Raw genomic sequence first — 57671 nt, 5'->3', positions numbered from 1 at the left:
CCCGGCCAAGTAAGCCGTCACGTCACACAACCGAGGACAACGACATGAAAGCACACATGATCTCGCTGGGCGCAGGCCTGCTGGTGGGCGTCATCTACAGTCTGATCAATGTGCGCTCTCCGGCGCCACCGGTGGTGGCGCTGGTCGGCCTGCTCGGCATTCTCGTCGGCGAGCAATTGCCGCCGTTGGTACGCAGCCTCTGGCAGAAGGAGCCTGTGGTGCAGTCCTGGCTCGAACAGGTGAAGCCACACATGTTCGGCCATCTGCCGAAGGGCCAGCGCTCCGATACGCGTGTCGTGGCCGAGAAGGCGCCGCAGCCGCCCGCCGGCGGTTAGTCTCCGGCACCCGCCTCACGATCACATCGACTGTTCAATTCACTGTCGCCGAAGGAACTCCCCATGACCGAGCCGCAGACCTCCGATCTCATTCTCCATCGTGGCCTGTTCACGACGCTCGATCGCTCCAATCCCGTCGCAAGCGCGGTGGCCATCAAGGATGGTCGCTTCACCCATGTCGGCCATAACGCGGACATTCTGCCCTTGGCGGGACCGAAGACGAAGGTCGTCGACCTCAAGGGCAAGCGCGTGCTGCCCGGCCTGATCGACAATCACTTACATATCATTCGCGGCGGCCTGAACTTCAACATGGAGCTACGCTGGGATGGCGTGCGCTCGCTTTCCGACGCCATGAACATGCTGAAACGTCAGGTCGCCATCACCCCGCCGCCGCAATGGGTGCGCGTTGTCGGTGGCTTCACCGAGCATCAGTTCGTCGAGAAGCGGTTGCCGACAATCGACGAGTTGAATGCCGTCGCGCCGGATACACCGGTATTCCTGCTGCATCTCTATGATCGCGCACTGCTCAATGGCGCCGCGCTGCGCGCCGTCGGCTATACGAAGGACACGCCAAACCCGCCAGGCGGTGAGATCATTCGCGACGCTAACGGCAATCCGAACGGGCTGCTGCTGGCCAAGCCCAATGCCGGCATTCTCTATGCGACGCTGGCCAAGGGGCCGAAGCTGCCATTCGACTATCAGGTCAACTCCACCCGCCATTTCATGCGCGAGCTCAACCGCCTCGGTGTCACCGGCGCCATCGATGCCGGCGGCGGTTTCCAGAACTATCCCGAGGATTATGCCGTCATCCAGAAGCTGCATGACGAGAATCAGTTGACGATCCGTCTCGCCTATAACCTCTTCACCCAAAAGCCGAAGGGCGAGAAGGACGACTTCCTGAACTGGACCAAGACGTCCAAATACAAGCAGGGCGACGACTATTTCCGCCATAACGGCGCTGGCGAAATGCTGGTGTTCTCTGCTGCCGATTTCGAGGATTTCCGCCAGCCGCGCCCGGATATGGAGCCGGAAATGGAAGGCGAGCTCGAGGATGTTGTGCGCGTTCTGGTCCAGAACAAATGGCCGTGGCGTATGCACGCGACCTATGACGAGACCATCAGCCGTGCGCTGGATGTGTTCGAGCGCGTCAATCAGGAGATGCCGCTGGAAGGGCTAAACTGGTTCTTCGACCACGCTGAAACGATTTCGGATCAGTCGATCGACCGTATCGCCGCCCTTGGTGGCGGCATCGCCGTGCAGCACCGCATGGCCTATCAGGGCGAATATTTCGTCGAGCGCTACGGCCATGGCGCCGCAGAAGCGACGCCCCCGGTGTCGAAGATGCTCGCCATGGGCGTCAAGGTTTCCGCCGGCACCGATGCCACGCGCGTGGCCTCCTATAATCCGTGGGTGTCGCTGTCCTGGCTGGTCACTGGCCGTACCGTCGGCGGCATGCAGCTCTATCCGCAGCGCAACTGCCTCGACCGCGAAACGGCGTTGCGCATGTGGACCGAAAACGTAACGTGGTTCTCGAACGAAGAAGGCAAGAAGGGCCGAATCCAGGTTGGCCAGCTCGCCGATATCGTCGTACCCGATCGTGACTTCTTCTCCTGCGCGGAGAACGAGATTGCCGACACGAGCGCTGTGCTGACAATCGTCGGCGGAAAGGTTGTCTATGCCGTCGGTGATTTCGCCAAGCTCGACGAGAATGCGCCGCCGCCGGCGATGCCGGACTGGTCACCTGTACGCACCTTCGGCGGCTACGGCGCATGGGCTGCACCCGATGCGAATGGACAGGTCGTCGCGCAGAAGATGGCGATGACCTGCGGCTGCGCCAATTCCTGCGGCGTGCACGGCCACGATCACGCGACAGCGTGGTCCAGCAGGCTGCCCATCGCCGATCTCAAAAGCTTCTGGGGCGCACTCGGCTGCGCGTGCTGGGCGGTATGATCACGAATCTCGCACGTCGCGTAATCGGGGCACCCGTTATGCATTGGCTGGGTTTGCTCTGCCTGTGTGCGGCCTATCTGCAGGGCGGGCTCGTCAAGGCATTCGACCTTCCGGGGGCGATTGCCGAGATGAACCATTTCGGACTGCAGCCGGCGGCGCCCTTCGCGCTGGCGACGATTGGGCTCGAACTGGTTGCCTCGCTATTGATTCTTGGTGGCGTGTGGCGCTGGCTCGGTGCACTCTCGCTGGCAGGCTTTACGCTGATGGCGACATTTCTGGCGAATCGGTTCTGGGAGCTGGCTCCGCCAGAGCGCTTTATGAGCGCCAATTCGTTTTTCGAACATATCGGCCTGTGCGGCGGCTTCCTGCTCGTCGCATGGCATGACCTTAATGACCGGGCCAGGAAGGCAAAACCATGAGCGGAGCCGCCGAGCCGGCCAAGGCAACCAGCGCCTTCGCGCCATTCCGCCAATCCATCTTCGCGGTGATCTGGGTCGCGACGGTGATGGGCAATACCGGCAGCTTCATGCGCGACGTGGCGAGCTCCTGGCTCGTCACAGACCTGTCGGCGGCGCCCGCAGCGGTCACCATGATCCAGGCCGCGGGCACGCTTCCGATCTTCCTGTTTGCGATCCCCGCCGGGGTTCTGTCCGATATTCTCGATCGCCGCAAATTCCTGATCGCGGTGCAGGTGCTGCTCGCCTTGGTGAGCGCGGCGCTGATGATGCTGTCTTATTACGGGCTGCTGACGGTCAATCTGCTGATCGGGCTGACCTTCATCGGCGGCATCGGCGCCGCACTGGTCGGGCCGACATGGCAGGCGATCGTGCCGGAGCTCGTGCCGCGGCAGGACATCAAGAGCGCGGTCGCGCTGAATTCACTGGGCATCAATGTCTCGCGCTCGATCGGCCCGGCCGCCGGCGGCATCCTGCTGGCGACATTCGGCGCCGCCGTCACCTATGGCGCCGATGTCATCAGCTACATGTTCGTCATCGCAGCACTGCTGTGGTGGCCGCGCGCCAAGGCCGAGAATGACGTGTTGTCAGAGAAGTTCTTCGGCGCGTTCCGGGCCGGATTGCGCTACACCCGCTCTAGCCGTGAACTGCACATCGTGCTGCTGCGGGCAACGATCTTCTTTGCATTCTCCAGCTCGATCTGGGCTCTGCTGCCGCTGGTGGCGCGTAATCTGCTGGGTGGCGATGCCAGTTTTTACGGCGTGCTGCTTGGTGCGGTTGGTGCAGGCGCGATCGGTGGCGCGCTGGTGCTGCCGCGGCTCCGCGCGAAGCTCGACTCCGACGCGCTGCTGCTGATCGCCGCGCTGTTGTCGGCGTGTGTGATGGCTGTACTGTCCTTCGCGCCGCCGAAATGGGTTGCGCTGCCGGTTCTGCTGCTGCTCGGTTCTGCCTGGATCACGGCGCTGACGACGTTCAGCGGCGTCGCGCAGGCGGTGCTGCCGAACTGGGTGCGTGGTCGCGGTCTCGCTGTCTATCTGATGGTGTTCAACGGTGCCATGGCTGCTGGGAGCCTCGGCTGGGGCGCGGTGGCCCAAGCGCTGAGCCTGCCGGCGACGCTGCTGGTTAGCGCATTCGGTCTCGCCGTCGCCGCCTTCATCATGCACCGGGTGAAGCTGCCGACAGGCGAAGCCGATCTCGCGCCGTCCAATTACTGGCCGGAGCCGCTGACGTCGGACGAGGTCGAACATGACCGGGGGCCCGTCCTGATCCTGATTGAATATCGAATCGCGCGTCAAAACCGCGCGCCGTTCTTCACCGGGCTCAAGCGCCTCTCCGAAGCGCGTCGTCGCGATGGCGCTTATGGCTGGGGCATCACCGAGGATGCCGCCGATCCGGAGAAGATCGTCGAATGGTTCCTGGTGGAATCATGGGCGGAGCATCTGCGGCAGCATCACCGCGTCTCGAAGGCTGATGCCGATGTGCAGCGCGAGATGACGCAATATCACATCGGGCCCGACGCCCCTGTGGTCCGGCATTTTCTGACGCTGGATCTGAAAAACCCGACGTCGAAGCCCGAACTGGTCAATCAGCACTAGTCGCCACAAGGACTGCCATGATGCGTTTGTTCAAATTCACCGCCGCCATTCTTTCCATCGCGTTGCTATCGGCCGCGCCGCAAGATGCATGGTCGCGCGAGGCGCCGGCGAAGGTCGGCTTTGCCGTCGGCGCGCAGTATGACACGACGCACGTCTATGTTGCGCCGGACGAGGTCGATCGCTTTGTCGAAAGCTTCATCGCGACTTTTGGTGGCAAGAGCACCGAACAGGTAGTTGCGACAGTGACGCCGACACCGAGCAGCACGACGTCGCAGCTTCTGCTGACCCCGGCAGGGTCGGTCTCGGTGTTTGGCTTCAAGACTCCGATTCCCTATCCATTCGGCCATGAGCGCACCGGCTATCTCGTTACAGATATCGATGCCGCCGTCAGAGCCGCGCAAGGCGCGGGCGCCGACGTGCTGGTCAAGACGTTTCCCGATCCGATCGGCCTCGACGTCGTTGTGCAATGGCCGGGCGGCATCAACATGCAGCTCTATTGGCACACGACGGCGCCGTCCTATCCGGAACTGCAGACGGTCCCGGAAAACCGCGTCTACGTTCCGGCCGGCCGGGCCGACCAGTTCGTGAAGAGCTTTGTCGCTTTCTCGAAAGGCGCCGTTGTCTCCGACACGGCGAAGGCGCCGGGCATCGAGATCGGCCGCCCCAACGATACCTACCGTCGGGTTCGCATCACGTCGAAGTTCGGCAAGATGACTGTGCTGGTGACCGACGGCGTGCTTCCTTATCCTTATGGCCATGAACTGACCGGCTATGAAGTGCCGTCGCTCGACGAGACGCTGGCCAAGGCGAAGACGGTCGGTGCCACGGTGCTGGTCGAACCCTATGTCGCGGATGCGCGCCGCGCAGCGCTGGTAAAATTCCCCGGAGGCTATGTTGCCGAGATTCACTCTGCCGTCGGCAAGTAAGGCTTGGATAGCCGCGACCGCGCTGGCCTTTAGCGCGGTCCTGCTGCCGCCTGCGCATGCAGACGATTCAGCGGTAACGCCAGCGCGCCCGAAGCTTCTAACCAATCGCTGGCAGGAAGACTGGTCTGCGCTCGCCACTTCGGCGTTGCGCACCGAGCCATTCGACGCTCTGAAATATATCCCGCTCTTTGTCACCGATCCGAAAAGCTATATCTCGTTAGGTGCCAGTCTTCGCGAGCGATTTGAGTTCAACGACGCTCCGAATTTCGGCGTCGGCAATACGCGCGGCGATTCCTATCTGCTGCAACGGCTGCAGATACATGTCGACATCCGGCTGAACGAGAACTGGCAGATCTTCACGCAGCTGGAGGATGTCCGCACCATTGACAAGGCGAGCGTCTCGCCGGTCGACCAGAACCAGCTTGATCTGAGACTGGCATTTATCGCCTATAGCGGTGCGCTGGGTGATGGCATCTTCAAGGCGCGCGTCGGCCGGCAGGATTTTGCCTTCGATCTGCAACGCTTTGTGTCCTCGCGCGACGGGCCGAATGTCCGGCAGTCCTTCGATGCGGTGTGGGCGGATTACGAGACCGGGTTGTGGCGTTTCATCGGCTTTGTCAGCCAGCCGGTGCAATATCGCTTTGGCGATGTGTTCGACGACTTCTCCGGCCAGAATTTCCGCTTCAGCACTGCGCGTATCGAACGCAAGGTGTTCGGCGACAACGAACTCTCCGGCTACTACTCCCTGTTCGAGCGGTCGTCTGCGCGTTATCTCGACGCCCTGGGCGAAGAGACGCGGCACATCTTCGACGTCCGCTTTGCCGGTAATGCCAATGGCTTCGATTGGGATCTCGAGGCGATGGGGCAGACAGGGCATGTCGGGCCTAAGGAGATCGAGGCCTGGGCACTGGGCGGCCGCACCGGTTACACATTCTCTAACGCCGCATGGACGCCAAGGATCGGCTTGCAGGCGGATGCGGCGTCAGGTGACGGGCGTGCGGGTGACAACACGATCGCTACGTTCAATCCGCTGTTCCCGAACGGCTACTATTTCTCGCTGGCAGGCTATACCGGCTACGCCAACCTGATCCATCTCAAGCCGACACTGACGGTGAAGCCCATTGCCAATCTGACGGTGACCGCCGGGCTCGGCATGCAGTGGCGCCAGACGGTTGCCGATGCCGTTTATGTTCAGCCCAACGTTGCCGTCGCGGGCACGGCTGGGCAGGGCAGCCGCTGGACGGGGGTCTATTCGCAGCTTCGAGCGGATTACGTCTTCAACGCCAACCTGACCGGAGCCGTCGAGGCGGTGCATTACGCCATTGGCGACACGGTGCGGAACGCCGGCGGGCACGACAGCAATTATCTGGGTTTGGAGCTCAAATATGGGTGGTAACCGGACGTCCGGAGGCCATGGGGCGTGGTTTCATTTTGTGCCGCGGCGGAATAGGTTACACGCTCGCCCGCCATCGGTCCCGTTTTGGCGTGATGGTTCGGATGACGCCGACATAAGTGCCTGACATGTGGAATGAACGCGATCGCATCGCTGCCTTGCATCGATACGATATTCTCGATTCTGCATCTGATGTGGATTTCGCAGACTTCGTGCAGATCGCGTCGGATATCTGCGATGCGCCGATCGCGGCCATCAATCTGATAGATGGCGACCGGCACTGGACCCTTACCGGTATCGGGCACGGCGATCGGGAACTGCCGCTCGATCATTCGATCTGCGCGCAGGCGATCCGCCAGACGGATATTTTCGTGATCCCCGATCTGTCTTCGGATACACGCTTCCAGCAAAATCCATTGGTGAGCGGGGGTCCCAGGCTCCGCTTCTATGCCAGCGCGCTGCTGGAAACACAGAACGGACTGCCGATCGGTACCGTTTGTGTGTTGGATCACACGCCGCGCCCGGATGGTCTGTCGACACGCCAGCGCTTCACGCTGCAGGCGCTCGCGCGGCAGATCATGAACCAGCTCGAGCTCCGCCGCGCGATGATGGACATCACAACCGGAAACGCTGCACGGGAAAGACTGGAAGCATCGCTGAACGAAAAGGAAGCGCTGCTCAAGGAAGTGCATCACCGCGTCAAGAACAACCTGCAGCTTATCAGTAGTCTCCTGAACCTGCAGGCGTCGCGCATCATCGACCCGATCACCGCGGCGCTGTTCGCGGATAGCCGCAACCGCGTGCGGTCGATGGCGCTGGTGCATGAAAATCTGTATCGTGCCGGCAACTTCGCTGAGATCCAGATGCAGACCCATGTGCTCAGTCTGTGCACGCATCTGCGCCGCGCCTATGGGCGGGCTCGCGTCGAGATCACGGCCGAAAGCGATGACGTCACACTGGATATGGATCGCGCTGTCTCCTGCGGCCTCATCATCAACGAGCTCGTCTCCAATGCGTTCAAACACGCCTTTCCCGGCGAACGCAGCGGATATATCAGGGTCAGGTTCGGCCGCAGCGACAACGGGACATGTATTCTGACCGTCGCGGATGACGGCATCGGGATGCCCGAGCAGTTCGACTTCATCGAAACCAGATCACTGGGTCTGCAGCTGGTGCGCGATCTCGTCGAGCAGTTGCATGGCACGTTCTCTGTCGATCGCACCGGCGGCACCACTTGCACCCTTACATTCCAGGCTGGCCGTAGCGCGAGCCTCGCGCCATGACAACGCGCGCCCGCGTGATGGTGGTCGAGGATGATCGCATCGTTGCCCGCGATATTAGCGAGCAGCTCGGCCGGATCGGACATTCCGTGATCGGGGTGACCGCCCGCGGCGAGGCGGCCGTTGAGCTTGCGATCAGCAATCGTCCCGATCTGGTGCTGATGGACATCCGTCTGGAAGGCGAGATAGACGGCATCGATGCCGCCCGGCAGATCCGCACCAGATGCCAGATCCCGGTAGTGTTCCTCACGGCCTATGCCGATGACGAGACGGTCAGGCGCGCCAGTCAGGCCGAGCCGTTCGGCTATCTGCTCAAGCCGTTCGAGGATCTGCAACTGCGCACTGTGATCGAAATGGCCCTATACAAGGACCGCGCCGACCGCAAGCTGCGCGAGAGCACGGCGGCGCTTCAGGTGGCGCATGCGGAGCTGGCGCGCATGTCGCGGATTACCACGATGGGGCAGCTCACCGCGTCTATTGCGCATGAAGTTAATCAGCCGCTGATGGCCGTTGTCATGAATGCCGAGGCCTGCGTGCAATGGCTCAAAGGCGAGAAGCCCAATGTTGGCGAAGCCCGCGCCGCCGCGGAACGGGCAATCGCGGAGGGGCATCGCGCTGGAGCGATCATCCAGCGCGTCCGCGCGATTGCGCGCAACGCGCCGGTGGTGTTCGAAGAGCTCGACCTGAACGAGATGATCGAAGGCGTCCTATCGATCGTGCAGCCGGAACTGTCGCGGCAGGGGATTGCGCTGGGAGCCGATCTTCAGCCCGACCAGCCATCGATCGTTGGTGATCGGGTGCAGCTGCAACAGGTGATGTTGAACCTAGTGTCCAACGCGGCGGATGCCATCAATTCATCGGAGAATCAAAAACGGCGTGTGACTGTCGTGTCGGCGATGGATCCACTGGGAGAGGTCTGCGTCACCGTCGAAGATGCGGGGGTGGGTATCAACCCCGATCATCTCGATATGATCTTCAATCCGTTCTTCACGACCAAGCGGGATGGCATTGGCATGGGGCTGTCGATCTGCCGTTCCATCATCGATGCCCACGGCGGAAGGCTCTGGGCGGAGCCACGCGTGCCCACTGGCACGCGCCTTCGCTTCACGCTGCCGCCACGTACGCTGCAGGTGACACCGTGATCGCAAATTCGGAGCCAGTCACCGCAGTTGTCGCCGTCATTGACGATGACAAGGGTATTCGCGAGGCCCTGGACGGCATGCTGCGCTCTGTCGGTCTTCAGGTCGAGTGCTTTGCCTCGGCGCAGGAGTTCCTGGCCAAAGACGACCGGGTCAAATTCGGCTGCATCGTTCTCGACGTGCATCTGCCCGGCCGTAACGGTCTCGATTTTCTGGATGATCTGGCTGCCCTGCATGTCACAACGCCGGTGATCGTGATTAGCGGCTTTGCCGATGTGCCGATGTCGGTGCGGGCAATGAAGGCGGGCGCCATCGAATTCCTGACCAAGCCCGTTCGCGCGATGGATCTTCTTGCTGCGGTTGAGGCGGCCGTGAAACGCGACCGTGCGACGAAGCAGGCGGCCGAGAAAATCGCTGGCCTCAAGGCGGATTTCGAGACCTTGACGGTCAGGGAGCGCGAGGTGTTCGCGTATGTCGCCGCCGGCTTGATGAACAAGCAGATTGCGGCTGCGCTGGACCTGAGCGAGGCCACGATCAAGCTCCACCGCGGCACGATGATGCGTAAGATGCGGGCGAACTCGCTCGCTGACATCGTGCGGATGGCCGACCGGTTGGGATATGAGCCACCGTCGCTCGCCTAGACCAAGGTCTAGTCAGCCTCCACCATGCTCCAATTGTCTGTCCGCATACAATTCCGCATTCTGGAAATCATGGAGCCGCAGCCATGTGCAATCATGTGCGTGGCTAAACTGAAATCTGAGGTAGTTCGTTGGGACGCATGAGAACGTCCGGGCGATCTGCAGCGTGCAGCGATGGGGGTATATGATGGCGGGTACCCGAATTCCCGACGGTGCATCATATGCGGGACCGTTTCGCGCGCTTGAGCAGTCGCAAATCTCGCTCAAGCCAAAATCGCCGAAAATCGATGTGTTCGGCTGCCCTGCCAGCAAGCTTCACAAGGACCAGGAGTTGCGCGGCGCCGGGATCAAGTTCTTCCGCAAAGGGAGTGACGATCCCCATCTTGGTCAGGTATCGACGACTGCTGACGATCGCGGCTTTCTGATCGGCATCTCACAAGGCCGGGGTCACCGGCGACGCATTTTTCACGAGCATCACGCCACGAACCACGAATTTAAGGAAGGTTCGATCTATATTCGTAACCTTGCGGATGACTATCGTGCCGATCTGCGCGGTGTGTTCGATTTTCTCTTGATGGAGGTCTCCCAGCCGTTCCTGATCGAACTGGCGCAGGAACACGGCTGGCGCGGCGGCGCCGTGGACCTTGCGTGTCACGCCGGCGATACCGACCTCATCCTTCTGAGGCTTGTCAGTGTGGTCGAGCCACTGCTGCAGAAGAGTAGCGAAGCGAGTCCACTATTTCTGGATCAGCTCGGAACGACGATCGGCATACATCTGATCGAGCGATACAACCGCGCGACCAACCTTGAATCCGCATCGCAAGGCGCTGCGCTGTCGCGGCCGCAACTGGCGCTCGCCGTCGAAATGCTGAGCAGCAACACTGCAGGCAATGTACGGGTTGCAGATGTCGCACAGGCCTGCGGGTTGTCGCGCGGCTATTTCATCCGCGGCTTCAAGAAGGCGACGGGCAAGGCGCCTCACCAGTGGATCCTGTCCCAGCGCGTCGAGCAGGCCCGGGGCCTTCTCATGAAGACCGGTATGTCGTTGGCCGATATCGCACTGATTTGTGGCTTTGCCGATCAAAGCCACTTCACCCGCGTCTTTTCCGCTTCGACCGGGCTACCGCCGGGGGCCTGGCGCCGCGCAACTGGCAATGCAGGTTCTTCAGCGCGATTTTCTGAATGTGAGAAATAGTTTGAGTGAGGCGGCGTGCCGCGCGTCATGCTACGCGCCACCGACAATGTCAGCTCCTGGCGCAAAGCGGACGTCACCGATTTGAGGGATCACTCGGCGTCAACCGGGTGGCAATAGCGTCAACTCGGTCAACCGTGATTTTCAAACTGCCAAACTGGGAAAACTCCGGGCTGCGGCGGCATCGCGGGGGCCCCCCACCGGTAAGGACCCATTTTTCCTAGCGGCGCCAATGCCTTTTACTGCTTGGATCTATTTTCTGACTCATCGGATCACGACATGACGCTGCTCTTTGTCCGATGTGGAAGGTGGGAGAAAAAGCGAGGGTGAGTGCACCCTCGCTCGATCCTCGCAGGTCATTTCCTTCGATTTATCAATTACCTCTCCGCTTCTGCGAGCTTTCGATCGTTAGAATGAGAAATCAATAGAAGCCTAAAGAGTAAAACGGGTTTCGCTGCATAGCCCGACTAAAGATTATCATCCTCGCACACTCGCACCGTCGCAGCCAAGGTGAGCGCAGAGGTCCCCGCAACCCTTCAAAACGGCACTTCGTCGTCATCGGAGGAAGCATCGTTCGGGCGGTTCGCAGTCGTAGGAACGTCATGAAGCCGGACGTTTACATATTGGCGAATGCGACCTTCGATTTTGGCAATCCCCTTTTGCGGCAAATTTTGTCCGAATGCTTTTTCGCTCCAAGGACGCTCAGAGTTGGCCACGCACCAGCTGCAGTATGCCTCGTACATGGTTCGCGCGGCGACCTTGAGAGGCTGCTGTCCTGAAACTACTGGAACCAGCTCGACGCATGCATTGATGAAAGACTGAAGCGGATCTTGTTCGCTTCGGTAGGTTGCCGTGGCATCCTTGACTTCGTTTGGGGTCACCAATCCCTCAGTAAGGTAGCGTATGGCGCCTTCGATCAGCCAATTCAGGATGCCGGAGCGTTCTTCCCAGAACTCGGCAAGAACCTCCGCTAACGGACGCTTCTCGTCGTCGGAGATCGTCACTGTCCAAGGGATCAACCTAATCCGTCGCCAAATACCATGGTCAATACCATGGATGGTCGGTTTTCGGTTCGCTGACAGTACCAACTTAAATTCCGGTTTGAATTCAAAGAAGCCTTTGTTCAAATGTCGGACCGACATGGGCTCGCCGCCAGTAAGAGATTTGATCAAACCCTCTTTCAGTCGAACTGCGCCTTCCGGCTCCGACACACGAACCAGCCTAGCCCCGGGCAGTCGAGCGAGATCTGGGGTCGCTTGATCGCCCCGACGAATTCCTTCACCGACGAGCGATTCAAAGCCAAGAGTCTTCGCGTAGTCCCCCATTATCTGAGCGAGGATATCGACGAAAGTAGATTTCCCGTTTGCTCCAAGCCCATAGTTGAAGATCAAGCACTGCTCGCCAGTAAGTCCTGTCAGGCCGTAGCCGTGATAGGTTTGCAGAAACTTTTGAATTGCGAGGTTCGGCTGAAAGCGGCCGAGAAAGGCACGGAAGTGCGGGCACTTAGCGTTCGGATCGTAGTCAACCGGCGCGATTTTTGACAGACGGTCATTTGCATCATGCGCATGCAGAACCACCGAGCAGGTTCGTGCTCCGCTGTCCGGTTGCCCACGGACAAATCGCAGCGTCCCGTTCGCAACATTCAAAATAACGGGATCGCCATCGAGCTCCTGCGGAATTACGGTGCAATGTGGCAGAGCCTGGCTGATCATCCCTGAGATGCGGGCGGAATTGCCGGAGAACACCGCAAACTCTTGTCGCTTCACTTTTCGCTTGGCAAGTGCAGCTTTTGCCGCTTTCCCTGCGCTGATGCGAGCTTCGAACTGCCGCACCTGTCGTTCGCTCTGTTCAGAACGGCTCACACTCCGCAATAGACGCGCGGCCTCTTCGGCGCTGTCGATATCCGCCTGCTCGACGGAATCGTAGGTTAAAACATCCGCCTCTGCACTGATCAACGACGCACACCGCTGTGCGAAGCTGACGATAGCTTCGTCACCACCTTGCCGGCTCCAATGGGTTTCAATCCAAGTATGCCAACCGACAGCGGCGACATTTAGCAATTGGTCTCCGAAGTGGATCAACAGTCGCTGCCCATTGCCGGTGTCGTTGAGCGGCTGAGCCGCGCATTTAATCAAAATGTCTTTAGAGATACCGTGCTTCCGAGTTGTTTCTCCGTCGATTGGTCGCGGCGAGAGCCAGTCGGGAGGGGTGCCGATCACAGCTTTACCCGCGGGCGGGAACCATCGCTCGTCTCCGAAATCCACCAGGTTTGCGATTTTCTCGTACTTTTCGTCTGCGCTGAGTTGCGTGGTTGACATCGTGTGCCTTTTGATTTGGCGCCGCCTAGGTTGCTGTCGCATTGAACAGCGTCGGCTGAGCCAATAGCCGACCGCTGGCGCTCATGCGTCTTTCTGGGCTAGCTGAGTTGAGGATAATTTTAAATTGGAGCGGCGTCATAAACGACCAGGCCACTCCTTATTCAGATCAAGCTTCTATTCCGACAAGTGCCATTTCTCCTGTGTTCTCAATGCGAGAACGAACGGGGGAAATGTCGGAAAGTGCTTTGATTTGACTGGCGTTTCCGCTGTCTCTTAATCACCGGGTCCTAGGTTCGAGCCCTAGTGCGCCCACCATAAATCTCAACAAATCAGATTGTTAGAATTTCGGTGGTTAGTCGTTCCGACCGGACGTCGTCCGTCATTCTGACGTGGCACCTGCTTTTGTTCTTTCGCTGAGCCATCAATCAGCCGGACGATCAGGCCACGAAGGCCCAAAACGTCGAAGCCCTTTGAGCCTCCTCCGCGCGCTGTAGCGACCTTTCCGAAGCTCTTTGCAAACCCGAGCGAAAACGCGGACCGAATTTTTCTATTGGTCCCGTACCCTCTGCTGGAGGTGGCCAGGTGGAACCGCGTGGAGGCATGCACGTTCCTATATCTGGAGAAACAGCATTCCAGTGCCGTCGTGCGGCGCGCTTTGCATTCAAGTCCAATCACCAAGCAGCAAATGGGAGTTTGTCGATGCTCAGCGCCTTCATCAATGGAAAAGACATCAAAACCGGTACCGTGATTTCTGTCGTCGCCAAATCGGTGGCGCCGGGAGAAACGCTTGCGCTCGAATACCCAAACAAAAGTCGGGTGTCAGGTAAGGTGATCTCAGCTTCGCACAGCGAGCTCGAATTGGAGATCAATTCGGAGGCCTGGCGGCTGCGTCCACACGCCCCGAGCGACAGCACCATCCACAATGACCTGTCCGATAAGGATGCATCATTCTGGACGGTCCAGGCGAAGCTCTAGACTATTCGTCCCGGCCAGTTTGCGACCTCAGTGGCCCGGTTTGAAAACCGCGGTGGCCGAATTTAAGAAACGTTAGGGGCAGACGGGCCACTATCTGCAGATGAAGCTCTTTTTGTGGTTTTGCGCGGGGTCGGCGGCCGGGATTCTGGCGACGGTAATCTTGTGTCTAGCGCTCGTGCTGGGCGTCAGTCAGTTCGGAATACCCAACGATCATCCTGTGGTGAAGTACATGATCCATGGCATCGCAACGATATGCTGGGTGTTGGGAATAGGCGCCGGCCTGTATTTTCATTTTCGGCACCGATCTGGTTTTAGGCTTCCCAAGCAGTAAGGCCGCCTCAGTGGGCGGCTCTTTCATTTTGGCGACCTGGGGGCGGATCGATGGATAGTCTCAAAGCCCACGCGCGGTTCGTTTAGGATCTTCGCTAGAGGATCGTGTTTCGGAGTCGTCCGAGGGGATGCCGTCGGTTTGTGCCGGCGCTCGGCGACCATGGCGCGCTCGGCATTGGCCGCGCGCGAACCGTGCTCTTCAACAAAGCCGATCCTGGGTTCGTCGAGCAGCTTGGACTGCCATGCTTTTGTGTTCGTCATCCCGCCATTCTAGCCGATGGCGTGCGTCCGCAAAAGCCCGCGGGCGAGGGCGGGTGGAGACCGCACGCGCAACGCCGCCCTGGGCGGAGTATGATCGCCCCGGCGACGTTGGCTAAACACTGGGCCTTCAAATCCCCAGTTCAAATTGGTACGATGGACGTGGCTGAAAGGTTCAAGGGAGCCAAAGAAAAAACGCCCGAGGGTATCGAGCGGGTTATGGCGGTCTGCGGTTCGGCGATATGCCGCGAGACGTCGAGCATAGCCAAGACCCTACCAATGCAATGAAAACCCGCCGAGCTGCGCCGGCGGGTTTCTTCTGCCTACTGGCGATACGGCTCGTCAGGGAGTGGTCCGAGCGGCCCGCGGCGTCGCTGCAGGCGCAGCGGTCCTGGTTTTCTGGATTGCCTGGCTGACCGGTAATTGCAGCACGATTGCCTTCTGCCCGGGCCTCAGGTCTGTGACGAGAACAATCCTGCCATTTGAGAATTCCAGCGCGTCGTGGTGATTGTGATACTGGCCCATGTCAATTTCACGAAACCGGGCTAGTCGATCGTTGACGTTGCGGCGAAACACCCATCCATCGACTCGGACGTTTTCTTCAAAAGCGATCTCGGTGCCAGGGCGAAGGCATACCGCAATGTTTGGATCGTCGAAGCTTGCGAACCCTTTAGTCGTCGTCGAAGGAAATCTTGCCGATACCAACCTATCCGCCACCTCTGCGGGACGGTTGGCGACCGCGTGCAGGCTGTAATCACACATGGATGCGCTCCTATGGACGGCCACCCAGCAAATGCTGCAACATCCGTGAACCCCTTTGGTTGCAGCGCGGGGCAAAAAAAGCTTCCGGCCTAGGCGGTCGTAACCTCATTCTGACCGCGCCAAAATCCCAAGCCTAACGTCCAAAATGGGCGCGTCCAGAATCGCTTCGGCGTCCGACCGCCGCTTTCACGCGTTTGCTCGAAGCGCTGCGCCATCGTTCGCGAGTATGGAGCAGGAGCCACCGCATGGTTCAGCCTGTTGCTGCCCATGCAGTAGTGCGCGGTCCCGGATACGCACGTCCGCGGAAGTCCGGCAGGGTCGTGCGTTCGTTGCCGGGCGTCGATCTCGGATTGAGGCCGATTAGCTGTAGAAGATACCGCCATCCACGTTGAGTGCCTGGCCCGTCACGAAGGCGGAATCGTCGGAGGCGAAGAATGCGACGGGGCCGACGACGTCTTCCGGCTCGCCGAGCCGATGCAGATCGGTGATCTTCTCGAAATAGGTGACCCGCTCCGGATCGCGCAGATTGTTGCGGCCCATCTCGGTGAGGATGATGCCGGGGCATACGGCATTCACCGTGATGCCGTGGCCACCGAATTCCATCGACGACACCCGCGTGAAGCCGACCACAGCAGATTTCGACGCGGCATAGTGCGATTGGCCGGGGCCGCCGGTGCGTGCAGCCAGCGAGGCGATGTTGACGATGCGCCCGTATTTGCGCTCCTTCATGTGGACGACCATCGCCTGGGTCATCTGGAACACGCCGCGGACGTTCACGGCGAAGGTCTGGTCCCAGTGTTCGGGCGTGGTTTCTTCGATGCTCGCGAGACGCAGGATGCCGGCATTGTTGACGAGAACATCGACATGGCCGAGACCCGCGACCGCTTCTGCAACTGAGCGCTGGCAATCCTCGAGCTTGCTGACATCTGCCAGCACCGGAATGCACTTGCCGCCGAGCTTCTTCACATTGGTGACGGTCTCCAGCAGCGTGCTCTCCTGCGACGCGATGTCCGTCAGAGCGAGATTGTAGCCGCGCTTGGCGAGGCCAAGGGCGATGGCACGTCCGATTCCGCGGCTGGCGCCGGTGACGATGGCATGTCTGGTCATGTGATGTTCCTGCTTCTATGAAAGCTGTCGATGGATGGATTAGGCGCGTGCGCCGCGGATGGGCAGCGTGTTCATCGCCTTGACCGTCTCCTCGAAGGACACGAGATTGGCGCCGGAACCGAGCCCCGTCGCCACGATGGCGGCCGTGGCTGTCGCCAGTTTTGCGCAGTCCAGCAGGTCCCAGTCGCGGACCAGGCCGGCGATGAAGCCGCCGGTATAGGAATCGCCGCAGCCGGAGGTGTCGCGCACCGTCACCTCGAAGGCCGGTACCGTGAACTGCCGCCCGTCGCGCGTCATGATGAAAGAGCCGTGTTCGCCGAGCGAGATCGCGCAGGCACCGGCGCCCTTGCCGATGAAATACTGCGCGCAGGCCGCGGGATCGTCGGTGCCGACCAGTGCGTGGGTCTCGTCGATGCTCGGCATGAAGAAGTCCGTATAGGGCATCAGCGGTTCGACCAGTGCCAGCGTCTCGCCGCGTGCCTGGATGAGATCGACGGTGGTGATGCAGCCGGCCGCCTTGGCATCGCGCAGCAGCGCCACCGTCGGCTCGCCGTCCATCGCCAGCAGCGAGCCGACGCCGCCAAGATGCAGCACCTTGCTGCGGCAGGCGGCTTTCTGCGCTTCGGGCGAAATCTTCCAGCGCGCGGAGGCGCCGCGCGCATGTAGCACCGGGCGCGAGCCATCCGGACGGATCGGCAGGATGGTGGCGGAGGTCGGCACGCCGGCCATCCGCTCCATCACCGAAATATCGATGCCCTCGCGCTCCATCGCATTCAGCACCCAGTCGGCCTTCTCGTCGGCGCCGACCGCACCGACGGCGAGCGCCTTCAGCCCGAGGCGCGCGCAGGGCACCACGGTGCCACCCGCGGTGCCGGCGACCGTGAGCCGGATCTCATCGATCAGCGCGCGGCCGCCGCCGGCCGGGATTTCAGTGACGGGGACGCCGAGGATGTCCAGGATGTAGGTGCCGCAGACGCTGACGCCGTGGGGATGGGCCATGTGGCAAGTCTCGCAATTGTTGGTGCTGGTTTGTTAGGTCGAGGTTTTCGGCGTGCCGTCGCTGTCGCGCAGGCCGTATCGTCCCCATCGCTTCAGGATGCTGTCGATCTCGGCATCCGGCAGCAGCGGCGGCGTGCCGAGTTGCAAGCAGCCGTGATACTGCTTGGCGAGCACCTCGACCTCCACTGCAAGCCACATCGCCTTGCGCAGATTGGGGCCGATGGCGATCAGCCCGTGATGGGCGAGCAGGCAGGCGCGGCGATGGCGCAGCGCCTCCAGTGCCGCTTGCGACAGTTCCGCGGTGCCATATTGCGCATAGGGCGCGCAGGGGATGTCGTTGCCGCCGGCCGCCGCGATCATGTAGTGGATCGCGGGAATGCTGCGGTTCATGATCGCGATGATCGTGCAGAAGATCGGATGCGCGTGCACGACGGCATTCGTTTCGGGCTTGGCCTTGAGTATGTCGAGGTGGAAACGCCATTCCGTCGAGGGCACGCGGCCAGCCGGCGCCGTCCACGAGCCATCCCATTTCATCGCGACGATGTCTTCCGGCCGCATGCTGTCATAGGGAACACCGGACGGCGTCAGCAGGATGCCGTCCCCGGTGCGGACGCTGATATTGCCGGACGTGCCCTGATTGATACCGGCAGCCGACATTTCGTGGCAGGCATCGATGATGGCCTGTCGGGTTGCGACGTCTGCAGCGCTTGGATGCGTCATGGCCTGTTTCCTCGAAAGTCGTCGCTGCGGCTCTTACCGGCCGCTGCGGGCGATCGTTATATCGGTGCGAGGCGGGTCAGCGCCCCATGGCGAAGAATTCGTCGTTCGGCCGCATGCTGGTGACATTCGCCAACCGGTTCGACATGCCGAAGAAGGCGGCGATGGCAGCGATATCCCAGACGTCGTCCTCCGTGAAGTCGTGGCGCTTCAGCGCCTCGATATCGGCATCGCCGATCTCGTAAGCCTGCATCGAGACCTTCATGGCGAAATCGAGCATCGCGCGCTGCCGCGGCGTGATGTCGGCCTTGCGATAGTTCACCGCGATCTGGTCGGCAATCAGCGGGTTCTTGGCGCGGATGCGCAGGATGGCGCCATGCGCCACCACGCAATACTGGCACTGGTTGGCATTGCTGGTGGCCACCACGATCATCTCGCGCTCGGCCTTGGTGATCGGGCCTGGCTTGTCCATCAGCGCATCATGATAGGCGAAGAAGGCGCGGAATTCGTCGGGCCGGTGCGCCAGCGTCAGGAACACGTTGGGCACGAAGCCGGATTTTTCCTGCACCGCGAGGATGCGCGTGCGGATGTCCTCCGGCAGGCTGGAGATTTCGGGGACGGGGAAGCGGCTGATGGCTGGCGTGGTCATGGTTTCTGTTTCCTCTCAGGCGGTCGCGAGTGCAACCAGTCTGTCCTGGTATTCTTCAAAAGCGTCGCGTTGATCTGCAATATGGGGTTCGGCGCGGACCAGGCATGTATGTGCCGAGCAGCCCTGGCCGAATTGCGAGGTGCCGATGTCGAGCGTCAGCACGTTCGGATTGCCGGCGACTTCGAGACCAGTCTCAGCGCGCGGGGTGAACCAGGCGCCGGTCGGCAGCACCAGCACGCCGGAGCGCACGCTGTCGGTGACGTCAGCAGTGGCGAGACAGGCGCCGCGTGCATTCCAGATGCGGATGGTCTGTCCGTCGCTGATGCCGCGCGCCGCGGCGTCGTCGGGATGCAGCCGTGCCTGTTCGCGGCCGTTGCGCTTGTTGGCCACGCTGGCGACGCCGGTTTCGATCTGGCTGTGCAGCCGGCCGGCCGGTTGATGCGAGATCATGTGCAAGTCGGACGCATCGCTGCCGCTGCCGAGCCATTCCGCCGGCTCAACCCAGGCCGGATGCGACGGACAATCGGCATAACCGAGCCGGGCAAGGGTCTTGCTGCCGAGCACAATCTTGCCGCTTTCGGTCTTGAGCGCATGCGCCTCGGGATCGATGCGGAAATCGGCGAGGAAAGTGTGGTCGGCGCGCACCGGGCAGCGCGCATAGCCGTCGTGCCAGAATGTTTCGAAGTCGGGCATGTCGAAGCCGAGCCGCTCGGAGGCGTCCTGCCGGCTCGCCTCATAAAGATGACGGACCCAGCCGATTTCGTCGCGGCCTTCGTTGAAGCGGTCGGCAACGCCGAGCTTGCCGGCGATGCGGTCGAAAATCTCGAAGTCGGGCAGTGAGTCTCCGACCGGCTTGATGGCCTGTTTCATCGCAATGATGAAGTCGGAGCGCCTGTTGCCGGCAAGGTCGTTGCGTTCGATCGATGTGGTCGCCGGTAGCACGATGTCGGCGCGCTGTGCCGTCGCGGTGAACATCGGATCCTGGACGATAATGGTCTCGGGCCGCGTCCAGGCTTCGGACAGCCGGTTGAGATCCTGATGGTGATGATAGGGATTGCCGCCGGCCCAGTAGACCAGCCTTGTGTCCGGATAGGTTCGCGTCTCGCCCTCATAGGTGAAGGTCGCGCCGGGATTGAGCAACATGTCGCTGATGCGCGCCACCGGGATGAAGCTATCGATCGGGCGCGTGAGTTGCGAGATGGCCGGTGACTTGCCGAGATTGATGGGCGAGCCGACGCCGCCGAGCGAGGCATAGCCGTAGCCGACACCGCCGCCCGGCAGCCCGATCTGGCCGATGATGGAGGCGAGGCCGAGCGCTGCCCAGAACGGCTGCTCGCCATGATGTGCGCGCTGCAGGCTCCAGCTCACGGTAAGCATGCTGCGGGTATCGACGAGGCGTCGCGCCAGCTGGCGGATGCCGTCGGCATCGAGCCCACAGATCTCCGCGGCCCAGGCTGCATCCTTGCGAATGCCGTCTGACGAGCCGTCGAGATAGCCGAGCAGTTGCTCGGCGCCGCTGGTGCAGCGATCAAGGAAATCCCGGGCGTGCCGGCCTGCCTTCACGATCTCGCCGGCGAGGCCCAGCATCAGCGCGGTGTCAGTGTTCGGGCGGATCGGCCACCATTCGGCATCGACCCAATCCGGCATATCGTCCTTCAGCGGCGAGACGTGAACGATGCGGATGCCGCGCTCGGCGATTTTCCTGAGATAGGATTCGAGGCGGTGGGTGCCGATGCCACCGGCCTCGGTCTGCGCAGTGCGCGGCGATAGCGCGCCGAACACCACAAGCGTGTCGGTGTGTGCGGCTATGGTGTCGAGCGTATTGGCCTGGCCGTCGCAAGCATCCGAGCTTCCCAGCGTATGGCGCAGGATCACCGGGCCGGCAGCAATGGAATACGTATCCACATGCCGGGTGAAGCCGCCGATCAGATTGAGCATGCGCTTGAGCAAAGACGACGCATGATGCAGGCGGCCCGAATTGGTCCAGCCATAGGAGCCCGCGAAGATCGACGCATTGCCGTGGGTGTTCGAGACGCGACGGATTTCGTCGGCCACCAGCGTGGTCGCCTCATCCCAGCTGACGGGCACGAACTTCTCCGCGCCGCGCTTGCGCCGATCGCTGTGCTCGCGCTTGTCGAGCCAGCCGGAGCGCACCATCGGACGCAGAACGCGGCGTTCAGGATTGGCCCATTCCGGCACCGAATGGATGATCGGCGAGGGGGCGGGATCATGGGCGAACGGCTCGATGCCCACGATCTGTTCGTCCTGCACGAGGATCGTATAGGCGCCCCAGTGACTGCAATGCGGGATCCGCTTGATCTCACTCACGCATCGTCTCCGTGTCGTTGCTCGCCGGTCCTGTCAGGATGCATGGGACAGCGGCCGTTCCATCTCGCGCCGCATCTGCGCGGCGAAGTCCGGATAGGTTTCGGCGACCTCGTCGTAAACACGCCCGCGCAGCAAAGCCAGCGTCTGCGGATCCGGCAGCGCGGTCTGTTCCGGCTGGCTTTCATGGGTGAACTGGAAGCCGGTGGCGTCCTTGATACCTGCGAGGTCGTGTCCGGGATGGACGCTCTGCAGGTCGAAGCCCGGACGCCTCTTGTCGAAGCGGAACAGCGCCTTGCTGGTCAACAGCGCGATCGGGCCGCCACTGCGGTAAACGCCATCGTCGCTGACGCCGGGCGTGCTGATGAAATCCACCTTCTCGACCAGAGCACGCGGCGTGTGCTCCTCGCGAAACAAGATCACGCGCGGCACGACGTAATACAGATAGGCCGATCCGAACGAGCCGGGCCATCGCACTTGCGTTTGCGGATAGTCGCCGGTGCCCACCAGATTGACGTTGCCACGGCCGTCGATCTGGCCGCCTCCGAGGAAGAAGGCATCGATGCGGCCCTGGCCGGCGCAATCGAACAGTTCGGCCGAGCCGTTGGTGAAGAAATTGTGCTCCACCGATCCGAGGATCGAGATGCGCGGGCCTTTCTCGCCGGCCTGCTGCTTTAGCGCTCGCAGCAGCATGGCGCCGGCCGCGGGGATCGGTGAGGACGCACCGACAGCGACATGCCGGACGCCGTCGAGCAGTTTGGCGACGGTGCAGATCAGGATTTCGCGCGGGTGAACCTCGCTCATCATGCGGGTTCCATCTGTGCGTTCGTCATGTAGTCGGCAAAACCCTCGGCGCTGCGCGCGGCGCGCGCATAGCGCAGGATCTCGGCCGTGTCGGTCGGATACTCGCCCCACAGGCCGTAGGGCCAAGCGCCCTTCGGCGCGACGGCGACTTCGGTGACATAGAGCGCCGGCAGCACGCCCGCTGCGCTCATCTCATTGGCGAGCAGGCTGTCGTCCACGATGCGCTCGACAGTGACGAGTGTGGTGGCCGATGCATAAGCCATCGCGGCGAGTTCGCGGCGTCGTCCGATCCACACATTGCCGAAACGGTCAGCCATCGGCGCGTGGAAGATCGTGATATCGGGTTTGATCGCGGGGATGAGCACGATGGGATCGCCGCCATCCGCCAGCGGATTGTCGATGACGCGCCAGTCGCTGCGATGGTGCAGGAGGTCGCTGCCGATCAGTCCGCGCATCGGCATGAACGGGCTGCCTTTCTGCGCGGCCATCAGGCCGGCATGGATAGCGGGGCAGGTGGCGTCCTTCAATGCGATCGCGCCGTTCCTGACGGCTGCGTTGAAGCGCGGTGCGCCGCCGGCTTCGCCGAGCGATACGGCGCTGGTCTCGACCGACCGAACCAGACCGGCGCCGACGAGTTGGTCCACCTGAAGGCCACCGGTCGGCACGCAGACGAGATCGAGATTGCGTGTGTTGCGTTCAATGATCGGGCGCGTCATTGCCATCGAGACGCCGGCATAATCCACCGGCAGCGCCAGCCGGACCCCCGGCTCCACATACTTCGCCAACGCGCGAAGATCGCTTACCACAATTCGCCTCCCGATTTATATGTTCTATATTGTAGAACATGGTTCTAAATAAAATTAGTCGCGCGGCGCCGCGGCTGTCAATCCGTTTGTGTCGCGAAGCACTTTGCCAATAGGGGAAAATGCAAACCCGTCGGTAAGTCGATGACGATCGGCGCGTCGTCGCATCGCGCATTCACTTGACAAGACGATGCGTCACGCCAACAATAATTGGAATAACGTCTCATAATATAGAACGACCAGGGAGGTTGATGATGGCTGAGCCATTGGCGCTGCGCGTGGGACATTCCGGCGCGGGTGTTCCGGCGTCGCAGTCGGGCGGCGCAAGCGAGCGTCAGGTCATCGGTTCGCGCATCGCAGTTCGCGATGCCGAGAAACGGTACGGCCAGTTCCATGCCGTCAATCGTATCAATCTCGATATCGAACCCGGCGAATTCATCACGCTGCTCGGCCCGTCCGGCAGCGGCAAGACCACATTGCTGAACCTGCTGGCCGGTTTCCAGAGCCTCGACGGCGGCGAGATTCTCGTGGACGGCAGGCCGGTGCACAACGTGCCCACGCATAAGCGCGGATTCGGCATGGTGTTCCAGAGCTATGCGCTGTTTCCCAACATGACGGTGACACAGAATGTCGCGTTCCCGCTGCGCATGGCCGGCGTCGATCGCGCCACCACCGAGCGGCGCGTCGCCGAGACGCTGGAAATCATGCGCCTGTCGGATCATGCGAACAAATCGCCGTCGGAAATGTCCGGCGGACAGCAACAGCGCGTCGCCATTGCGCGCGCCATCGTGATGCGGCCGAAGGTCGTGCTGATGGACGAGCCGCTCAGCGCGCTCGACCGCCGGCTGCGCGAATCAATCCAGATCGAGATACGCGATCTGCATCAGACGATCGGCAGCACGATCCTGTTCGTGACACATGATCAGGGCGAAGCGCTCACCATGAGCGATCGCATCGCCGTGCTGGATGCCGGCAGGATCGTGCAGATCGGCCGCCCGGTCGACATCTATCGCCACCCGTCCAATCGTTTCGTGGCGTCGTTTGTCGGCGAGAGCAATCTGATCGAAGCCGAGATCATGCAGAAGCGCGGCACCACCGTGACGCTGAAGAACCGCGCCGGCTATGTGTTCGATGCCGAGAGCCGCGACGCCATCGATGTTGGCCGCGTCACCGTGCTGGTGCGGCCCGAGCGCATCGCGATTACCAGCGAGCCAACCGCAAGCTCGACTCCGGTGACTGTGACGTCAGCGATCTTCCTCGGCGAGATCCTGCGCATCGAGGCGCAGATGGACGGCGGCGACACGCTGCTGATCCGCTGCACCGACACCGCCAGGCGGCCGCTGCCCGATATCGGCGATCGCCTGCATGTGAGCTGGGGTCCGGAAGACTGCTGGGTGCTGACATGACGACGATCTCGCTGTCCGAGGAGCCGCGGCATCAGGCGAGCTCCAGCCTGGCCATGAAGCTCAAGAACCCCGCGCTGCTGCTGCTGCCCGCGGTCGCTTTCCTGTCGTTCATCTATCTGCTGCCGCTGGTCGATCTCATTCGCATCAGTATCAGCGGGCCAAGCTGGCTGACCTATTTCCAACGCGTCTTTGCGGTGCCGCTCTATTGGGAATCGCTGGTCCGCACCATGCAGATCTCGGTCACGGTCGCATTCCTGTGCCTGTTGTTCGGCTATCCCACCGCACTCCTGATCCATCGCACCCGCGGCATCACCCGCGCGCTGATCGCCACCGCGATCGTGCTGCCATACTTCATCGCGATCCTGATCCGCACCTATGCATGGATGGTGCTGCTTGGCCGCAATGGACCGGTCAACAAATTTCTGGTGTCGATCGGTATCCTGAGCGAGCCGGTCCAGCTCTTGTTTCACCGCGGCACCGTGCTGCTCGGCATGACGGCGGTGCTGCTGCCGCTGATGGTGCTGACCATCTATTCGAGCGTGTCGCGGCTCGATCCCGGTCTCACACGCGCGGCGCTGGCCAGCGGTGCGGGGCCTATTGCCGTGTTTTGGCGGGTGCTGCTGCCGCTGACGCTGCCCGGCATTGGCGCCGGCTTCCTGCTGGTTTTCGTGGCCGCGATCGGCTTCTTCATCACGCCGACACTGCTCGGCGGCCCGGGCGACCAGATGTTCGCCATGCATATCACGCAACAGGCGGACTCGGTGACGTCGGAGGGCTTCCTGCAGGCGCTGGGCGTCGTGCTGCTGTTGATCACGCTGCTGGTGGTCGCCATCGCCGGACGTTTCCTTGGCCTGGAATTCATCTGGGGCGGGCGCAAGCTCACCGAGACGACAGCAGGGAAGGCCGCGCCAGCGGCAACGTCCGGCACCGCACGTCGCAGCTTCGGCAGCGCATTTGCTGACGCCATCGGTTGGCCGCTGCTTCGGCTGTTCGGCATGCTGCCGGCTAGTTGCGGCACATGGACGGTCCGCCTGATGGGTGGCCTGGTGGTCGCGCTGTTGATCCTGCCCATCGTGGTCGTTATGATCATCTCGTTCAGCAGCGCCAGCTATCTGACCTTCCCGCCGCCGGGCTTCTCGCTGCGCTGGTACGAGCAGTTCTTCTCCGACACCAACTGGATGCGCGCGTTCTGGACATCCGCGCTGATCGCGGCGGTCTCGGCCTTCATTGCGGTCGGGCTCGGCACATGCGCGGCGCTCGGCATCGTCAGAGGTAATGTGCGCGGCAAATCCGCGATCATGCTGCTGCTGGTCAGCCCGATCATCGTGCCGCCGGTGGTGCTCGGCTTGTCGCTCTACACGCTGTTCTTGAAGTTCGATCTGGTCGGCTCGGTGTTCGGCCTTGCGGCGGCCCATGCCATTGGCGGTTTGCCGATTGTGGTGGTGATCCTGTCTGCTGCGCTGCAGAGCGTGGACTCGCGGCTCGAACAGGCCGCCTCGGTCCATGGCGCGTCGTCGCTCACGGTGCTGCGGCTGGTGACGCTGCCGGCGATTGCGCCGGGCCTTGCGGCCGCGACCTTCTTTGCGTTCCTGCATTCGTTCGACGAATTGGTGCTGACCCTGTTCCTGTCGAGCGCGCAGCTGAAGACGCTTCCGTTGATGCTATGGGGCGATATCAATTACCGGCTCAACCCGGTACTGGCCGTCGTGTCCACGCTCGAAGTGCTGCTGGTCGTGGGAGGACTGTTCCTCGCCCGGCCAGTGCTCGCAACGTCGCAAAAAGCGACCTGATGACAAACGATCAAACAGGAGGAAACACACTATGCTGGGAATGAAACGCTTCAGGCTGCCGGCCTTGGCTTCGGCGGCGTTCATCGCCATGGGGACGGGTCTGGCCGTTGCCCAGAGCAACGTCGTCATCATGCAGGATCCGGGCGGCGGCTATGGCGATGCGCTACGCAAGGTGATGTACGATCCGTTTGAGAAGGAAACCGGCATCAAGGTCGTCACCGTGCAGGAAGCGCGCAGCGGTCCGCGCATCAAGGCGCAGGCCGAAGCTGGCAAGGCGCAGTGGGATCTGACCTTCATCTTCGATCAGGAAACCAAGCTGCTCGGCGACTGCTGCCTGGCTGACATCGACTATTCCAAACTGTCGGAATCCGCGCAGAAGACCTTGGCGGCGATGCCGGACAATCTGAAGCGCAAGAAGGGCGTCGCGCTGCAGGTGATCGGTGTCGGCCTCGTCTACAACAAGGACAAGTTCAAGGGCGATAAGGCACCGCAGAACTGGGCCGACTTCTGGGACGTGAAGAAGTTTCCGGGGCGCCGCTGCATGCCGGCCTGGCCGCGCTTCACCTTCGAGGCAGCGCTGATGGCCGACGGTGTCGACAAGAGCAAGCTGTATCCGATCGACATGGAGCGTGCGCTCAAGAAGATCAAGGAGATCAAGCCGCACATCGTCAAATGGTGGACCACCGCCGCGCAGCCGCCGCAGCTGATCCTCGATGGTGAGGCCGATATGTGCCAGGCCTATACGGGGTCGATGAGCAAACTGGCGCTGGAAGGCGCTCCGATTGATCTCACCTTCAATCAAGGCTTCGTCTATTACGACTTCTTCTCGATTCCGAAGGGCGCGCCGAACTATGATAACGCGCTCAAGCTGCTGTCCTGGCGTCTCGACCCCAAGCGCGCCGCCCAGCTGACCTCCACTTTCCCGGTCGCGCTTCCTTCGAAGGTCGTGTTCGATGCTGCGACGGATAAGAACGTCGCGCGCTATTGGGCGAACAATCCTGAGAACGTCTCCAAGGCGATCGAATGGAGCCCGGACTTCTGGGGGGCGCCATCGCCCGCTGGCAATTCGACCAATGAAGAATATGCGCAGGAAAAGCTGAACGCACTGCTTGCCCAGTAAATCGCGCCATACAACAATGAGACCGGCGGCGGCCCAGCGCCGCCGGTCTGTTCGCAACAGAGAACTACCTCACATCGGCTGCTTGGATGGATAAGGCATTTATCAAGGGACTGAGGCTCCTCGAGGCGCTCGCGATGAGCGAGCAGCCACGCGGGGTCACCGATCTCGCCAATGAGCTGAAGTTCACCAAGAGCAATGTGCATCGACTGCTGGCGACGCTGCAATCGCAGGGCTTCGTTCGCCAGATTCCGCCGCACAGCACCTACGAACTCACAACCAAGCTATGGGTGCTCGGCAACCACGTCATTCAGCGCATGGATCTGATCCGTATCGCACGCCCGGCGATGACGGCGCTGGCCGAAGTTACCGGAGAGACCGTTCATCTGTCGGTGCTCGAGGGCACCGACGTTGTCTATGTGGACAAGATTGAAAGCGCGCATCATATCCGCGCGCATACCAGCGTCGGCATGCGTGCGCCTGCATTCACCATGGCAACCGGGAAGGCGATGCTCGCGCAAATGCCGGACGAATATCTGGAGAACTTTCGCCCGCATCTCAAGCGTTATACGGATACGACGCGAACGACCATCGAGGAGTTGCGCGAAGACATCCATGCGGCGCGGGCACAAGGCTATTCGTCAGTGCTGCATGGCGAATGGCGGGAAGGTATCGCCGCCTGCGCTTGCGCCATCGTTGGACGCTCCGGTGAACTCGTCGGAGCCATCGGCATGTCTGGCCCGGACATCCGGGTCAAGCGAAAGCAGATCAAGGAATACGCTGTTCACGTGATGGAAGCGGCGCGCGCCATCGGCCTGGCACTCGGCCATGTTCGTGCGATGTGAACAATGGCTGCCCATTCGAAGTCCGTGATACCGCATCGATGCTTCGGTTTGGTCGCCTGAATCACGTCTAAGCCGATGCCTTCAATCGGCAAAAAACGGAAGACCGTACTTGCGAGATTACCCCGTAAGCGGACATATCCGGACATGCCAAAATCGACCCGAATGACCCACACCAGACATGGGCTGTTTCGATCTCCTGGGCACCGGCGCGCGCGGTCGCAGGAGCGCGGCGAGCACAGGGACGTCACCCGCGACGCCGCGAAATAACTGGTAGTACTCTCGCAAACCGTCGCGTTCGCTGTGAAAGCGAAAGTTGATCGACTGCCGCTATTGCGTGGTGGCCTTGGCTGAGCATCGTCGGCCACGGCCATCACCAGTGATCAACAAGGTGTCCGCTGCACGTGTTTTGCATGTCCTGCTTCGAAGTCGCTGGCGTCGAATCTACTTTCAATGGCGACAACTGAATCGCCACGATTTCGCCTCCGAGCGATCGGCTAATCTCGCAACGTCACGCAATGATTCTCGCGAGGCATTTGGGATGAATGATTTGATCCTCTGGAACGAGCTAACGCGCCGCGAACAGCGAATTATGAACAAGCTGTTCGGCGGCGGATCAGCCTATGGTGATGGTCCGATAGAAACAGTCAACCTCATGCGGCTCGGTCTGATCACCGAAAGCGGATTAACCTAGGCCGGCCTCGAGTTATTCATTGCTGCTTTCAAAGCGCAACGAGACGTCTGTCGGGCGAACTGATTGCGCGCAGAGCATCGCGTTCCGGTCCGGGCCTCATAATGTCGGATGTTTTTTTATTCGATCTTCGCAAATCAAGAGCCAGGCTTGAGCTGTCCGTTCGGCGTAGAGCGTGAGATCTCAAGCTCTTCCTCGTTCATGTCTGCCGACACATCAGCGAAAAGGGGTGTGCTCAAATAGCGCTCGCCGGTATCGGGAAGCATGCAGAGAATATTTGCCCCTTTCTCTGCCTCGGCTGCAACCTTGAGCGCGCCCGCAAAGGTTGCGCCTGAGGTAATACCCACAAAGATGCCCTCTTTGGTAGCAAGGTCCTTGCTGCAGCGAATGGCATCCGGACCGGAGATCGCTAAGATGCGATCGATGACCTTCATTGCGACGGCATCGTCGGTGAGTTTTGGGATGAAATCCGGCGTCCAGCCTTGCATCGGATGGGGCTTGAATGTCGGATGCGGGGCGGCCGGAGTTCCATCTGAGTTTCGCGACTGCGGGGTGCCACTGGCCAACAACTGCGCATCCTCTGGCTCGCAAACCACTATCTTCGTCTCGGGACGCTCCTCTGCGAGCACCCGCGCGACGCCCTTTAACGTTCCGCCCGTTCCATAGCCCGTGACCCAATAATCCAACCGTTCTCCGGAGAAATCGTCGAGTATCTCACGCGCTGTCGTACGCGAATGAATATCGGGATTGGCTTCATTCTCAAACTGCCTAGTCATGTACCAGCCATGCGCCCTGGCGAGCTCGATGGTCTTGTTGATCATGCCTACGGCGCGCTCAGCCGCGGGAGTTACGATGACCTTCGCTCCAAGGAACCGCATGAGCTTACGCCGCTCGACGCTAAATGGCTCTGCCATGGTGATCACAAGCGGGTATCCCTTGGCGGCGCAGACCATGGCAAGACCAATGCCCGTATTTCCACTTGTCGCCTCTATGACCGTCTGACCAGGCTTGAGCTCTCCGGATTTTTCGGCCGCCTCGATTACTCCGAGAGCCAATCGGTCCTTCACTGAACCAAGCGGGTTGAAGGCTTCAATTTTTACGAAGAGATTCACGCCTTCCGGCGCCAGACGATTGATCCGCACTACCGGCGTATTACCGATCGTTTCGACGATACTTTGATATTTCCGTCCCATGATGCATTTCCCGACATTGCGTTGTTTGCGACGAGTAATATCGCGACTCCAATTGCCATGCATTGCGTCTAAGCTGCCCTCGGTTATTGGGGACAATCATTGGGCGCGCAAGAGTTAGCTTTCAGGGCGTACCCGACTTCACCGCCCGTCCTGATTGATCGTAGCGCGGCAAATGGACCTGTTTTGGACATTGTACCTAGCGGAACAGCCACCGCCTATGCTTTGGTAGAGGCAGATAGTTTTTCACCGAGCCAGGGAGCGTTTTTTGCCCGGCGAGCGCGTGGAACGGCGACTGGCGGCTGTGCTGGCGGCGGATGTCGCCGGCTATAGCCGGTTGATGGGTCATGCCGAGGAGCGCACGCTTGCGGAGCTAAAGACGTTTCGAAAGACGCTTGTCGATCCCAGGATCGCCACGCACTGCGGTCGCATCGTCAAGACCACTGGCGATGGCATGCTGGTCGAATTCGCCAGTGCTGTCGATGCAGCGCGCTGTTCGGTGGAAATCCAGCGAGAGATGGCTCAACAAAACGCCGCCGTTCCGCCGGAACTCAGGATTGAATTTCGCATCGGCATACACGTTGGGGACATCATCATCGACGACAACGATATTTTCGGCGATGGTGTCAACATCGCAGCCCGTCTTGAGGGAATTGCCGAGCCAGGCGGCATCTGCATCTCCGATGATGCACACAGGCAAATTCGCGGCAAGCTCGACGTCGCCTTCGACGACATCGGCGAGCAGACTTTAAAGAATATTGCCGAGCCAATGCGCGTATGGCTAATACGGCTTGCCCGCGAGAGCGCTCCTGCGATCCCGTCAAATTCGTCTGCGAAACAAGTTCGAGATCTAGCGCTACCTGACAAACCGTCCATCGTCGTCCTGCCGTTCGACAACATGTCCGCTGAGGCGGGTCAGGATTACCTTGCTGATGGTATCGTCGAGGCAATTACCGCAGCTCTTTCGTGCATTCGCTCTTTTTTCGTCATCGCCCGTAGCTCAGCGTTCACCTATAAGGGCCGCGCGATAAATGCGCGCAACGTTGGTAAGGAGTTGGGCGTTGCTTATTTGCTTGAGGGTAGCGTGCAAAAAGTCGGCAATCGCCTCCGCATTATCGTTCAGCTAATCGAAACCGAGGGAGGGGCACACGTTTGGAGCTCACGCTTTGACGGCGCAGTCGACGAGTTCTTTGACCTCGAAGACCGAATAACGGAGCAGGTGGCAGGCGCTCTACAGCCTTCCATCCGCATTGCCGAGATTGAGCGGTCGCGACGCAAACGGCCGCAAGACCTGAGCAGCTATGACTATACTATGAGAGCGATGCCTCATGTCTGGGCGTTGGAGAAGGAAGAAAGCGCTAAAGCGATTGAACTCCTCGAAAAGGCGCTCGCGATTGATCCCGAATATCCCCTAGCTTTGTCGCTTGCTGGTTGGTGCCACGCCCAGCGCTCGGTCTATAACTGGGCGGACGACATCGTTGGAAGCCAGGCAATGGCGCGATCGCTCGCCGAGCGGGCAGCAGAGATGAGTGGCGATGACCCTATCATTCTGGCGGTACTCGGCGCAGTGCACACATTTGTACGCAACCATGGAACCGCGCGTATACTGCTTGAGCGAGCCGTCAGCCTCGACCCCAACGCTGCATGGGCCTGGAGTAGGCTCGGATGGCTAGAGAACTATGCCGATCAGCCTCAGAAGGCAATTGACAATTTCGAGCGCGCTCTGCGCCTGAGCCCGATTGATCCAATGAATTTCAACAACTATGTAGGAATAGCCTCTGCGCATGAAGTAGCGCAAGAATACGACAAGGCTGCCGCGTTCTATCGGCGCGCCCTCGAAGAACGGCCAAACGCTAGTTGGATTTATCGCAATTTGGCGTCGGTCCTGTCGGGAGCCGGCCGGGTCGGCGAAGCTAAACAAGCATTCGAGGAGTTGATGCTTACTTACCCCGATCTGACGATTTCAAAATTCAAACAGGCAATGGTGTTTTCGCCTGCTGTTCTGAACCGTATGGCAGAAAACCTCCGAAAGCTCGGGTTGCCTGACTAGGGCGACCGGAGAGAGCCGGCCGGCATCGATACCTTTCCGAGCACATCTCGATGAGTTGACTTCCGCTTGTGGCACTTTTCGGACCTGAGGCGATGTCCGACCTCAGTCCGTTATCGGCACCTAAGCGGACGTTCGCCGTCCGCTCCAAGTTTATGTGTTCACGCCCTAGTGAGACATCCACATCGTTGTCGCCTGATCGCTCGCCTCGTGTTGCTCAAGGCGATCGGCTTCCTGGCGGTATGCGTGCGACGCTTCGACAAGTCGCGTGACGGTGACGGCATCCAGAATAGTCTTTGCCAACCGTTCGGCGCGGATCGCTTGTTCCCTGAGATATTGAACTCTGGTCATCTGCTGCCCTCACACTTGCCAATACAAGTTGAGTCAATTTCGATCGTTCCCAGCCTGTCCCCTGATGCTTAACGGACCGTAAGCGGCGCTGGATTCGCAGTGAAGATTGTCCTGATTGTGGTAAACGCGGCGGCGTCGACCCTAATACTCCCGCGCAAACGGACATTCACGTTAAGCCCGAACATTTCGCCTGAGGTGGTAGGCATGTAAATCGCCTTCACCCTCGTTATTCGCGCCGTTGCTATTCCCGGTTCAAACGGGGAGATCGCAATGTCGGAGAATGCAGGCGTCGCCAAGCGGCTAGAGAAATTTCCGGCTTTCGACGGCTTTCGGGGGATTGGCGTGGTGGTGTTTACCCGATCACGCGTTTGCTGCTGCGCGAACGGGCCAAGACCGGCCGCATCTCCTTCAAGGACTTCTATATGCGCCGGGCGCTGCGCATCTTTCCGGTCTATTACCTCACGGTGCTCGTCTGCTACTTCATCTTCAGATTGGGTCCGGCGGATACGCTGAGCCTTCTGACCTACACGTTCAATTTCTATCATCCACTGCATGCGGTGCCGAACCCGTTGGAACACACCTGGTCATTGCCGGTGGAGGAGCGTTTCCGCTGGCCGCATCAGTTGCAACCGAGGCGCGAAGCCGTCGTGATCGGCCTCGGTGACGTGCGCGTGGTGATGGGTGTCATCGATCGGGAAGGGCGAAACCCGGTTTGCCGGGCCCATGTAGCGAAGGGCAAGTCTTGACGAAGAAAGGCAAGACTTGACGAAGCCTTGCGTCTGCTTCTCATTGGCTGGCAGCACGGCGATAGTCCGTGCCTGCTTGGAGGTCTCGCCCGATGATCACGCTCTATCACTGCGCCCGCGCGCGTTCGTTCCGCCCGCTATGGACGCTTGAAGAGCTCGAGCTGCCCTATGAGCTGAAGATGCTGCCGTTCCCGCCGCGCGTCTTTGCCAAGGAATATCTCGGCATCAATCCGCTCGGCACCATCCCGCTGATGCTCGATGGCGAGATCCGGATGACGGAATCGGCGGCGATCGCGCAATATCTGGTGACCAAATACGGTCCGACGCCGCTGGCCGTCGGCATCGACGAGCCGGACTACGGCGCGTTCCTGAACGGGCTGCATTTCGGCGAGGCGACGCTGACCTTCCCGCAGGCGCTGGTGCTGCGTTATTCGAAGCTCGAGCCGGAGGAGCGCCGTCATCCGCAGGTGGTCGAGGATTATTCGAAGTTCTTTCTTGGACGGTTGCGTATGATCGAGACCATCACCACCGGCAACGACTATATCTGTGCCGGCCGCTTCACCGCCGCGGACATTTCCGTCGGCTATGCACTGCTGCTGGCCAATCGTCTCGGGCTTGCATCGCAATTCGGGCCGAGTGTCACAGCCTATTGGGCGCGATTGCAGCAGCGCGAGGGCTACCTGCGTGCGGTTGAGTCGGAGACCCGCGCCGGCGACGCGCTGGGTTTGGCGCGCCGCTTCTGAGCGGCTATACCAGCCGCATCAAGTTCAACCAAGCGAGCAGACCGATGGCCGATGATAGCGTAATCCTGGAGAAGAAGGGCGCCGCACTCTGGATCACCATCAACCGACCGGAGAAGCGCAATGCCATGAATGGCGATGTTATCGCCGGCATCGCCAAGGGCTATCGCATGGCGCATGAGGACGCAGGCGTACGGGTGATCGTTCTGACCGGCGCGGGCGAGAAGGCGTTCTGCGCCGGCGCTGATCTGGCGAATGCGGGTGCAGCCTTCTCGATGGATTTCTCCAAGCCCAATGGTGATCTCGCGGATCTGATGCGGCTGTCGCAAAACGCCACCAAGCCCGCCATCGCCCGCGTTAACGGCGTCTGCATGGCCGGTGGCATGGGGCTGCTGTGCATGACCGACATGGCGGTGGCCGCGGACAACGTGATCTTCGGTCTGCCCGAGGTGAAGGTCGGCGTGTTTCCGATGCAGGTGCTGGCGCTGCTGCAGTCCATTGCGCCACGTCGTCTGGTCAACGAATGGTGCATCACCGGCGAGCCGTTCGACGCGCAGACCGCGCTTGGCGCTGGCCTGCTGAATCACGTGGTGCCGGCGGCCGAGCTCGACAGCAAGGTCGACTGGCTGATCTCGCGCATCACCGACAAGTCGCCGACCGCCATTCGCCGCGGCAAATATGCGATGCGCGCCATCGCCGCGATGTCGTTCGACGAGAGCATCGCCTATACCGAAAGCCAGATCGCGATCCTGTCGATGACCGAGGATGCGAAAGAAGGCCTCAAGGCGTTTGGCGAGAAGCGCAAGCCAGTGTGGCCAGGCAAATAGGGCGGCTCTCGGTGGCGCGCCACGACAGACCATCGAGCCGGCGCACGGGCGCATCGTCAGCCTTAAAGTGGAATTAACAGTGTCGCCGTACCCTCGTAGCCCGTGAGCGACCAGGCCATCAGCAGCCCAGCCAAACAGTTCCCGGTGTGGGCAACGATGCCTTTGCTGGTGAGCGCGTGCGTCTATGGCCTGCTGCTGGCGCTCGGGCCGCGGCTGCTGAACGATCCGGACAGCTATTCTCATATCGCGATCGGCCGCTGGATCCTGGCGAATGGCGTCATTCCGTCGACCGACTCGTTCTCCTTTTCCATGCATGGCGGTCATTGGCTTGCCTTCGAATGGCTCTCCGAGGTCATTTACGGGGCGGTCTATACGTTTGCCGGCTGGCAAGGCGTCGTGGCACTCGCTGCCGCGGCCATCGCGCTTTCCGTCGGGATTCTGACCCGGTTCCTGCTGCGCGAACTTGCGCCGAAGCCGGTATTGATCATTGTTACAGCCGTGGTCGTTCTTCTCGCGCCCCATCTGCTGGCGCGGCCGCATGTATTGGCACTTCCGGTCATGATGACCTGGGCGACCGCGCTCGTTCGTGCCATGGATACGCGTGCACGACCGCCTTACTGGGCGTTACCGCTGCTGGTCCTTTGGGCCAATCTCCACGGCAGCGTCATCCTGGCACTGGGGTTGATCGGACCCGCAATCCTCGAAGTCCTCATACGAAACAAGCTCCGCGAGCGGCCTCGCGAAGTGCTCCATTGGCTCGCTTTCACGGCTCTCGCTGTTGCCGCATCCTGCCTGACCCCTTACGGGCCCGGCACGCTGTTGATGCCGCTGACGACGCTCGGTCTTGGCGATGCGCTCAACTGGATCGGCGAATGGCGGCCACAGAATTTCGGCCGCATCGGGATCTTTGAGATCCTGCTGCTGGCGGGAATCTTTGCGCTGTCGCGCGGCGTGACGCTTCCCGTGGTGCGGGCTCTGGTCTTAATCGGCCTGTTGCATTTTGCTCTGGCGCAGGTGCGCAACGTCGACCTGCTTGCCATGCTGGCGCCGCTCTATCTTGTAGCGCCGATCGCGCAGCAGTTTCGCAGCTGGGCCGCATCCAATGAGGTCGGCTCAGGTCGGGCGCTGCAGGTCGGTGCCGTCGGTGTCATGATCGTGGCGACCGTAATCTCTTCGGCGCGCGACGTTCGCCCCGCCGCGCGAAATACGCCGCAGGCAGCGGTGGCCAGCGCCGGTCTGACCGCGGCGAACCGCGTGCTCAACGATTATTCGTTTGGCGGCTATCTGATCTTCGCGGGAATTCCCACTTTCATCGATGGTCGCGGCGAACTCTATGGCGGCAAATTTCTTCATCGCTACAACAGCGGCCTCTCGCTGGCGGACCTGAATGATTTTCTGAAGCTGCTCGAAGATTACAAAATAGATGCCACGCTGCTGGAGCCGGAAACTCCGGCGGTGGCGTTGCTCGATCAGCTGCCAGGCTGGAAGCGCGTCTATGGTGACGACGTCGCGGTGGTCCACAAGCGGCAGAATGCAACGGCAAAGTAATTAGGCAGTGGCGAAAGTGGCGTATTGTGCGCCCAGCGGCAGGCCGCTGAAGGCGTTTTCGACACGCCGCGCGGCTTTCGCTTCCCAGGGCAGTAGCAGGAAATGACGCGAAGCGATGTCGCGGAGGCCGGCGCCCGCCATGATCTTTTGCATCTTGCCCGCGCCGAGCAATACCGCGTCGCGATCGAACTCACAGCGCGCGACAGCAAGACGGGTCAGCGGATTGAACGGGTTGTGTTCGATGACACAGACCAGCCCTCCTGGCCGCACAACGCGCCGCATCTCACGCATGAAACCCGCCCATTCGACAGGCGGGACGTGATGCATGACGCAGATCGTGGTGATCAGATCGAAGCTGGCATCGGCGAATGGAAAGACGCTGCCGTCGAAAGCTCGGTAGTCGACATCGGGGTTGTCGACTTGTGCCTGCGCAATACTGGCGGAGGATACGTCTATGCCGCTGAGCCGACCCACCATGCCGCGCAGCAGTGGATGGAAGCTGCCAACGCCGCAACCGACATCGAGCATGTCAGGCTTTTTTGATTGAAGCCGCGCTGCGATCAATTCGCGCAATAGATCAGCCTTGGCGCGCATGAAGAAGCTATGCGGCAGGCCGGAAAAGTCGATCGAGGATTGAACGACGTCGCGGTAGTTGCTGCGGTAGCTGTCGAACAGCTGGCTCATGACAATCCGCTCCGTCAGGCGCTGCGCGAGGTGCGGTAGGATGCTTCGCTTTGATCGCGGTCGAAACCGACGCGGTTCTGCACGACATAAAGTGGACGATGTTTCGCTTCTGCGTGGATGCGCCCGACATAGAGGCCGACGATGCCGGTCATCAGCATGTTCAACCCGCAGAGCAGGGACACGATGACGATGATCGACGACCAACCCGCGACCAGATGCGGGTCGTTCGTCATCCACAGCAGCAGCACCCAGCCGCCATAAAGCAGGGCCAGGCCCGACACCGCGAGACCGCACCAGATCGCCAGCCGCAGCGGCGCGTCGGAAAAGCCCAGCGCAGCGGACATGGCGAGCCGCGCCATCTTGAACAGCGGATATTTGGTTTCGCCGGCGGCGCGTTCGAGACGATGGAAGCTCACTTCGGCCTGCCGGAAGCCGAGCCAGGCGATCATACCGCGCACGAAGCGATCGCGCTCCGGCATCTGGCGCAACGCGTCCAGCACCTTGCGGTCGATCAGTCGGAAATCGCCGACGTCTGCCGGGATACGAACCGAGGTCATACGGCCAAGCACCCGATAGAACACATGGGCGGTGGCGCGCTTGAACGCGCTTTCACCCGCGCGGGACAGGCGGCGCGCATAGACCACGTCATTGCCTTCGCGCCACTTGGCGATCAATTGTTCGACGATTTCAGGCGGGTCCTGCAAATCCGCGTCCATGACGACGATCGCGTCGCCTTGCGCGGCGTCCATGCCGGCGGTGATGGCCACCTGGTGGCCGAAATTGCGCGACAGGCCGATGTAACGGAAGCGTGGATCACTCTTGGCGAGTGCCTGCAGCACAATGGGGCTGGTGTCGCTGCTGCCGTCGTCCACGAAGATGGCTTCCGCTGGCGCATCGAGGCGGTCGAGCAGCAGTCCCAGCCGGCGGACCAACACAGGCAGCACGGCCTCCTCGTTATAGACCGGCACGACGATGCTGTAGATGATCTGCCCGCCATCAATCGCCATTTTGGAGTTCCGCCCTGCTGAATAGCGGGATCCTAGACCCTGATGGTTAAGGCGGCCTTGCAAAGCGCCTTGAAATCAGGCGCCTTGACCCGTCTTTGCGCGGTTCCATGAGGCAGGCCCAGGTGCGAACCAGACCGCGCGGCTATGGCCGCCTGTCAATCTTGTACATGACAAATCGTGCTGACCTGTCCACCTCTTGCAGTCTGCCGGGCAGCGGGTTCGCTAAAGCGGGACCGAGTACATAGAGATAGTCGAAATCGCGGTGCCAGGTCTGGATGAACGAAGGCACGGCTGTTGTCGTACCGCCGGCCGCAATCGCGCCGAGCAGCCGCATCGGCACGGGGCCGCCATAGGGAATGGCGAGCCGCTGCATGTCGGCACGGGGGCGAATGGGCTGCTTGCCAATCTCGGTGAACACGTTGGGGACGAAAGCATTCGCGTAATGCACGGCCAGCGTCGGGGCATAGGCCATCGGATACTGCGTAAGGTCTTTGAATGGGGGGTCGTCGCCATCGCCGCTTGTCCCCACGAGTACCCGCGAACCGCGGTCAAGTTTTTGAAACGAAGCGATCAGCGCTGCATAGTCTGCGCGATAAGAGAGCCAGACCGCAAATACGGTTGCGAGATTGGCGATGATGACGCCGCTGACGACCAGCAATACGACAGCCCGCCATTTCCGGTTCGGTAGCGATAGCGAGCAAAACGCCGCAACGATCATCACTGCGGCAGGGATAATCCGGAGATCGGCAAATGACGTGCCGAAAAGCCTCGACGGAATGAGGAGGTAAAGAAGCGCAAAACCGACGGCGAGCCAAATGCCGACCGGTTCGATCGTCAAGACGTTGCGCTTGAACGCGAAATACAATGAGATCAGCAAGACCAGAACGCTGGCGGCGGACACCGTCAAATTATAGCCGTTCATGATGCGAAACAGCCAGAGCGGCTTGTACTGAAACAGCCACTCTGTGCCCTCGCTGCCAACAGAACCGGCGGTGGCGCGCATCACCAGAAGCAGCAGAGCGACTGGCAGGCCGAGAAGCACCAGTCGCAATGCGGTGACGTGATACGGCACTTTCCGTTGATGGGCGCGCCACAACTCGTAAAGACCGATCGCTGCGCCGTAGATGCCGAGCGAAAAGAAATGAACTGCGAAGAGCGCCGAGACGAAAAAGGTGTTGACGACGAGGCGCGTCAGGAACGAACGCTCGATGACCGTCAGATAGGCCGCGCCCCCCCAAAGCGAGACGCCCAGGCCGAATTCGAAGTTCAGAAAACCCCAGCTGAAGGGCAGGCAGTAGACGAACAAGAGCGCGACGAAGCCGCCAATCTGAACTCGGCCCTTCACAACCCGTTCGAGGGCTAGTGCGCCACCAATAATCAGTATTTGGCTGCAGAGCAGAAACAGCCGGGTTGCGTTCTCGACGCCGACCCACTGCGCGAGCCGTGGGACAAGCAAATCCATCCCAAGATTGGGATACAGCGCCCAGTGGACTTCATAATATGGATTGGCTCCTGGATCACCGTTCTGGGCCAGAAGATACATGCGGGCGAGGTGATTGGGATAATCGACCATCGCCGGAATCGGAGTCAGCAATGTGGGAAGGAGCGAGGCTATCGTCAGCAGTGCGAAAACGATGATTCCTGCAGACCGATTGGGGTCCGCCTGCGTTCGCGCAGACATGGCCTTCGAATTTCGCGTGATCATGTTCACTGGTCGAGATAGCCGTTGGGATTTTTCCGCTGCCAATTCCAGGCATCACGACACATCTCTGCAATGCCGCGCTTTGCGTGCCATCCGAGAACATCTGCTGCAAGCTCTGCGCTTGCATAGTAGCTGGCGATATCGCCGGGGCGTCTCGGCGCAAAAGTGACAGGAATCACCTTTCCACTCGCACGCGCATAGGCGTCGACCAATTCCAGCACGCTGGTGCCTTGGCCGGTTCCCAAATTGACCTTAAGGACCCGCTGCTTGTCGACACAGTCGAGGGCCGCAATATGAGCGGCGGCCAGATCGACCACATGGCCGTAGTCACGTATGCCAGTGCCGTCCGGTGTCGGATAATCGTTGCCATAAACATTGAGCGCGGGCAGTCGCCCGATAGCGACGCGTGAAATATAGGGCATCAAATTATTCGGAACGCCATTGGGGTCTTCTCCGATCAGCCCGCTTTCGTGGCTGCCGACCGGATTGAAATAGCGCAGAATCGCGACGTTCAGCGGGCTCAGGGAGTGGGCGATGTCGATGAGCAATTCCTCGGCCTGCATTTTCGTGCGGCCATAAGGGTTGGCTGGTGCGAGCTTGTGATCCTCCCGCAAGGGCAGCACGTCCGGCTCGCCATAGACGGTCGCCGACGACGAGAACACGATATTGCGCACGCCGGTCTGCTGCATAGCCTGAGCCAGCCTCAGGGTTCCGACCACGTTGCAATCGTAATACTCAGCCGACTTGCTGACGGAATCCGCAACCGACTTCAGTCCGGCAAGGTGAATGACAGCGCTGCAGCCATGCGCCGACAGGGTCGATATCAACGTGTTGACATCGCGTACATCGCCTTTGACGACATCCGGCGCCGTGCCGGTGATCCGCCGGATCCGATTGATGACTTCCGGATGGCTGTTGCCGAAATTGTCATAGATCACGACCTGACGACCGGCGTGCATGAGCTCCACGCAGATATGCGAACCTATAAAGCCGGCACCGCCTGTAATCATTACCGTCATATTGGAATTGTCCTGCCTGAAAGCCGTCGGACGAGTACTGAGACTAGCTCTGTCAGCTTAATAAACGGCAGTTCGTAGCGATAGCCGCCTTGGTTAGTAAATCGTATGTATGGACTAGCCGGTGCGTTTCAGCCGGTGCAGCGTCACTTCCGGAGGGCAGTTCAGCCGCACCGGGAGCAGGCTGGTGCCGACGCCGACGGATGTATAGCCAGCCATGCCTTCATGGCGCCATGCGCCGTTGCCCATATGGCGCGGCAACACGGCTTCCAGCTTGATGGCGTACCCGCCAGGCAGGCAGAGCTGGCCGCCATGGGTGTGGCCGCTCAGCATAAGGTCGAAATTGTGCTCGGCCGCCTCGGCATAGGTCTCCGGCGTGTGCGACAGCAGGATCGAGAAGGCGTCCGTCGGAATTTGCGACGCGACCTTCGGGATGTCGTCGGCGAGATAGAAATGCGGATCGTCAACGCCGGCGAGATAGATGCTGTCATCGCCGCGGGTAATCACGTCGCATTCGTTGAACATCATGCGGATGCCCATTGATTCCAAAGCCGGCGTCATGCGGATACTGTCGTGATTGCCGAGAACGCCATAGACAGAATCGCGCAGCCTCGCGCGCAGTTCACCGACACCTGCGGTGGCGCGCTGATACGGCCCATAGGTCTTGCCACGATAGTCGCCGGTCAACACACAGATGTCGTAATCGAGATCGCCGACGAAGGAGATCAGGTGGCGCAGTGCATCCTCGCTGAGATCGACGTGGAGATCGCTGATATGCAGGATCGTGAACCCGTCGAACGCGGCAGGCAGGCGCGGTGAGGCAACAGCATTCTCGCGGACCAATACGCGGTTGGCCTCGCGGCGGGCGCGGCCATAGAGGCCGGTGAGTTGCAGCGCGATTCGGACGATCGGCGGCGCGGTGAGCCAGTTCTCCAGATTGAAGAACAGGCGGCCCTGGCCGAACAGCTGGTGATCCCGATGGGTCTCGATCTCCAGCCGTGCCTTCACATGCGCATCCCCGATACGGTCGATCAGCGGGCGTAGCGCGCTGTCGTCGATCGGGGGATGCGGTGGCTGAGTCAACGTCGATCTAGCCGGTCGAGGCCTTGAGGCCGGCCGTCTCGATGCCCGCGACGGCTGCGATCTCGTCATTGTCGGATGTATCGCCAGAGATGCCGATGGCGCCGAGCAGGCTGCCCGATGTGTCATGAATGAGAACGCCACCCGGCACCGGGATCAGCGCGCCGCGTGCCATGGTATTCACGGCATCGATGAAGAACGGCTGTTCCTCGGCACGCTTGAACAATGCCCGCGAGCCGAGCCCCATGGCCAATGCGCCATAGGCTTTTCCGTGGGCGACTTCGCCGCGCATCAGGCTGGTGCCGTCCTGCGCGATGGTGGCCTTCACGCAGCCGCGAGCGTCGAGCACCGTGATGACCATGGGCTTGAGCTTCATCTCGATCACCTTGGCGAGAGCGCCATCAATGATCTTGCGGGCTGTATCGAGGGTGAGGTCGGCCATATCGGTTGTTTCCTAGTTGAGCGTGGCAGAATGGACGTTTGTTGTCGCGCCGTCGAGGCTCATGGCCAGCACGCGCGCGACATGCAACGCGTGACGGGAGGCGCCGTCAGCGATCTGGTGCCGGCAGGATGTGCCGTCGGCGATGATCAGCGTATCGGCGTTGGCCTTGCGCACGGCGGGTAGCAAGGACGCTTCGGCCATCTGGATCGAGACGTCATAGGTGTCGGCACCATAGCCGAACGCGCCCGCCATGCCGCAGCAACTGGATTCGATGGTCTCGACCTTCAGATCCGGGATAAGGCGCAAGGCCTGTTCGACCGGCTTGAACGCACCGAATGACTTTTGATGGCAGTGGCCATGCACTATGGCCTTCGGCGCGATCGGCTTCAGCGGCAGTTGCAGACGGCCGGCCTCGGCCTCGCGAACCAGGAATTCCTCGAACAGCATGGCGTGCGCGCTGACGCTCCTGGCCGTATCGTCGGAACGTAGCGACAGCAATTCATCGCGTAGCGTCAGCAGGCAGCTCGGCTCAAGGCCGACAATCGGCACGCCGCGTGCCGCGAAGGGTGCATAGGTGGCGACCAGACGATCGAGTTCGGCGCGCGCCTGATCGACAAGGCCCGCCGAGAGGAACGTACGGCCGCAGCACAGGGCACGACTGCTGCGACCCACCGGCTTCGGCAGATGCACGCGATAGCCACCGGCGGTGAGCACGCGCAGTGCGTCGTCGAGGTTCTCGCGCTCATAAGCGCGGTTGAAGGTGTCGGCGAACAGCACGGCCTCGCGGCCATCGGCGGGGCCGATGGCTTCGGTATCCCTGTGAAATACATCGCTGCGCCATTCCGGCAGGCTGCGCTTGGCGCTGATGCCCGCATAGCGTTCCAGCAGGTTGCGTAGCAGCGGGCTCTTGTTGCGCAGATTCGCCAGCGGCGCAGCTCGGGCGGCCAGTGCGGCATAGTGCGGCAGATAGCCGACGAGGCGATCGCGTAGCGTGAGGCCGTGCTTCGTGACGCGCGCGGCCAGAACCTCGATCTTCATCTTGGCCATATCGACGCCGGTTGGGCATTCATGGCGGCAGGCCTTGCACGACACGCAAAGTTTCATCGTGTCGGCCATGGCATCCGACGTCAGCGCATCCGGACCAAGCTGGCCGGAGATCGCCAGCCGCAGCGTGTTGGCGCGGCCGCGTGTGACGTCCTTCTCGTTGCGCGTGGCGCGATAGGACGGGCACATCACGCCGCCCTCTAGCTTCCGGCATGTGCCATTGTTGTTGCACATTTCGATGGCGCCCTGGAAACCGCCGGCGGCGCCGGGCCAAGCGGACCAGTCGAGCGCGGTCTTCAATTCGCCGACGCGATAATCCGGCGTGTAACGAAACAGCGAACGATCGTCCATCTTGGGCGGATCGACGATCTTGCCGGGATTGAGAACATTCCGCGGATCGAAGCGATGCTTCACTTCGGCAAAGTCGCTGATGATCTGCTCGCCGAACATTTCGGCGTGGAATTCCGAACGCACGAGGCCGTCGCCGTGCTCGCCGGAATGCGAGCCCTTGTATTCCCTGACTATCGCGAAGGCTTCTTCGGCGATGGCGCGCATTGCCTTGACGTCCTTGTCGAGTTTCAGGTTCAGCACCGGGCGGACATGCAGGCAGCCTTCCGAGGCGTGTGCATACATGGTGCCGGTGGTGTCATGCTTCCTGAAGATCGCGGACAGGCGTTCGGTGTAGTCGGCCAGATGCGGTAGCGGTACCGCGCAGTCCTCGATGAAGGAGACCGGCTTGCCGTCCTGCTTCATCGACATCATGACGTTAAGGCCGGCCGCGCGAAACTCGGCGATGCCAGCCTGAAGCGCGGGCTCGGTGACGTCGACCACACCGCCCCATTTGCGCGGCGGGTTGTTCCAGCCAAAGCCGAGATCGCCCATCAATGCGCCCAGCTCTTTCAGCTTGGCGGCATTCGCGGCCTGATCCTCTTCCGCGAATTCGACGATCAGCAGCGCATCCGGATCGCCGCGCACGGCACTCTTGATGATCGGCTGGAACATCGCGATGTCGCGGCCGAGTGCGATCATGGTGCGGTCGACGAGCTCGACGGCGATGGGCTTGAGCTTGACCAGATGCTGGGTCGCATCCATCGCTTCATAGAAGCTGCCAAAGTGGCAGACACCGAGCGCCTTGCTGCCGATGAGCGGCCATAGCTTGAGTTCGACCTGCGTGGTGAAGGCGAGGGTGCCTTCGGAACCCACGAGGAGATGCGCCATGTTGTTGGCGGTGTTGCGCGGCGTGAGCGCATCGAGATTGTAGCCGCCGACACGGCGCTGCACCTGCGGGAAGCGTTCCGCGATCTCGGTCGCTTCGCGCTCGCCGAGCGCCAGCATGTCGCGAAACAGGGCAGGCGCATCGTCCCCGGAATTTACTTCGCCGAAATGCAGCAGATTGCCATCGGCCAGTGCGGCATCCATCGCGATCGTGTTGTCGCGCATGGTGCCGTAGCGCAGCGAGCGACCGCCGCATGAATTGTTGCCGGCCATGCCGCCGATGGTAGCGCGCGACGCGGTGGAGACATCTACCGGAAACCACAGCCCGTGTTTCTTGAGCTGCCGGTTGAGATCGTCCAGGACGATGCCAGGCTCGACGATGCAGGTGCGGTTCTCGACGTCGAGCGAGATGAGCTTGTTGAGATGTTTGGAGAGGTCGATGACGATGCCGTCATTGACGGTCTGTCCGCATTGCGAGGTGCCGCCGCCGCGCGGCGTAACGATGCGGCCATCGTCGCGACAGATCGCCAGCGCGCGCAAGGCTTCGTCGATGGTGCGCGGCACGACCACACCGAACGGTACGATCTGGTAGAACGAGGCATCGGTGGCATAACGGCCGCGATTGAACGGGTCGAAGAACACGTCGCCGGAGACTTCCCGTGACAGCCTGGCAGCCAGCGCGCTGTCTGCAGCCGTGCTCCGAATGATTGCCGCCTTCGCCATGGATTCCCGCCTTGTCCCTCTATCGTCCTGTCTTGCATCCGGATTCCGGGTTGGCAACCCGGCGGTGCCGCGCTCCGGCAGTGGCAAGGAGGGGATACGGGAGGGATAAGAAATCCTCATGGCTGCCCCACGTTTTTCTTCAGCGCTCTGGTATACCAGACGCGGGACAAGCCGTTTGAAAGGTGCTATCCGGGCGTTTCAATAAAAATGGACTCCCTGGGAAGGACGAGACATGACCGTGCACACCGGAAGGCATTTCCTGCAGATTCCTGGCCCGACCAACGTACCCGACCGGGTGCTGCGGGCGATGGATATGCCCACGCTGGACCATCGCGGTCCTGAATTCGCCGAGCTCGGCCTCCACGTTATTGCTGCGATGCAGCGTGTATTCCGGACCAAGCAGCCGGTTATAATCTATCCGTCCTCGGGCACCGGCGCCTGGGAAGCCGCCATCGTCAATACGCTGTCGCCGGGCGACAAGGTGCTGATGGCCGAGACCGGCCAGTTCGCCACGCTGTGGCGGGGTCTCGCCGAGAAGTTCAAGCTCGATATCGATTTCGTGCCGGGCGACTGGCGCCACGGCGCCGATCTCGCCGAGATCGAGAAGCGTCTCGCTGCCGACAAGTCGCACGCCATCAAGGCCGTGATGATCGTGCATAACGAGACTTCGACCGGTTGCGTCACCCATCCGCAGGATGTCCGCAAGATCCTCGACCGCGTGAAGCATCCCGCGCTGCTGATGGTCGACACCGTCTCGGGTCTCGGCTCGCTGGAATACGAACATGACGCCTGGGGCATCGACGTCTCCGTCGCCGGTTCGCAGAAGGGCCTGATGCTGCCGCCGGGCCTCGGCTTCAACGCCGTGTCCGACAAGGCGCTGGCCGCCTCCAAGGCCAACAGCTCGTTCCGGTCCTATTGGGACTGGGAGGAGATCATCGCCGCCAACAAGCTCGGCTCGTGGCCCTATACGCCCGCCACCAATCTGCTCTACGCGCTGAAGGAAGGCGTGGCGATGCTGGAGGAGGAGGGGCTCGACAACGTGTTCGCGCGCCACAAGCGCCATGGCGCCGCCGCCCGCGCGGCTGTCAAGGCCTGGGGTCTCGAGACGGTCTCGATCGAGTCACATGATCACTCGCCGGCGCTGACCGCGGTGCTGATGCCGGAAGGGCATGACGCCGACGTGTTCCGCAAGGTGGTGCTCGACAATTTCGACATGTCGCTCGGCACCGGCCTCAACAAGTGGAAGGGCAAGATCTTCCGCATCGGCCATATCGGCCACTTCAACGATCTGATGCTGATGGGCACGTTGTCCGGCGTCGAGATGGGTCTCGAACTCGCCAAGGTCCCCCATCGCGCCGGCGGCGTGATGGCAGCGATGGATGTGCTGACCGGCAAAAGCGTGGTGCCGATGACCAAGGCTGCGGTGGCTTAAAGGCCACGAAATCCCGTCTTTGAGGCCTAACAATCTACTGGAGGCTGGAGCATAATCGCTCCAGCCTTTTCAACATGTTGCGGCGGAATGCTGCACCAGAGGACGAATCACATGAACGCGCCCACGCCCGCCACTGAAGACCTGCTGTATTCCGTCGAGAACGGGATCGCGAAGATCACTTTCAACCGTCCGCAGGCGCGCAATGCCATGCTGTTCTCGATGTATGAGCGGATGGCAGAGATCTGCCAGGCCGCCAATGAGGACCACTCGATCAAGGCGATCATCCTGACCGGCGCCGGCGACAAGGCCTTCGCGTCGGGCACCGATATTTCGCAATTCCGTGAGTTCAAGACGGCGCAGGACGCGCTCGATTACGAGGCGCGGATCGACCGTGTGCTCACCGCGCTGGAGACCTGCCGGGTGCCGACCATCGCCGCGATCGCCGGTGCCTGCACCGGGGGCGGCGCCGGCATTGCGGCCTGCTGCGACCTGCGCATCGGTACGGCTGCCACGCGCATGGGCTTCCCGATTGCCCGCACCCTCGGCAACTGCCTGTCGATGTCCAATATCAGCCGCGTGATGGCGCTGGTCGGACCGGCCCGCACCAAGGACATGATCTTCACCGCCCGCCTCATCGAGGCTGATGAGGCGCTGGCGCTGGGTCTGATCAACGAGATCGTGCCCGATGTCGAGACGCTGCAGCGCCGCGCGCTGGAACTCGCGCAACTGGTGGCCAGCCACGCGCCGATCACCCTCGAAGTGACCAAGGAAGCCGTGCGCCGCCTGCGCCCGACCCTGACCCGCGAGGAGGGCAAGGATCTCGTGCTCAAGGCCTATATGAGCGAGGATTTCCGCGAGGGCATGGATGCCTTCCTGAACAAGCGCAAGCCGAACTGGCAGGGCAAATAACGGGCAGGCGACGGTCTCGGGCAATCACCTCATTCCGCCGCCCGGCAGCTGAACAGGGTGCCGGCCCCTGACCAAAGTCGGCCTTCGCATGCGCGGGACATGCTTGAAGTCACGGTCAATACCCCGCACAATAGAACCAATGAAAAATGGCGGGCATCCAATGTCCGCCGATCTCTACAGGGAAGAAACCAATGTCCAAGTCGATCAGGGCCACAGCTGCGCTTGCAGCCGTGCTCGCCAGCGCGCCCATCCTCTCATCGGCCACATCGCCGGCCATCGCTTGGGAGCCCACGAAGCCCGTCGAGATCGTCGTTGCAGCGGGCGCCGGCGGCGCCTCCGACCAGATGGCGCGCATGATGCAGGCTGCCATCCAGAAGAACAATCTGATGAAGGCGCCGGTGGTGGTGTCGCTCAAGGGTGGCGCATCCGGTGCGGAAGCGCTGATCTACATGAAATCCAGCGACGGCGACGCCAACAAGGTGCTGATCGCCTATTCGCTGATCTACATGCTGCCGCTGTCCGCCAAGATTCCGTTCAACTGGCGCGACCTCACACCGGTGTCCGTCGTCGCGATGGACCAGTTCGTGCTGTGGGACAATGCGGGTGGCGCCAAGACGGTGAAGGAATTCATCGCGGCGGCCAAGGCTGCATCGTCGCCGTTCAAGATGGGCGGCACCGGCTCCAAGCGTGAAGACCATGTGCTGACGGTGTTCATGGAAAAGCAGACCGGCGCCAAGTTCTCCTATCTGCCCTACAAGTCGGGCGGCGAGGCGGCGACGCAGCTCGTGGGCAATCACACCGAAGCCAACGTCAATAACCCCAGCGAGAATCTCGAAGTCTGGCGCGCCGGTCAGGTGCGCGCGCTCTGCGTGTTCGACAAGGAACGCATCTCCTACAAGACCAAGGTCACCGAGACGCAGTCGTGGAACGACATCCCGACCTGCAAGGAAGAGGGCCTCGACGTGCAGTATCTGATGCTGCGCGCCATGTTCCTGCCCGGCAAGGTGACGCCCGAGCAGCAGGCTTTCTATGTCGACCTGTTCGAGAAGGTGACCAAGACGGCCGAATACAAGGACTACATGGAGAAGCAGGCGCTGAAGCCGATCTTCCTGAAGGGGCCGGAGATGCTCAAGTTCCTCGAAGAGGACGATGCGCTCAACAAGTCGCTGATGACCGAAGCGGGATTCGTGGCGAAGTAAAGCCAATGACTGTCATGCTCCGCGAAAGCGGGGCATCCAGCAAAACACCGACAGCGAGAAAACCACTGACGGCTCGCATACCGTCATCACCCGCTTTCGCGGGTGATGACAAGTTTCTTTGATGCGCGAGCGTGTATCCTTTCTCCATCCTTAGAAACCATGCCAATGTCCAATACCGACCTCGAAATCATCGTCGAAGATCCCACCGCCCCGGAGGACGACTCGCCCTCTGTCGTCAGTACGCGCACCATCGAGATCATCGTCTCGCTGGTCCTGCTGGCACTGGCCATCGTGCTTGGCTTCGACAACTGGCGCACCGGCATCGCCTGGGATTCCACGGGGCCTCAGCCCGGCTATTTCCCGTTCTATCTCTCGGTCATTCTCGGTGGTGCCAGCCTCTATGGACTGATCGCGACATTCTTCGCCCGAAGTGGCGGTTCCGACACTTTCGTCACCCGCGCACAATTGCGGCGCGTGGCGCTGGTGTTCATTCCCACCGCACTGTTTTGTCTCGCCACGCAATTCCTCGGCATCTATGTCGCGAGCTTCGTGCTGATCGCCGGCTTCATGCGCATGGTCGGCAAGATCGCGCTGTGGAAGTCGCTGCTCACCGCCTTCGTGTTCACCGCGATCATGTTCGTCACCTTCGATGTCGCGTTCGACGTCATCATGCCGAAGGGGCCGATCGAATCGGCTCTCGGTCGCTAGGACTACTGAAATGGAAGCCTTCGGACTGTTGATGCACGGCTTCGCCGTGCTGATGACCTGGAAGATCATCTCGCTGATGGTCGTCGGTCTCGTGCTCGGCATCTTTGTCGGCGTGCTGCCGGGCCTCGGTGGCCCCAACGGCGTCGCCATTCTGTTGCCGCTGACCTTCACCATGGATCCGACCTCGGCCATCGTGATGTTGTCCTGCATCTATTGGGGCGCGCTGTTCGGCGGCGCCATCACCTCGATCCTGTTCAATATCCCCGGCGAGGCGTGGTCGGTGGCCACGACCTTCGACGGCTATCCGATGGCGCAGCAGGGCAAGGCTGCGGAAGCACTTACGGCGGCGTTTACCTCGTCCTTCATCGGATCGCTGGTGGCGGTGATGCTGATCACATTTCTGGCGCCGATGATCTCATCCTTCGCGCTGAAATTCGGCCCGCCGGAATTCTTTGCGGTCTATCTTCTGACCTTCTGCTCCTTCGTCGGCCTTGGCCGCGAGGCCAAGCACAAGACCGTCATCTCGATGGCGCTGGGGCTGCTGATCGCCGGCATCGGCATGGACACGGTGTCGGGCAATCTGCGCATGACCTTCGGCTCGGACAATCTCCTGCGCGGCATCAACTTCCTCGTCGCGGTGATCGGCCTGTTCGGCATCAGCGAAATCCTGCTCACGATGGAAGAACGCCTCGCGCTGCGCGGGCACGCCGCCAAGATCAGCCTGCGCACGGTGCTGAAGGTCTGGATGGATCTGCCGAAATACTGGGTGACGCTGCTGCGATCGTCGGTGATCGGCTGCTGGCTCGGCATCACGCCGGGGGGCGCTATTGCGGCGTCCTTCATGGGCTACAATCTCGCCAAGCGCTTCTCCAAGGATCCCGAAAGCTTCGGCAAGGGGCGCATCGAAGGCGTGTTCGCGCCGGAGACCGCGGCGCACGCGTCGGGCACCGCAGCGCTGCTGCCGATGCTGGCGCTCGGCATTCCAGGTTCCGGCACTGCGGCGATCCTGCTCGGCGGCCTGATGGTGTGGGGCCTCAACCCAGGCCCGCTGCTGTTCGTCGAGCACAAGGATTTCGTCTGGGGCCTGATTGCCTCGATGTATCTCGGCAATGTGGTCGGTCTCGTCATCGTGCTGACGACCGTTCCCGTCTTCGCCTCGATCCTGCGGGTGCCGTTTGCGGCTGTGGCGCCAATGATCGTGGTGTCTTGCGCCATCGGCGCCTATGCGATCCAGAACGCGATGTTCGACATCTGGCTGATGCTCGGCTTCGGTGTGGTCGGCTATGTGTTCAAGAAGATCGGTATTCCGCTCGCGCCATTCACGCTGGCGCTGGTGCTCGGCAGCCGCGCCGAGGATGCGTTCCGCCTCGCCATGATCGGCTCTGGTGGTAGCGTCGGTGTGTTCTGGTCCAATGGCCTCGTCGGCACCATCACCACGCTGGCGATCACGCTGCTGTTCTGGCCACTGATCGATCGGGCCTTTACGGCCGTTGCACGCATCTGGCGGCCGACGCCGGTGACGACGTAAATCGTGCTCGCGCGTGGCTGGACGTCGGCCTAATCCGGCAGTGACGGCTGCGCCAGATATGCCAGCAGCTTTATCTCGCGGCGGCCGCGGGTGACAGTGTCGAGCACGAGGCCCGACGAGAATGAGAGCACGCCGACGATCATCAGGCCGGTCGAGAGCACGGCGGTGGGCAGCCGAGGCACCAAACCTGTTTCCAGATAGGTGACGGTGATGGGAATCGCGAGGCCGATGGAGACGATGCCGAAAAACAGGCCAATTGTGCCGAAGAAGCGCAGCGGCTTTTCCGAACGATAGAGTTTCATGATGGTGCCGAGGATCCGGAAGCCGTCCTTCCACGTTCTGAGCTTGCTGATGGAGCCCTGCGGTCGCGCGAAATACGGCGTCTCGATTTCAGCGACCGGCAGTGCGAGCTGCAGCGCATGAACGCTCAGTTCGGTCTCGATCTCGAAACCATCGGACAGCACCGGGAAGGATTTGACGAAGCGTCTCGAGAATACGCGATAGCCTGACAGCACATCCTTGAAGTTCTGACCGAACGTCATTGACAGAAAGCCGGTGAGCAGTGAGTTGCCGGTACGGTGGCCAAGGCGATAGGCGGCAACCTGCTGCTCAATGCGGCGGCCCACCACCATGTCGAGGCGATCGTTTAACAGCGCTTCGATCATAGCTGGCGCGGATGTCGCGTCGTAGGTCGCATCGCCATCGACGAGAACGTAGATATCGGCATCGACGTCACCGAACATGCGGCGCACGACATGACCCTTGCCTTGACGGGGCTCGCTGCGAACAACCGCCCCCGCCTGCGACGCGACTTCGCGTGTGCGATCTGTCGAGTTGTTGTCGTAAACATAAATCGTGGCGGCGGGCAGCGCCCTCCGGAAATCGTTCACGACCGTCGCGACTGCGACCTCTTCATTGAAGCAGGGGATCAGGATAGCCACGCGGGGCGGTGCGCTCATGGAGCCTTCCGGCGGGTTCGAGGGGCAGCACGATCTCCGATCGACTGCGCCTGGACGAAGATGTGCTCCCGATTAATGCAGCCTACGGCGTTAATTTTCATAGTACTTGATGGTTCGCCGCCTCAAACCACCTTGCCGCGCCGCAATTCGGCGATCTCTTCGGCGCCAAAGCCAAACTCGGCGAGTAGCTCCTCAGTCTGCTCGCCGACTTCTGGCGGCCGAGTGGCCATGTGGCTCGGCGTGCGTGACAGCGTGAAGGGTTGGCCAACCAGCGTGATCTTGCGGTTCTGGTCGTTGGGTACGTCCTGAGCGAGGCCAAGGTGCTTGACCTGCGCGTCCTCGAACATCTGGTCGACGGAGTAGATGGGCCCGCAGGGCACGCCGGCGGCATTGAGGTCGTTGACCCATTCCTCGGTGGTGCGCTTTGCGGTGCAGGCGCTGATTGCGGCGTTGAGCGCGTCGCGGTTCTTGGAGCGGGCAGGGCCGGTGGCGTAATCGGGATGGGTGATCAATTCAGGGGCGCCGACCGCCTGGGCGCAACGCTCCCAGATCTTGCCGCCGGTGGTGGCGATGTTGATGTAGCCGTCGGAGGTCTTGAACACGCCGGTGGGAATGCTGGTCGGGTGGTTGTTGCCGGCCTGTTTGGGTACGTCCTGTTCCATCAGCCAGCGCGCGGCCTGGAAATCCAGCATGAAGATCTGGGCCTGCAGCAGCGAGGTCTGGACCCACTGGCCCTGACCGGACACATCGCGCTCCAGCAGGGCTGTGAGCACGCCCAGTGCGCAGAACAGTCCGGCGGTGAGATCAGCCACGGGAATGCCGACCCGCATTGGGCCCTCGCCAGGGGCGCCTGTAATGGACATCAGGCCGCCCATGCCCTGGGCGATCTGATCGAACCCCGGCCGCTTGTGATAGGGGCCGTCCTGACCGAAGCCCGAAATGCTGCCATAGACGATACCGGGATTGATCGCCTTCAGGCTCTCATAATCGATGCCGAGCCGGGCTTTTACATCCGGGCGAAAATTCTCGACCACCACGTCGGCCTTTTCGACGAGCCGCTTGAACACCGCGAGACCGCGCGGGTCCTTCAGGTTCAGGGTCATGGCCCGCTTGTTGCGGTGTAGGTTCTGGAAGTCCGAGCCTTGGCGCGGGCCACCGGGCTGTTCTCCCGCAGCGTCGTCGCTCAGCGCATCGATCTTGATGACATTGGCCCCCCAATCCGCGAACTGCCGGACCGCTGTCGGGCCCGAACGGATCCGGGTGAGGTCGAGAACGGTAAAGCGGGAGAGGGCCTGCGAGGCGCGCGGGAAGGGCATTCAGAGGCTCCGGTGATGCGGTGGAGTCGGAAGGTGGCTCTTACCTTTACCTTTCGCGCAAACCGGCGGCGTTGTCATGTCCTGAGCGGCAGACGCGGTGTGCATCCCCATCGGGTTGCGTAAAACGGGATGCCACAAATGGCTGTAACTGGAGCTCCAGCTTGCGCAGCCACTTGGCCACAGGTCTAACCGTTTGAATAATAAGGAATTATTTTGAGGTGTACGTATGTTTGAAGGTGTTTTTTGGACTTATCGTTTTCGCTGTCGGCTATACGCTGAAGATGGGTCGTGGCCCGCAGGGCGGATGTGCTGCATGGCGAATTCATCGAGCCGAGCGAACCGCGCCTGCCCGCTACCGCGCCGACCTCGCTAACATTCTGCACTATCTGCACGGTGTTCAGCTGCCCGCCCGACGCTAGTCACGCCCCGATGAATTGCGAGTAGCGAGCATTGCTGTTCGCAACGTTATGACCCGCGACAGGATTGGCGCGCCCGCGATAAACTCGATAAGGATTTTCTAATCACGCGACCCGAGGAGGCATGACTAGCGCACGCCGCCGTAATGGATTGGTCAGGATGAAAAGTCTCGTCATAGGTGCCACCGGAATTGTCGGCAGTCATATTGTGCAACATCTCGTAGCAGCCGGTGAACGGCCGACGGCGTTGTCACGAACGCGACACCACAACGCGCAGATCGACTGGATTGAGGGCGACCTCGGTGCGCCTGATGCGTTGCCGATCGCCGCCTGCGAGACGCTATATTGTACGGCAGATGTCGGTCTGCTGGCGGAGGCGTTGCGGCATCTGGATTGCTCGGCGTTGAAGCGGGTCGTTGTCTTCACTTCCACCAGCATCGTCACCAAGATGGATTCAGAGATTGCTGCGGAGCGCGAGCACCTGCGGCGGTTGGTCGACGGTGAACAGCGGCTAATCGCCGTTTGCGAGCAGCACAGCATCGGCTGGACGATCTTGCGACCGACGATCATCTACGCAGAGGGCCGGGACGGCAATGTCTCGCGGCTGGCGCGCTTGATTCAGAAGTTTGGATTCTTGCCACTGATGGGCAGTGGCGTTGGTTTGCGCCAGCCGGTGCATGCAGAGGATCTCGCTGTCGGTGCGATCCAGGCCGCAGCTAGTGCTGCGGCGGTCAACAAAACCTATGCGCTGCCGGGCGGCGAGACGATTACTTATCGCGAGATGGTGGGGCGGATATTCGACGCGCTTGGCAAGCGGCGGCGCATCATCTCGGCGCCGCCCATCGTATGGCGCGCTGCATTTGCTTTGGCCAAACCGTTTTTCCCTAACGCAAATGCCGCTATGGGTAGCCGGATGTCGATGGACATGGTGTTCGACGGCGCTCCGGCAGCCGGCGACTTCGGTTGGAGCCCGCGTGGATTTCGGCCGAAGTTTAGCACGTCTGGCTAAGGTTGCTGGCGCCAGTAATTCAGCACCGACTCCAGCATCGTGTTCCAGCTTCGCGTCGGTGCCCATCCGAGCAAGTTGCGGGCACGCGCCGCATTGCCTAGCATCACCGGCGTATCATTGGGGCGCAGCAGCGCGGGGTCGATTGCGACATCAATCTTCACGCGCGATAGCGCCACCAGGATGTCGAGTGCTTCCTGAATGGCGCGGGCATCGCCCGATGCAAGATTGATAGCGGCGCCATTCGGCAGGTCGTCAAACCGCAGCAGAGCCTCGGCGTAGGCGTCGACCACGTCTTGTACGTCGAGAAAGTCGCGGCGGCTTCGGAGGTCGCCGACGCGGATTACCGGCTCTTGTTCGCCACGTTCGATTTTGGCGATCTGAGCTGCGAAGGCAGGAATGACAAACTGGGTATTTTGGCCGGGGCCTGTGTGATTGAACGGGCGTAGCCGCAGGACACGCAGGCCGCTCAGCGCCATCTGGCCTAGCATGATATCGGCCGTCGCCTTCGCTGCGCCGTAGGGATTCACGGGCTGCAGCAGCGCCATCTCGTCGAGCGCCGTATTGCTCTTGAAGCTCGCGCCATAGACCTCGGCACTGCTGCAATGGAGCAGCCGGCACTCCGGCAAAAATTCGGAGATTGCTAGCGCGATGTTCTGAGTGCCGGAGAAATTCACATTCCAGGTGAGCCGGACGTCGCGGTTGGCTGCGGTGACAGCCGCGATAGCGGCAAGATGCACAATATGGGTCGGCCGCTCGCTCTGAAGGACGCAATTGACTTCATCCGCATTGGTGATGTCGAGATGAATGCTCTTGCAGTTCGGCAGATTGGCATTGCTACCGGCATGTCTGTCCGCCAGCACAAGCTGGCCATCGGCCGGCAATACGGCTTTCAGTCTCCGGACGAGGTGGTTGCCGACGAATCCGCCGGCCCCCGTGACGAGAACCTGCATCGGCCCATTCAGGCTCATCTGGCTAACCGATCTGCTGCCTGACCCGCATCAGGTCGGCTTCCACCATCTCGCGGATCATTTCCTCCAGTGAAATGTCCGCCTTCCAGCCGAACTTGGCGTGGGCTTTCGCCGGATTGCCCAGCAGCAGATCGACTTCCGCCGGCCGGAACAGCGCGGGATCGATCACGAGATGGTCGTCGATCTTCAGGCCGACATGGTCAAAGGCGATGCGGCACATGTCGCGTACGGTGGTTGTACGCCCGGTGGCGATGACATAGTCATCGGCCACCTCCTGCTGCAGCATCAGCCACATGGCGCGGACAAAATCCTTAGAATGGCCCCAGTCGCGCTTGGCGTCGATATTGCCGAGCCGCAGTTCCTTCTGCTGGCCGAGCTTGATGCGCGCAACGCCGTCGGTAACCTTGCGGGTGACGAACTCGATGCCGCGTACCGGGGATTCATGGTTGAACAGAATGCCATTGCTGGCATGCAGTCCAAAACTCTCGCGATAATTGACGGTCATGTAATGCGCGAAAACCTTGGCGACAGCGTAGGGCGAGCGGGGATAGAAAGGCGTCGCTTCGCTCTGCACCGGGTCCTGGATCAGGCCATACATTTCCGAGGAGGAAGCCTGATAGAACCGCGCCTGCGGCGCGTCGAGCCGCACGGCTTCGAGAACGTTGGCGGCGCCGAGGCCGGTGACTTGTCCGGTCAGCAGCGGCTGGTTCCAGGACGACTTCACGAAGGATTGGGCACCAAGATTGTAGACCTCATCGGGCTTGACGTCGCGCATCGTCCGGATCAGCGACGATACATCGAGCAGATTGCCGTCGATGAATCTCACATCGTTCTGAATCTTGAGCCAGCGCAACTTGGCGTCGATAACGTCTGCTGAACTCGAACGCCTGACCAGGCCGTGGACCTCGTAGCCTTTCTCAAGCAGCAGCGCCGCCAGATAGGCGCCATCCTGTCCTGTTACACCAGTGATCAAAGCTCGCTTCATGATTTAACTTTCAAAGACCCGATGTGTGGAGGAAATCAGCTCATTCGGTTCGGATTATGACCGATGCGTATGGTTCGCGCGAAACGAATAGTGCTGTCATGCCTCGCCATCGCCGGAAACGCCTCATCCCGGGCAGCCTACGCAAAAATCCCTGTATCTGGGATGTCACCGCGTCAATGCTAAGGCCTTATTTGGGGTGTTGCGTATGTTTCAGAGACTTGTCGTTTTGCGGCCATCATTCGCTGTTGTTACCAGTGCCAAGGGGCAAGCTTCGCTGAGTCATCACGATGATAGGCGAATGTAAGGCTGTGAGCGCAGGCAAAGCGATACGGGCGAGTGCACCGACGCAGAAAAGAAACGGCGGGTCCGGAGTGCACTTGCAATGCCCATATCGGCGAGAGTAGCGGGGCCGTTCCCGTTTTTGACGATCGCATGCCACACTGCGTGGAGCGGTCCGACCATCAACATAATGGCAAATGTGTAAATCCACTGTATCGCATCCGGCGTCCATGCGCTCTGCAAAACCAGGGCACCGCTGACAGATCAAAGCGATTGCAGAGATCACGCGGCTCGACCACGGAATTAGAGTAGCGCCGCAATTCGCCTTCGAAAAATATACCAGACTTGCAATCTGATCCCGTTGAGCTGATGTTTGTCGGTAGCAACACGAGCTTTAAAAGCAATGGTAGTGCTGTAAGTGATATCTCCATTAGATGCGTAGTCTCATGAAGTCTTTTCCGCCGAAAAAGCGCGGGCGGATCTGCACATTTCAATCCGCGGTCCCGTTTCCTCAAAGGACTGCTGGACGGCAGCATTTGACGGGTGTTCAATTGGGGGGATAGCGCCGCTGGGCAAATCATGAGCTGAAAGAATCTAGCCATCGTCGTCAAAAATAAAACGAAGCTGCAAACGGGGTCATGAGGTTGATCTGAGTCTGCAAAACCGGACCATTTTTGGCTAGAGTTTCCGCTAGGGAAGGAGCGGAGAGCGACGAAGGCATCGACGTTTTCGGAGGCCAGAAGGCCGGCTTCCGTGGCTGCTTCCGCGCGCAGCTTGCCGGACCAGACCCGGAGATCGATCGCAG

The 57671-nt window shown here is 61.0% G+C and carries 51 protein-coding genes (1 of these 51 running past the window's edge); 28 read left to right on the top strand and 23 right to left on the bottom strand.

Annotated elements, in window-relative coordinates; genetic code table 11:
- From AB8A23_RS25250 to AB8A23_RS25200, 11 genes are all read left to right on the top strand, one after another.
- Positions 1-13: the 3' portion of a hydrolase gene (locus tag AB8A23_RS25250; protein WP_089267975.1), read on the top strand. The gene continues 635 nt to the left of window position 1, outside the view; the window shows 13 of its 648 coding nt (coding positions 636-648); its start codon lies off the left edge, out of view; the stop codon is at positions 11-13.
- 31 nt (positions 14-44) lie between these two features.
- Complete coding sequence (locus AB8A23_RS25245) at positions 45-335, top strand: XapX domain-containing protein (protein WP_089267974.1); 291 nt, start codon at positions 45-47, stop codon at positions 333-335.
- A gap of 63 nt (positions 336-398) precedes the next feature.
- Positions 399-2285 carry an amidohydrolase gene (locus AB8A23_RS25240; RefSeq protein WP_439057754.1) on the top strand — a complete coding sequence of 629 codons (1887 nt, stop codon included), beginning with the start codon at positions 399-401 and terminating at the stop codon, positions 2283-2285.
- 38 nt (positions 2286-2323) lie between these two features.
- Complete coding sequence (locus AB8A23_RS25235) at positions 2324-2704, top strand: DoxX family protein (RefSeq protein WP_439057755.1); 381 nt, start codon at positions 2324-2326, stop codon at positions 2702-2704.
- A complete protein-coding gene (locus AB8A23_RS25230; RefSeq protein WP_439057756.1) occupies positions 2701-4335 on the top strand; it encodes an MFS transporter in 1635 nt (544 codons plus the stop codon). The genes AB8A23_RS25235 and AB8A23_RS25230 overlap by 4 nt, the downstream gene beginning before the upstream one ends.
- A 20-nt stretch (positions 4336-4355) precedes the next feature.
- Complete coding sequence (locus AB8A23_RS25225) at positions 4356-5261, top strand: glyoxalase (protein WP_439057757.1); 906 nt, start codon at positions 4356-4358, stop codon at positions 5259-5261.
- Positions 5227-6657 (top strand): alginate export family protein, encoded by a 1431-nt coding sequence (locus tag AB8A23_RS25220; protein ID WP_439057758.1) that lies wholly within the window; start codon positions 5227-5229, stop codon positions 6655-6657. The genes AB8A23_RS25225 and AB8A23_RS25220 overlap by 35 nt, the downstream gene beginning before the upstream one ends.
- Before the next feature lie 125 nt (positions 6658-6782).
- Complete coding sequence (locus AB8A23_RS25215) at positions 6783-7937, top strand: histidine kinase dimerization/phosphoacceptor domain -containing protein (protein ID WP_439057759.1); 1155 nt, start codon at positions 6783-6785, stop codon at positions 7935-7937.
- Positions 7934-9076 carry a sensor histidine kinase gene (locus tag AB8A23_RS25210; protein WP_439057760.1) on the top strand — a complete coding sequence of 381 codons (1143 nt, stop codon included), beginning with the start codon at positions 7934-7936 and terminating at the stop codon, positions 9074-9076. The genes AB8A23_RS25215 and AB8A23_RS25210 overlap by 4 nt, the downstream gene beginning before the upstream one ends.
- Positions 9073-9714 carry a response regulator transcription factor gene (locus tag AB8A23_RS25205; protein WP_439057761.1) on the top strand — a complete coding sequence of 214 codons (642 nt, stop codon included), beginning with the start codon at positions 9073-9075 and terminating at the stop codon, positions 9712-9714. The genes AB8A23_RS25210 and AB8A23_RS25205 overlap by 4 nt, the downstream gene beginning before the upstream one ends.
- A 184-nt stretch (positions 9715-9898) precedes the next feature.
- Positions 9899-10906: a helix-turn-helix domain-containing protein gene (locus AB8A23_RS25200; RefSeq protein WP_439057762.1), complete on the top strand. Its 1008-nt coding sequence runs from the start codon at positions 9899-9901 to the stop codon at positions 10904-10906.
- A gap of 533 nt (positions 10907-11439) precedes the next feature.
- Here the strand turns inward: AB8A23_RS25200 and AB8A23_RS25195 are convergent.
- Positions 11440-13221 (bottom strand): phage/plasmid primase, P4 family, encoded by a 1782-nt coding sequence (locus AB8A23_RS25195; protein WP_439057763.1) that lies wholly within the window; start codon positions 13219-13221, stop codon positions 11440-11442.
- A 699-nt stretch (positions 13222-13920) separates the two neighbouring features.
- Here AB8A23_RS25195 and AB8A23_RS25190 point away from each other — a divergent pair.
- Positions 13921-14196, top strand: coding sequence for a hypothetical protein (locus tag AB8A23_RS25190; RefSeq protein WP_093760270.1), 276 nt, complete (start codon positions 13921-13923; stop codon positions 14194-14196).
- A 354-nt stretch (positions 14197-14550) separates the two neighbouring features.
- Here the strand turns inward: AB8A23_RS25190 and AB8A23_RS25185 are convergent, their stop codons facing one another.
- The 9 genes from AB8A23_RS25185 to AB8A23_RS25145 all read right to left on the bottom strand — a co-directional run bounded on the left by AB8A23_RS25185 (position 14551) and on the right by AB8A23_RS25145 (position 22953).
- Positions 14551-14787: a hypothetical protein gene (locus AB8A23_RS25185; RefSeq protein WP_231077535.1), complete on the bottom strand. Its 237-nt coding sequence runs from the start codon at positions 14785-14787 to the stop codon at positions 14551-14553.
- Positions 14788-15126: 339 nt separating this feature from the next.
- Entirely contained in the window at positions 15127-15546 is a 420-nt protein-coding gene (locus tag AB8A23_RS25180; RefSeq protein WP_439057764.1) for a hypothetical protein, read from the bottom strand.
- A gap of 360 nt (positions 15547-15906) precedes the next feature.
- On the bottom strand, positions 15907-16653 hold the full coding sequence (locus tag AB8A23_RS25175; RefSeq protein ID WP_439057765.1) for an SDR family NAD(P)-dependent oxidoreductase: 747 nt from the start codon (positions 16651-16653) through the stop codon (positions 15907-15909).
- Positions 16654-16692: 39 nt separating this feature from the next.
- Entirely contained in the window at positions 16693-17652 is a 960-nt protein-coding gene (locus tag AB8A23_RS25170) for a sugar kinase (RefSeq protein WP_439057766.1), read from the bottom strand.
- 33 nt (positions 17653-17685) lie between these two features.
- Positions 17686-18372 carry an L-fuculose-phosphate aldolase gene (locus AB8A23_RS25165; protein WP_439057767.1) on the bottom strand — a complete coding sequence of 229 codons (687 nt, stop codon included), beginning with the start codon at positions 18370-18372 and terminating at the stop codon, positions 17686-17688.
- A gap of 76 nt (positions 18373-18448) precedes the next feature.
- Entirely contained in the window at positions 18449-19018 is a 570-nt protein-coding gene (locus tag AB8A23_RS25160; protein WP_439057768.1) for a peroxidase-related enzyme, read from the bottom strand.
- Between the two features lie 15 nt (positions 19019-19033).
- Entirely contained in the window at positions 19034-21346 is a 2313-nt protein-coding gene (locus AB8A23_RS25155; RefSeq protein ID WP_231077529.1) for a molybdopterin-dependent oxidoreductase, read from the bottom strand.
- 33 nt (positions 21347-21379) lie between these two features.
- Positions 21380-22147, bottom strand: a complete 768-nt coding sequence (locus AB8A23_RS25150) for a CoA transferase (RefSeq protein WP_231077528.1) — start codon at positions 22145-22147, stop codon at positions 21380-21382.
- Complete coding sequence (locus AB8A23_RS25145; RefSeq protein ID WP_120290474.1) at positions 22147-22953, bottom strand: CoA transferase subunit A; 807 nt, start codon at positions 22951-22953, stop codon at positions 22147-22149. The genes AB8A23_RS25150 and AB8A23_RS25145 overlap by 1 nt, the downstream gene beginning before the upstream one ends.
- Positions 22954-23204: 251 nt before the next feature.
- Here AB8A23_RS25145 and AB8A23_RS25140 point away from each other — a divergent pair, with 251 nt between their 5' ends.
- The 5 genes from AB8A23_RS25140 to AB8A23_RS25120 all read left to right on the top strand — a co-directional run bounded on the left by AB8A23_RS25140 (position 23205) and on the right by AB8A23_RS25120 (position 28799).
- Positions 23205-24356 carry an ABC transporter ATP-binding protein gene (locus tag AB8A23_RS25140; RefSeq protein WP_439057769.1) on the top strand — a complete coding sequence of 384 codons (1152 nt, stop codon included), beginning with the start codon at positions 23205-23207 and terminating at the stop codon, positions 24354-24356.
- Positions 24353-26146 carry an ABC transporter permease subunit gene (locus AB8A23_RS25135; RefSeq protein ID WP_439057770.1) on the top strand — a complete coding sequence of 598 codons (1794 nt, stop codon included), beginning with the start codon at positions 24353-24355 and terminating at the stop codon, positions 26144-26146. The genes AB8A23_RS25140 and AB8A23_RS25135 overlap by 4 nt, the downstream gene beginning before the upstream one ends.
- 31 nt (positions 26147-26177) lie before the next feature.
- Entirely contained in the window at positions 26178-27266 is a 1089-nt protein-coding gene (locus AB8A23_RS25130) for an extracellular solute-binding protein (RefSeq protein ID WP_093760248.1), read from the top strand.
- 86 nt (positions 27267-27352) lie between these two features.
- Positions 27353-28108 (top strand): IclR family transcriptional regulator, encoded by a 756-nt coding sequence (locus tag AB8A23_RS25125; protein WP_309946428.1) that lies wholly within the window; start codon positions 27353-27355, stop codon positions 28106-28108.
- A 313-nt stretch (positions 28109-28421) separates the two neighbouring features.
- Positions 28422-28799 carry a hypothetical protein gene (locus AB8A23_RS25120; protein WP_439057771.1) on the top strand — a complete coding sequence of 126 codons (378 nt, stop codon included), beginning with the start codon at positions 28422-28424 and terminating at the stop codon, positions 28797-28799.
- A 134-nt stretch (positions 28800-28933) separates the two neighbouring features.
- Here the strand turns inward: AB8A23_RS25120 and cysK are convergent, their stop codons facing one another.
- Positions 28934-29989, bottom strand: coding sequence for a cysteine synthase A (gene cysK, locus AB8A23_RS25115; RefSeq protein WP_184514913.1), 1056 nt, complete (start codon positions 29987-29989; stop codon positions 28934-28936).
- Positions 29990-30254: 265 nt separating this feature from the next.
- Here cysK and AB8A23_RS25110 point away from each other — a divergent pair, with 265 nt between their 5' ends.
- Entirely contained in the window at positions 30255-32036 is a 1782-nt protein-coding gene (locus AB8A23_RS25110; protein WP_244628458.1) for an adenylate/guanylate cyclase domain-containing protein, read from the top strand.
- Between the two features lie 165 nt (positions 32037-32201).
- Here AB8A23_RS25110 and AB8A23_RS25105 read toward each other — a convergent pair whose 3' ends face one another.
- Entirely contained in the window at positions 32202-32384 is a 183-nt protein-coding gene (locus AB8A23_RS25105) for a hypothetical protein (RefSeq protein WP_439057772.1), read from the bottom strand.
- Between the two features lie 368 nt (positions 32385-32752).
- Here AB8A23_RS25105 and AB8A23_RS25100 point away from each other — a divergent pair, with 368 nt between their 5' ends.
- The 4 genes from AB8A23_RS25100 to AB8A23_RS25085 all read left to right on the top strand — a co-directional run bounded on the left by AB8A23_RS25100 (position 32753) and on the right by AB8A23_RS25085 (position 36245).
- The gene (locus AB8A23_RS25100) at positions 32753-33130 is read left to right on the top strand and encodes a hypothetical protein (RefSeq protein WP_439057773.1); all 378 of its coding nucleotides are present in this window, start codon (positions 32753-32755) and stop codon (positions 33128-33130) included.
- Positions 33131-33222: 92 nt separating this feature from the next.
- Positions 33223-33873 (top strand): glutathione S-transferase family protein, encoded by a 651-nt coding sequence (locus AB8A23_RS25095; RefSeq protein WP_439057774.1) that lies wholly within the window; start codon positions 33223-33225, stop codon positions 33871-33873.
- Positions 33874-33917: 44 nt separating this feature from the next.
- Entirely contained in the window at positions 33918-34697 is a 780-nt protein-coding gene (locus AB8A23_RS25090; protein ID WP_439057775.1) for an enoyl-CoA hydratase/isomerase family protein, read from the top strand.
- Positions 34698-34853: 156 nt separating this feature from the next.
- A complete protein-coding gene (locus AB8A23_RS25085) occupies positions 34854-36245 on the top strand; it encodes a hypothetical protein (protein ID WP_439057776.1) in 1392 nt (463 codons plus the stop codon).
- On the opposite strand, the gene AB8A23_RS25080 is transcribed toward AB8A23_RS25085, so the two are convergent.
- From AB8A23_RS25080 to AB8A23_RS25050, 7 genes are all read right to left on the bottom strand, one after another.
- Positions 36246-36929: a class I SAM-dependent methyltransferase gene (locus AB8A23_RS25080; RefSeq protein WP_439057777.1), complete on the bottom strand. Its 684-nt coding sequence runs from the start codon at positions 36927-36929 to the stop codon at positions 36246-36248.
- 14 nt (positions 36930-36943) lie between these two features.
- Positions 36944-37936 carry a glycosyltransferase family 2 protein gene (locus tag AB8A23_RS25075; protein WP_439057778.1) on the bottom strand — a complete coding sequence of 331 codons (993 nt, stop codon included), beginning with the start codon at positions 37934-37936 and terminating at the stop codon, positions 36944-36946.
- A gap of 142 nt (positions 37937-38078) precedes the next feature.
- Complete coding sequence (locus AB8A23_RS25070; RefSeq protein ID WP_439057779.1) at positions 38079-39683, bottom strand: hypothetical protein; 1605 nt, start codon at positions 39681-39683, stop codon at positions 38079-38081.
- On the bottom strand, positions 39644-40657 hold the full coding sequence (galE, locus tag AB8A23_RS25065) for a UDP-glucose 4-epimerase GalE (RefSeq protein ID WP_439057780.1): 1014 nt from the start codon (positions 40655-40657) through the stop codon (positions 39644-39646). Before galE ends, AB8A23_RS25070 begins: the two co-directional genes overlap by 40 nt.
- A 114-nt stretch (positions 40658-40771) precedes the next feature.
- A complete protein-coding gene (locus tag AB8A23_RS25060; protein WP_439057781.1) occupies positions 40772-41737 on the bottom strand; it encodes a metallophosphoesterase in 966 nt (321 codons plus the stop codon).
- Between the two features lie 7 nt (positions 41738-41744).
- On the bottom strand, positions 41745-42176 hold the full coding sequence (locus AB8A23_RS25055; RefSeq protein ID WP_175366765.1) for a GlcG/HbpS family heme-binding protein: 432 nt from the start codon (positions 42174-42176) through the stop codon (positions 41745-41747).
- 12 nt (positions 42177-42188) lie between these two features.
- Entirely contained in the window at positions 42189-45158 is a 2970-nt protein-coding gene (locus tag AB8A23_RS25050; RefSeq protein WP_439057782.1) for an FAD-binding and (Fe-S)-binding domain-containing protein, read from the bottom strand.
- Between the two features lie 232 nt (positions 45159-45390).
- Here AB8A23_RS25050 and AB8A23_RS25045 point away from each other — a divergent pair, with 232 nt between their 5' ends.
- The 5 genes from AB8A23_RS25045 to AB8A23_RS25025 all read left to right on the top strand — a co-directional run bounded on the left by AB8A23_RS25045 (position 45391) and on the right by AB8A23_RS25025 (position 50934).
- Positions 45391-46590: a pyridoxal-phosphate-dependent aminotransferase family protein gene (locus tag AB8A23_RS25045; RefSeq protein WP_439057783.1), complete on the top strand. Its 1200-nt coding sequence runs from the start codon at positions 45391-45393 to the stop codon at positions 46588-46590.
- Positions 46591-46701: 111 nt separating this feature from the next.
- On the top strand, positions 46702-47499 hold the full coding sequence (locus AB8A23_RS25040) for an enoyl-CoA hydratase/isomerase family protein (protein ID WP_439057784.1): 798 nt from the start codon (positions 46702-46704) through the stop codon (positions 47497-47499).
- 191 nt (positions 47500-47690) lie between these two features.
- Complete coding sequence (locus AB8A23_RS25035; RefSeq protein WP_184514932.1) at positions 47691-48698, top strand: tripartite tricarboxylate transporter substrate binding protein; 1008 nt, start codon at positions 47691-47693, stop codon at positions 48696-48698.
- Positions 48699-48863: 165 nt separating this feature from the next.
- Positions 48864-49406 carry a tripartite tricarboxylate transporter TctB family protein gene (locus AB8A23_RS25030; protein WP_231077510.1) on the top strand — a complete coding sequence of 181 codons (543 nt, stop codon included), beginning with the start codon at positions 48864-48866 and terminating at the stop codon, positions 49404-49406.
- A 10-nt stretch (positions 49407-49416) separates the two neighbouring features.
- Positions 49417-50934 (top strand): tripartite tricarboxylate transporter permease, encoded by a 1518-nt coding sequence (locus AB8A23_RS25025; RefSeq protein WP_089267956.1) that lies wholly within the window; start codon positions 49417-49419, stop codon positions 50932-50934.
- Positions 50935-50963: 29 nt separating this feature from the next.
- Here the strand turns inward: AB8A23_RS25025 and AB8A23_RS25020 are convergent, their stop codons facing one another.
- Positions 50964-51893: a glycosyltransferase family 2 protein gene (locus tag AB8A23_RS25020; RefSeq protein ID WP_439057785.1), complete on the bottom strand. Its 930-nt coding sequence runs from the start codon at positions 51891-51893 to the stop codon at positions 50964-50966.
- Positions 51894-52015: 122 nt separating this feature from the next.
- A complete protein-coding gene (locus tag AB8A23_RS25015) occupies positions 52016-53209 on the bottom strand; it encodes a CaiB/BaiF CoA transferase family protein (RefSeq protein ID WP_439057786.1) in 1194 nt (397 codons plus the stop codon).
- Positions 53210-53749: 540 nt separating this feature from the next.
- Here AB8A23_RS25015 and AB8A23_RS25010 point away from each other — a divergent pair.
- Positions 53750-54634, top strand: coding sequence for an NAD-dependent epimerase/dehydratase family protein (locus tag AB8A23_RS25010; RefSeq protein WP_439066031.1), 885 nt, complete (start codon positions 53750-53752; stop codon positions 54632-54634).
- Here AB8A23_RS25010 and AB8A23_RS25005 read toward each other — a convergent pair.
- Both AB8A23_RS25005 and gmd read right to left on the bottom strand, forming a co-directional pair.
- On the bottom strand, positions 54631-55602 hold the full coding sequence (locus AB8A23_RS25005; protein ID WP_439057788.1) for a GDP-mannose 4,6-dehydratase: 972 nt from the start codon (positions 55600-55602) through the stop codon (positions 54631-54633). The two genes, AB8A23_RS25010 and AB8A23_RS25005, sit on opposite strands and share 4 nt — an antisense overlap.
- Positions 55603-55606: 4 nt before the next feature.
- On the bottom strand, positions 55607-56587 hold the full coding sequence (gmd, locus tag AB8A23_RS25000; protein WP_439057789.1) for a GDP-mannose 4,6-dehydratase: 981 nt from the start codon (positions 56585-56587) through the stop codon (positions 55607-55609).
- Positions 56588-57671: the final 1084 nt, after the last annotated feature.

Origin of the sequence: Tardiphaga sp. 619_E2_N8_4 (assembly GCF_051810905.1) — a bacterium.
Classification (GTDB): domain Bacteria; phylum Pseudomonadota; class Alphaproteobacteria; order Rhizobiales; family Xanthobacteraceae; genus Tardiphaga; species Tardiphaga robiniae.
Note: the sequence above shows the minus strand (reverse complement) of the source record. Positions and strands in the feature narration are given on the sequence as shown.

What these genes read in the sequence shown, in the direction of transcription:
- AB8A23_RS25090 (WP_439057775.1), top strand. Translation starts at nt 33,918, where the DNA reads ATGGCCGATGATAGCGTAATCCTGGAGAAGAAGGGCGCCGCACTCTGG.
- AB8A23_RS25140 (WP_439057769.1), top strand. Translation starts at nt 23,205, where the DNA reads ATGGCTGAGCCATTGGCGCTGCGCGTGGGACATTCCGGCGCGGGTGTT.
- AB8A23_RS25005 (WP_439057788.1), bottom strand. Translation starts at nt 55,602, where the DNA reads ATGAGCCTGAATGGGCCGATGCAGGTTCTCGTCACGGGGGCCGGCGGA.
- AB8A23_RS25125 (WP_309946428.1), top strand. Translation starts at nt 27,353, where the DNA reads ATGGATAAGGCATTTATCAAGGGACTGAGGCTCCTCGAGGCGCTCGCG.
- AB8A23_RS25200 (WP_439057762.1), top strand. Translation starts at nt 9,899, where the DNA reads ATGGCGGGTACCCGAATTCCCGACGGTGCATCATATGCGGGACCGTTT.
- AB8A23_RS25245 (WP_089267974.1), top strand. Translation starts at nt 45, where the DNA reads ATGAAAGCACACATGATCTCGCTGGGCGCAGGCCTGCTGGTGGGCGTC.
- AB8A23_RS25225 (WP_439057757.1), top strand. Translation starts at nt 4,356, where the DNA reads ATGCGTTTGTTCAAATTCACCGCCGCCATTCTTTCCATCGCGTTGCTA.
- AB8A23_RS25020 (WP_439057785.1), bottom strand. Translation starts at nt 51,893, where the DNA reads ATGAGCGCACCGCCCCGCGTGGCTATCCTGATCCCCTGCTTCAATGAA.
- AB8A23_RS25220 (WP_439057758.1), top strand. Translation starts at nt 5,227, where the DNA reads ATGTTGCCGAGATTCACTCTGCCGTCGGCAAGTAAGGCTTGGATAGCC.
- AB8A23_RS25240 (WP_439057754.1), top strand. Translation starts at nt 399, where the DNA reads ATGACCGAGCCGCAGACCTCCGATCTCATTCTCCATCGTGGCCTGTTC.
- AB8A23_RS25055 (WP_175366765.1), bottom strand. Translation starts at nt 42,176, where the DNA reads ATGGCCGACCTCACCCTCGATACAGCCCGCAAGATCATTGATGGCGCT.
- AB8A23_RS25175 (WP_439057765.1), bottom strand. Translation starts at nt 16,653, where the DNA reads ATGACCAGACATGCCATCGTCACCGGCGCCAGCCGCGGAATCGGACGT.
- AB8A23_RS25085 (WP_439057776.1), top strand. Translation starts at nt 34,854, where the DNA reads ATGCCTTTGCTGGTGAGCGCGTGCGTCTATGGCCTGCTGCTGGCGCTC.
- AB8A23_RS25040 (WP_439057784.1), top strand. Translation starts at nt 46,702, where the DNA reads ATGAACGCGCCCACGCCCGCCACTGAAGACCTGCTGTATTCCGTCGAG.
- AB8A23_RS25050 (WP_439057782.1), bottom strand. Translation starts at nt 45,158, where the DNA reads ATGGCGAAGGCGGCAATCATTCGGAGCACGGCTGCAGACAGCGCGCTG.
- galE (WP_439057780.1), bottom strand. Translation starts at nt 40,657, where the DNA reads ATGACGGTAATGATTACAGGCGGTGCCGGCTTTATAGGTTCGCATATC.
- AB8A23_RS25030 (WP_231077510.1), top strand. Translation starts at nt 48,864, where the DNA reads ATGTCCAATACCGACCTCGAAATCATCGTCGAAGATCCCACCGCCCCG.
- AB8A23_RS25170 (WP_439057766.1), bottom strand. Translation starts at nt 17,652, where the DNA reads ATGGCCCATCCCCACGGCGTCAGCGTCTGCGGCACCTACATCCTGGAC.
- AB8A23_RS25135 (WP_439057770.1), top strand. Translation starts at nt 24,353, where the DNA reads ATGACGACGATCTCGCTGTCCGAGGAGCCGCGGCATCAGGCGAGCTCC.
- AB8A23_RS25150 (WP_231077528.1), bottom strand. Translation starts at nt 22,147, where the DNA reads ATGAGCGAGGTTCACCCGCGCGAAATCCTGATCTGCACCGTCGCCAAA.
- AB8A23_RS25190 (WP_093760270.1), top strand. Translation starts at nt 13,921, where the DNA reads ATGCTCAGCGCCTTCATCAATGGAAAAGACATCAAAACCGGTACCGTG.
- AB8A23_RS25180 (WP_439057764.1), bottom strand. Translation starts at nt 15,546, where the DNA reads ATGTGTGATTACAGCCTGCACGCGGTCGCCAACCGTCCCGCAGAGGTG.
- AB8A23_RS25105 (WP_439057772.1), bottom strand. Translation starts at nt 32,384, where the DNA reads ATGACCAGAGTTCAATATCTCAGGGAACAAGCGATCCGCGCCGAACGG.
- gmd (WP_439057789.1), bottom strand. Translation starts at nt 56,587, where the DNA reads ATGAAGCGAGCTTTGATCACTGGTGTAACAGGACAGGATGGCGCCTAT.
- cysK (WP_184514913.1), bottom strand. Translation starts at nt 29,989, where the DNA reads ATGGGACGGAAATATCAAAGTATCGTCGAAACGATCGGTAATACGCCG.
- AB8A23_RS25130 (WP_093760248.1), top strand. Translation starts at nt 26,178, where the DNA reads ATGCTGGGAATGAAACGCTTCAGGCTGCCGGCCTTGGCTTCGGCGGCG.
- AB8A23_RS25025 (WP_089267956.1), top strand. Translation starts at nt 49,417, where the DNA reads ATGGAAGCCTTCGGACTGTTGATGCACGGCTTCGCCGTGCTGATGACC.
- AB8A23_RS25160 (WP_439057768.1), bottom strand. Translation starts at nt 19,018, where the DNA reads ATGACCACGCCAGCCATCAGCCGCTTCCCCGTCCCCGAAATCTCCAGC.
- AB8A23_RS25230 (WP_439057756.1), top strand. Translation starts at nt 2,701, where the DNA reads ATGAGCGGAGCCGCCGAGCCGGCCAAGGCAACCAGCGCCTTCGCGCCA.
- AB8A23_RS25185 (WP_231077535.1), bottom strand. Translation starts at nt 14,787, where the DNA reads ATGACGAACACAAAAGCATGGCAGTCCAAGCTGCTCGACGAACCCAGG.
- AB8A23_RS25235 (WP_439057755.1), top strand. Translation starts at nt 2,324, where the DNA reads ATGCATTGGCTGGGTTTGCTCTGCCTGTGTGCGGCCTATCTGCAGGGC.
- AB8A23_RS25165 (WP_439057767.1), bottom strand. Translation starts at nt 18,372, where the DNA reads ATGACGCATCCAAGCGCTGCAGACGTCGCAACCCGACAGGCCATCATC.
- AB8A23_RS25035 (WP_184514932.1), top strand. Translation starts at nt 47,691, where the DNA reads ATGTCCAAGTCGATCAGGGCCACAGCTGCGCTTGCAGCCGTGCTCGCC.
- AB8A23_RS25075 (WP_439057778.1), bottom strand. Translation starts at nt 37,936, where the DNA reads ATGGCGATTGATGGCGGGCAGATCATCTACAGCATCGTCGTGCCGGTC.
- AB8A23_RS25015 (WP_439057786.1), bottom strand. Translation starts at nt 53,209, where the DNA reads ATGCCCTTCCCGCGCGCCTCGCAGGCCCTCTCCCGCTTTACCGTTCTC.
- AB8A23_RS25195 (WP_439057763.1), bottom strand. Translation starts at nt 13,221, where the DNA reads ATGTCAACCACGCAACTCAGCGCAGACGAAAAGTACGAGAAAATCGCA.
- AB8A23_RS25210 (WP_439057760.1), top strand. Translation starts at nt 7,934, where the DNA reads ATGACAACGCGCGCCCGCGTGATGGTGGTCGAGGATGATCGCATCGTT.
- AB8A23_RS25080 (WP_439057777.1), bottom strand. Translation starts at nt 36,929, where the DNA reads ATGAGCCAGCTGTTCGACAGCTACCGCAGCAACTACCGCGACGTCGTT.
- AB8A23_RS25045 (WP_439057783.1), top strand. Translation starts at nt 45,391, where the DNA reads ATGACCGTGCACACCGGAAGGCATTTCCTGCAGATTCCTGGCCCGACC.
- AB8A23_RS25095 (WP_439057774.1), top strand. Translation starts at nt 33,223, where the DNA reads ATGATCACGCTCTATCACTGCGCCCGCGCGCGTTCGTTCCGCCCGCTA.
- AB8A23_RS25010 (WP_439066031.1), top strand. Translation starts at nt 53,750, where the DNA reads ATGACTAGCGCACGCCGCCGTAATGGATTGGTCAGGATGAAAAGTCTC.
- AB8A23_RS25215 (WP_439057759.1), top strand. Translation starts at nt 6,783, where the DNA reads ATGTGGAATGAACGCGATCGCATCGCTGCCTTGCATCGATACGATATT.